61 protein-coding genes (1 of these 61 only partly in view) are annotated in these 54975 nt (G+C 63.9%); 36 read left to right on the forward strand and 25 right to left on the reverse strand.

Annotated elements, in window-relative coordinates; translation table 11 throughout:
• Positions 1-296: 296 nt before the first annotated feature.
• On the reverse strand, positions 297-746 hold the full coding sequence (locus tag ACQY6T_RS08790) for a DUF1465 family protein (protein WP_428630402.1): 450 nt from the start codon (positions 744-746) through the stop codon (positions 297-299).
• A 101-nt stretch (positions 747-847) separates the two neighbouring features.
• A complete protein-coding gene (locus tag ACQY6T_RS08795; protein ID WP_428630403.1) occupies positions 848-1045 on the reverse strand; it encodes a YdcH family protein in 198 nt (65 codons plus the stop codon).
• A gap of 125 nt (positions 1046-1170) precedes the next feature.
• Between ACQY6T_RS08795 and ACQY6T_RS08800 the strand changes: the two genes are divergently transcribed.
• The gene (locus tag ACQY6T_RS08800) at positions 1171-1329 is read left to right on the forward strand and encodes a DUF465 domain-containing protein (RefSeq protein ID WP_428630404.1); all 159 of its coding nucleotides are present in this window, start codon (positions 1171-1173) and stop codon (positions 1327-1329) included.
• A gap of 50 nt (positions 1330-1379) precedes the next feature.
• On the opposite strand, the gene ACQY6T_RS08805 is transcribed toward ACQY6T_RS08800, so the two are convergent.
• The 4 genes from ACQY6T_RS08805 to ACQY6T_RS08820 form a co-directional block, all read right to left on the reverse strand.
• Positions 1380-1769 carry a PilZ domain-containing protein gene (locus ACQY6T_RS08805; RefSeq protein ID WP_428630405.1) on the reverse strand — a complete coding sequence of 130 codons (390 nt, stop codon included), beginning with the start codon at positions 1767-1769 and terminating at the stop codon, positions 1380-1382.
• A 107-nt stretch (positions 1770-1876) separates the two neighbouring features.
• The gene (gene dksA, locus ACQY6T_RS08810; RefSeq protein WP_428630406.1) at positions 1877-2338 is read right to left on the reverse strand and encodes an RNA polymerase-binding protein DksA; all 462 of its coding nucleotides are present in this window, start codon (positions 2336-2338) and stop codon (positions 1877-1879) included.
• A gap of 394 nt (positions 2339-2732) precedes the next feature.
• Positions 2733-2993, reverse strand: a complete 261-nt coding sequence (locus tag ACQY6T_RS08815) for a hypothetical protein (protein WP_428630407.1) — start codon at positions 2991-2993, stop codon at positions 2733-2735.
• A 60-nt stretch (positions 2994-3053) separates the two neighbouring features.
• Positions 3054-3938, reverse strand: a complete 885-nt coding sequence (locus ACQY6T_RS08820) for a hypothetical protein (RefSeq protein WP_428630408.1) — start codon at positions 3936-3938, stop codon at positions 3054-3056.
• A gap of 84 nt (positions 3939-4022) precedes the next feature.
• Here ACQY6T_RS08820 and serS point away from each other — a divergent pair, with 84 nt between their 5' ends.
• The 4 genes from serS (at position 4023) to ACQY6T_RS08840 (ending at position 8472) form a co-directional block, all read left to right on the forward strand.
• Positions 4023-5297, forward strand: a complete 1275-nt coding sequence (gene serS / locus ACQY6T_RS08825; RefSeq protein WP_428630409.1) for a serine--tRNA ligase — start codon at positions 4023-4025, stop codon at positions 5295-5297.
• 118 nt (positions 5298-5415) lie between these two features.
• Positions 5416-6180 carry a 5'/3'-nucleotidase SurE gene (surE, locus tag ACQY6T_RS08830; RefSeq protein ID WP_428630410.1) on the forward strand — a complete coding sequence of 255 codons (765 nt, stop codon included), beginning with the start codon at positions 5416-5418 and terminating at the stop codon, positions 6178-6180.
• Between the two features lie 154 nt (positions 6181-6334).
• On the forward strand, positions 6335-7408 hold the full coding sequence (locus tag ACQY6T_RS08835; RefSeq protein ID WP_428630411.1) for a peptidoglycan DD-metalloendopeptidase family protein: 1074 nt from the start codon (positions 6335-6337) through the stop codon (positions 7406-7408).
• Complete coding sequence (locus tag ACQY6T_RS08840) at positions 7405-8472, forward strand: potassium channel family protein (protein ID WP_428630412.1); 1068 nt, start codon at positions 7405-7407, stop codon at positions 8470-8472. Before ACQY6T_RS08835 ends, ACQY6T_RS08840 begins: the two co-directional genes overlap by 4 nt.
• On the opposite strand, the gene ACQY6T_RS08845 is transcribed toward ACQY6T_RS08840, so the two are convergent.
• The gene (locus ACQY6T_RS08845; RefSeq protein ID WP_428630413.1) at positions 8469-8795 is read right to left on the reverse strand and encodes a DUF423 domain-containing protein; all 327 of its coding nucleotides are present in this window, start codon (positions 8793-8795) and stop codon (positions 8469-8471) included. The genes ACQY6T_RS08840 and ACQY6T_RS08845 overlap by 4 nt on opposite strands.
• 65 nt (positions 8796-8860) lie before the next feature.
• Here ACQY6T_RS08845 and ACQY6T_RS08850 point away from each other — a divergent pair, with 65 nt between their 5' ends.
• The 3 genes from ACQY6T_RS08850 (at position 8861) to ACQY6T_RS08860 (ending at position 12647) form a co-directional block, all read left to right on the forward strand.
• Complete coding sequence (locus ACQY6T_RS08850; protein ID WP_428630414.1) at positions 8861-9568, forward strand: esterase/lipase family protein; 708 nt, start codon at positions 8861-8863, stop codon at positions 9566-9568.
• Positions 9569-9734: 166 nt separating this feature from the next.
• On the forward strand, positions 9735-11105 hold the full coding sequence (gene rimO, locus ACQY6T_RS08855) for a 30S ribosomal protein S12 methylthiotransferase RimO (protein ID WP_428630415.1): 1371 nt from the start codon (positions 9735-9737) through the stop codon (positions 11103-11105).
• Positions 11106-11171: 66 nt separating this feature from the next.
• The gene (locus tag ACQY6T_RS08860; protein WP_428630416.1) at positions 11172-12647 is read left to right on the forward strand and encodes a DUF4403 family protein; all 1476 of its coding nucleotides are present in this window, start codon (positions 11172-11174) and stop codon (positions 12645-12647) included.
• Here ACQY6T_RS08860 and ACQY6T_RS08865 read toward each other — a convergent pair whose 3' ends face one another.
• Together ACQY6T_RS08865 and ACQY6T_RS08870 are read right to left on the reverse strand one after the other, a co-directional pair.
• Positions 12648-13661 carry an anion permease gene (locus ACQY6T_RS08865; protein ID WP_428630417.1) on the reverse strand — a complete coding sequence of 338 codons (1014 nt, stop codon included), beginning with the start codon at positions 13659-13661 and terminating at the stop codon, positions 12648-12650. It abuts the gene before it with no gap.
• Positions 13662-13676: 15 nt separating this feature from the next.
• Positions 13677-14801, reverse strand: a complete 1125-nt coding sequence (locus ACQY6T_RS08870) for a DUF47 family protein (RefSeq protein WP_428630418.1) — start codon at positions 14799-14801, stop codon at positions 13677-13679.
• Positions 14802-14985: 184 nt separating this feature from the next.
• Between ACQY6T_RS08870 and ACQY6T_RS08875 the strand changes: the two genes are divergently transcribed.
• The gene (locus ACQY6T_RS08875; RefSeq protein WP_428630419.1) at positions 14986-16527 is read left to right on the forward strand and encodes a flavin-containing monooxygenase; all 1542 of its coding nucleotides are present in this window, start codon (positions 14986-14988) and stop codon (positions 16525-16527) included.
• A 36-nt stretch (positions 16528-16563) separates the two neighbouring features.
• Here ACQY6T_RS08875 and ACQY6T_RS08880 read toward each other — a convergent pair whose 3' ends face one another.
• A complete protein-coding gene (locus tag ACQY6T_RS08880) occupies positions 16564-17397 on the reverse strand; it encodes a DUF4163 domain-containing protein (RefSeq protein WP_428630420.1) in 834 nt (277 codons plus the stop codon).
• 55 nt (positions 17398-17452) lie between these two features.
• On the opposite strand from ACQY6T_RS08880, the gene ACQY6T_RS08885 reads away from it, so the two are divergent.
• The 3 genes from ACQY6T_RS08885 (at position 17453) to argC (ending at position 20817) form a co-directional block, all read left to right on the forward strand.
• Positions 17453-18856: a leucyl aminopeptidase family protein gene (locus ACQY6T_RS08885; RefSeq protein ID WP_428630421.1), complete on the forward strand. Its 1404-nt coding sequence runs from the start codon at positions 17453-17455 to the stop codon at positions 18854-18856.
• Positions 18857-18941: 85 nt separating this feature from the next.
• Positions 18942-19886 (forward strand): C40 family peptidase, encoded by a 945-nt coding sequence (locus tag ACQY6T_RS08890; protein WP_428630422.1) that lies wholly within the window; start codon positions 18942-18944, stop codon positions 19884-19886.
• 4 nt (positions 19887-19890) lie between these two features.
• The gene (gene argC / locus ACQY6T_RS08895; protein ID WP_428630423.1) at positions 19891-20817 is read left to right on the forward strand and encodes an N-acetyl-gamma-glutamyl-phosphate reductase; all 927 of its coding nucleotides are present in this window, start codon (positions 19891-19893) and stop codon (positions 20815-20817) included.
• Between the two features lie 127 nt (positions 20818-20944).
• Here the strand turns inward: argC and ACQY6T_RS08900 are convergent, their stop codons facing one another.
• On the reverse strand, positions 20945-21160 hold the full coding sequence (locus ACQY6T_RS08900; protein WP_428630424.1) for a hypothetical protein: 216 nt from the start codon (positions 21158-21160) through the stop codon (positions 20945-20947).
• A gap of 183 nt (positions 21161-21343) precedes the next feature.
• On the opposite strand from ACQY6T_RS08900, the gene ACQY6T_RS08905 reads away from it, so the two are divergent.
• Positions 21344-22687 (forward strand): PQQ-dependent sugar dehydrogenase, encoded by a 1344-nt coding sequence (locus ACQY6T_RS08905; protein WP_428630425.1) that lies wholly within the window; start codon positions 21344-21346, stop codon positions 22685-22687.
• A gap of 17 nt (positions 22688-22704) precedes the next feature.
• Here ACQY6T_RS08905 and ACQY6T_RS08910 read toward each other — a convergent pair whose 3' ends face one another.
• Complete coding sequence (locus tag ACQY6T_RS08910; protein ID WP_428630426.1) at positions 22705-22932, reverse strand: hypothetical protein; 228 nt, start codon at positions 22930-22932, stop codon at positions 22705-22707.
• Positions 22933-23128: 196 nt separating this feature from the next.
• Positions 23129-24244, reverse strand: coding sequence for a DNA polymerase III subunit beta (dnaN, locus tag ACQY6T_RS08915; protein ID WP_428630427.1), 1116 nt, complete (start codon positions 24242-24244; stop codon positions 23129-23131).
• A 170-nt stretch (positions 24245-24414) separates the two neighbouring features.
• Here dnaN and ACQY6T_RS08920 point away from each other — a divergent pair, with 170 nt between their 5' ends.
• Positions 24415-24912: a hypothetical protein gene (locus tag ACQY6T_RS08920; protein WP_428630428.1), complete on the forward strand. Its 498-nt coding sequence runs from the start codon at positions 24415-24417 to the stop codon at positions 24910-24912.
• Between the two features lie 3 nt (positions 24913-24915).
• On the opposite strand, the gene ACQY6T_RS08925 is transcribed toward ACQY6T_RS08920, so the two are convergent.
• A complete protein-coding gene (locus tag ACQY6T_RS08925) occupies positions 24916-25800 on the reverse strand; it encodes a LysR family transcriptional regulator (RefSeq protein WP_428630429.1) in 885 nt (294 codons plus the stop codon).
• 151 nt (positions 25801-25951) lie between these two features.
• On the opposite strand from ACQY6T_RS08925, the gene ACQY6T_RS08930 reads away from it, so the two are divergent.
• Positions 25952-26281 (forward strand): UrcA family protein, encoded by a 330-nt coding sequence (locus ACQY6T_RS08930; protein WP_428630430.1) that lies wholly within the window; start codon positions 25952-25954, stop codon positions 26279-26281.
• Between the two features lie 36 nt (positions 26282-26317).
• Here the strand turns inward: ACQY6T_RS08930 and ACQY6T_RS08935 are convergent, their stop codons facing one another.
• From ACQY6T_RS08935 to ACQY6T_RS08950, 4 genes are all read right to left on the reverse strand, one after another.
• Positions 26318-27283: a DUF4189 domain-containing protein gene (locus ACQY6T_RS08935; protein WP_428630431.1), complete on the reverse strand. Its 966-nt coding sequence runs from the start codon at positions 27281-27283 to the stop codon at positions 26318-26320.
• Positions 27284-27325: 42 nt separating this feature from the next.
• On the reverse strand, positions 27326-27829 hold the full coding sequence (locus ACQY6T_RS08940) for a hypothetical protein (protein WP_428630432.1): 504 nt from the start codon (positions 27827-27829) through the stop codon (positions 27326-27328).
• Between the two features lie 94 nt (positions 27830-27923).
• Positions 27924-28646 (reverse strand): hypothetical protein, encoded by a 723-nt coding sequence (locus ACQY6T_RS08945; RefSeq protein ID WP_428630433.1) that lies wholly within the window; start codon positions 28644-28646, stop codon positions 27924-27926.
• Between the two features lie 101 nt (positions 28647-28747).
• Positions 28748-29140 (reverse strand): winged helix-turn-helix transcriptional regulator, encoded by a 393-nt coding sequence (locus ACQY6T_RS08950; protein WP_428630434.1) that lies wholly within the window; start codon positions 29138-29140, stop codon positions 28748-28750.
• A gap of 114 nt (positions 29141-29254) precedes the next feature.
• Between ACQY6T_RS08950 and ACQY6T_RS08955 the strand changes: the two genes are divergently transcribed.
• From ACQY6T_RS08955 to ACQY6T_RS08975, 5 genes are all read left to right on the forward strand, one after another.
• Complete coding sequence (locus tag ACQY6T_RS08955; RefSeq protein ID WP_428630435.1) at positions 29255-29998, forward strand: SDR family oxidoreductase; 744 nt, start codon at positions 29255-29257, stop codon at positions 29996-29998.
• Between the two features lie 136 nt (positions 29999-30134).
• On the forward strand, positions 30135-30491 hold the full coding sequence (locus ACQY6T_RS08960; RefSeq protein ID WP_428630436.1) for a hypothetical protein: 357 nt from the start codon (positions 30135-30137) through the stop codon (positions 30489-30491).
• Positions 30492-30571: 80 nt separating this feature from the next.
• Positions 30572-31816 (forward strand): 23S rRNA (adenine(2503)-C(2))-methyltransferase RlmN, encoded by a 1245-nt coding sequence (gene rlmN, locus ACQY6T_RS08965; protein WP_428630437.1) that lies wholly within the window; start codon positions 30572-30574, stop codon positions 31814-31816.
• A 238-nt stretch (positions 31817-32054) separates the two neighbouring features.
• Complete coding sequence (locus ACQY6T_RS08970) at positions 32055-32513, forward strand: outer membrane protein (RefSeq protein ID WP_428630438.1); 459 nt, start codon at positions 32055-32057, stop codon at positions 32511-32513.
• An 85-nt stretch (positions 32514-32598) separates the two neighbouring features.
• Positions 32599-32922 carry a YnfA family protein gene (locus ACQY6T_RS08975; RefSeq protein ID WP_428630439.1) on the forward strand — a complete coding sequence of 108 codons (324 nt, stop codon included), beginning with the start codon at positions 32599-32601 and terminating at the stop codon, positions 32920-32922.
• On the opposite strand, the gene ACQY6T_RS08980 is transcribed toward ACQY6T_RS08975, so the two are convergent.
• A complete protein-coding gene (locus ACQY6T_RS08980; RefSeq protein WP_428630440.1) occupies positions 32919-33638 on the reverse strand; it encodes an arylesterase in 720 nt (239 codons plus the stop codon). The two genes, ACQY6T_RS08975 and ACQY6T_RS08980, sit on opposite strands and share 4 nt — an antisense overlap.
• Positions 33639-33680: 42 nt before the next feature.
• Here ACQY6T_RS08980 and ACQY6T_RS08985 point away from each other — a divergent pair, with 42 nt between their 5' ends.
• Both ACQY6T_RS08985 and ACQY6T_RS08990 read left to right on the forward strand, forming a co-directional pair.
• Entirely contained in the window at positions 33681-34352 is a 672-nt protein-coding gene (locus ACQY6T_RS08985; protein ID WP_428630441.1) for an ABC transporter ATP-binding protein, read from the forward strand.
• Positions 34353-36854, forward strand: coding sequence for an ABC transporter permease (locus tag ACQY6T_RS08990; protein WP_428630442.1), 2502 nt, complete (start codon positions 34353-34355; stop codon positions 36852-36854).
• On the opposite strand, the gene ACQY6T_RS08995 is transcribed toward ACQY6T_RS08990, so the two are convergent.
• Genes ACQY6T_RS08995 through thrS form a run of 3 tightly spaced genes read right to left on the reverse strand, consistent with a single transcriptional unit; the run spans position 36851 to position 40469 of the window.
• Positions 36851-37642: a sulfite exporter TauE/SafE family protein gene (locus tag ACQY6T_RS08995; protein WP_428630443.1), complete on the reverse strand. Its 792-nt coding sequence runs from the start codon at positions 37640-37642 to the stop codon at positions 36851-36853. The two genes, ACQY6T_RS08990 and ACQY6T_RS08995, sit on opposite strands and share 4 nt — an antisense overlap.
• Positions 37609-38433 (reverse strand): metallophosphoesterase, encoded by an 825-nt coding sequence (locus ACQY6T_RS09000; protein ID WP_428630444.1) that lies wholly within the window; start codon positions 38431-38433, stop codon positions 37609-37611. Before ACQY6T_RS09000 ends, ACQY6T_RS08995 begins: the two co-directional genes overlap by 34 nt.
• A 32-nt stretch (positions 38434-38465) precedes the next feature.
• Entirely contained in the window at positions 38466-40469 is a 2004-nt protein-coding gene (thrS, locus tag ACQY6T_RS09005; RefSeq protein ID WP_428630445.1) for a threonine--tRNA ligase, read from the reverse strand.
• A gap of 149 nt (positions 40470-40618) precedes the next feature.
• Here thrS and ACQY6T_RS09010 point away from each other — a divergent pair, with 149 nt between their 5' ends.
• The 10 genes from ACQY6T_RS09010 (at position 40619) to ACQY6T_RS09055 (ending at position 45752) form a co-directional block, all read left to right on the forward strand.
• On the forward strand, positions 40619-41041 hold the full coding sequence (locus ACQY6T_RS09010; protein ID WP_428630446.1) for a MerC domain-containing protein: 423 nt from the start codon (positions 40619-40621) through the stop codon (positions 41039-41041).
• A complete protein-coding gene (locus tag ACQY6T_RS09015; RefSeq protein ID WP_428630447.1) occupies positions 41038-41415 on the forward strand; it encodes a VOC family protein in 378 nt (125 codons plus the stop codon). The genes ACQY6T_RS09010 and ACQY6T_RS09015 overlap by 4 nt, the downstream gene beginning before the upstream one ends.
• Before the next feature lie 104 nt (positions 41416-41519).
• Positions 41520-42140, forward strand: coding sequence for a hypothetical protein (locus ACQY6T_RS09020; protein WP_428630448.1), 621 nt, complete (start codon positions 41520-41522; stop codon positions 42138-42140).
• Positions 42137-42328, forward strand: coding sequence for a helix-turn-helix transcriptional regulator (locus tag ACQY6T_RS09025; protein ID WP_428630449.1), 192 nt, complete (start codon positions 42137-42139; stop codon positions 42326-42328). Before ACQY6T_RS09020 ends, ACQY6T_RS09025 begins: the two co-directional genes overlap by 4 nt.
• Positions 42329-42393: 65 nt before the next feature.
• The gene (locus ACQY6T_RS09030) at positions 42394-42648 is read left to right on the forward strand and encodes a DUF6356 family protein (RefSeq protein ID WP_428630450.1); all 255 of its coding nucleotides are present in this window, start codon (positions 42394-42396) and stop codon (positions 42646-42648) included.
• Positions 42649-42780: 132 nt separating this feature from the next.
• Positions 42781-43545, forward strand: coding sequence for an alpha/beta fold hydrolase (locus tag ACQY6T_RS09035; protein WP_428630451.1), 765 nt, complete (start codon positions 42781-42783; stop codon positions 43543-43545).
• A gap of 9 nt (positions 43546-43554) precedes the next feature.
• On the forward strand, positions 43555-43992 hold the full coding sequence (locus tag ACQY6T_RS09040; RefSeq protein ID WP_428630452.1) for an acyl-CoA thioesterase: 438 nt from the start codon (positions 43555-43557) through the stop codon (positions 43990-43992).
• Positions 43993-44000: 8 nt separating this feature from the next.
• A complete protein-coding gene (locus ACQY6T_RS09045) occupies positions 44001-44438 on the forward strand; it encodes a VOC family protein (protein WP_428630453.1) in 438 nt (145 codons plus the stop codon).
• A 74-nt stretch (positions 44439-44512) separates the two neighbouring features.
• On the forward strand, positions 44513-45241 hold the full coding sequence (gloB, locus tag ACQY6T_RS09050; protein ID WP_428630454.1) for a hydroxyacylglutathione hydrolase: 729 nt from the start codon (positions 44513-44515) through the stop codon (positions 45239-45241).
• A gap of 64 nt (positions 45242-45305) precedes the next feature.
• Positions 45306-45752, forward strand: a complete 447-nt coding sequence (locus ACQY6T_RS09055; RefSeq protein ID WP_428630455.1) for a hypothetical protein — start codon at positions 45306-45308, stop codon at positions 45750-45752.
• Between the two features lie 163 nt (positions 45753-45915).
• On the opposite strand, the gene ACQY6T_RS09060 is transcribed toward ACQY6T_RS09055, so the two are convergent.
• The 3 genes from ACQY6T_RS09060 to ACQY6T_RS09070 all read right to left on the reverse strand — a co-directional run bounded on the left by ACQY6T_RS09060 (position 45916) and on the right by ACQY6T_RS09070 (position 50597).
• Positions 45916-47721: an AMP-dependent synthetase/ligase gene (locus tag ACQY6T_RS09060; protein ID WP_428630456.1), complete on the reverse strand. Its 1806-nt coding sequence runs from the start codon at positions 47719-47721 to the stop codon at positions 45916-45918.
• A gap of 42 nt (positions 47722-47763) precedes the next feature.
• A complete protein-coding gene (gene ggt / locus ACQY6T_RS09065; protein WP_428630457.1) occupies positions 47764-49455 on the reverse strand; it encodes a gamma-glutamyltransferase in 1692 nt (563 codons plus the stop codon).
• Positions 49456-49529: 74 nt separating this feature from the next.
• Positions 49530-50597 carry a quinone-dependent dihydroorotate dehydrogenase gene (locus tag ACQY6T_RS09070; RefSeq protein ID WP_428630458.1) on the reverse strand — a complete coding sequence of 356 codons (1068 nt, stop codon included), beginning with the start codon at positions 50595-50597 and terminating at the stop codon, positions 49530-49532.
• A gap of 94 nt (positions 50598-50691) precedes the next feature.
• Here ACQY6T_RS09070 and ACQY6T_RS09075 point away from each other — a divergent pair, with 94 nt between their 5' ends.
• The 4 genes from ACQY6T_RS09075 to sufB all read left to right on the forward strand — a co-directional run.
• A complete protein-coding gene (locus tag ACQY6T_RS09075; RefSeq protein ID WP_428630459.1) occupies positions 50692-52512 on the forward strand; it encodes a DUF885 domain-containing protein in 1821 nt (606 codons plus the stop codon).
• A 78-nt stretch (positions 52513-52590) separates the two neighbouring features.
• Positions 52591-53502, forward strand: a complete 912-nt coding sequence (locus ACQY6T_RS09080) for a helix-turn-helix domain-containing protein (protein WP_428630460.1) — start codon at positions 52591-52593, stop codon at positions 53500-53502.
• A gap of 431 nt (positions 53503-53933) precedes the next feature.
• Positions 53934-54458: an RrF2 family transcriptional regulator gene (locus ACQY6T_RS09085; protein WP_428630461.1), complete on the forward strand. Its 525-nt coding sequence runs from the start codon at positions 53934-53936 to the stop codon at positions 54456-54458.
• On the forward strand, positions 54455-54975 hold the start of the coding sequence (gene sufB / locus ACQY6T_RS09090; RefSeq protein ID WP_428630462.1) for a Fe-S cluster assembly protein SufB. Its footprint extends 967 nt past the window's final position; the window shows 521 of its 1488 coding nt (coding positions 1-521); its start codon is at positions 54455-54457; the stop codon falls past the right edge of the window. Before ACQY6T_RS09085 ends, sufB begins: the two co-directional genes overlap by 4 nt.

The raw sequence follows: 54975 nt of genomic DNA on the forward strand, positions 1-54975 counted from the left end.
ATGCCCATGGTGCGTGGGTGGAGTGGCTGGGGTAGATGGCTAGCGACCGGTTGCGGACCTAAGCGATCCTCCCCCAACGGGGGAGGGGGACCACCCAAAGGGTGGTGGAGGGGCACAGGCGGTTACCGCAGCATCGGAACGGTTGAGTCCACTTTTCCGGGAACCTCGCCGTGGAGTACTACCTCTATGCCAAGGTAAACCGATGGTGCCCCTCCACCAGCTTCGCTGGTCCCCCTCCCCGTTCCGGGGAGGATCGGCAACGTCCGCTTCCCACCCCAAACAGACTTGCCGCTATACTAAAGCCGCGCCTCCAGCTGCGCCAGCAAACGCTGCACCGGAGTCACCGCGACCGGTGCATTCCATCCCGCTTCGATCCGCGCGATGCGTTCGAACAACCGCTCGCTCGCCGCGATGATCCGCCGCACCGACGCTTCGAACCCCGCGCAGACGTCCCAGTCGGCGGCAACCGGATCACCGATCCGCGCCGCGCTGTCGTGCGGCCCCGCCCCCGGGTCGCCCGCGATCATCGCTCGGCGGTGGAGCAGCCAGGCGATGACGTGCATCAGCCGCGTCGTGGTCTTGAGCGATTCGCACGCCAGGCTGATCTGCATCAGCCCGTCGCGGCGGATGTCGCCCAGATCGCGCTGCGCGGCGAAAGCGGCGTGCGCCTCGTCGGCGAGCACCATCGCCTCGACATACAGATTTTCGACTTGGGCGCGCTGCACCGGCGCGGCGATTGTCATCATGTCTGAATGTGGGGCCACCATGGACCGATGGATGCCATGCCCGCGCCGCAATGCAATGGCGGTAACCATGAAAATAGGGCGCCGCAGCGTCCCGTTTTGATTCAGGCGATAATGTCCGGAACCAGCTGGTCCTCGCACCATGCAATCTCGTCGCGCAGGCGCAGCTTGCGTTTTTTCAGCCGCGCAAGCTGCAGCTGGTCGGGGATCGCCGCGGTGCCGAGCGCAATGACCGCAGCATCGAGGTCGCGATGCTCAATGCGTAACAGCTCCAGGCGCTGAATGATTTCGTCGGGGCTCACGACCGCTTCCCTGCCACGTTCACCACTGGTCCGCAACGGGGACCGGCTGGCCGAATCGCGACGACATTCGCTCCGATTCGTGTTTTACTCGGTCCTGCCAATCGAGTCGAAAAGGAGAATGGCCCATGAGCAACTCGCATCTTTCCGCCCTGAAGTCGCGCCACGCGCACCTAGACGAGAAAATTGCGAATGAAGAGCGGCGTCCGGCGCCCGACATGGCGGCGCTGGCGCAACTGAAAAAGCAGAAGCTGAAACTGAAGGAAGAGATGCTCGCGGTCGCCTGACGATCGCCAGCCGTTACCGCCTCGCTGGTGCCACCCCTATGCAGGTCGCATCAGCGTCGGCGGTACAGCGGCCCCCGTTCGAGGCCTGAGCGCCGCAGATGCGGCGGCAAATCGGACTGCGACACCACCTGGCGACGCACCGCCTGCGGATCGACGAGATGGTCGAACGCGATACCGAACTTGCCCTCGCCCGCCCAAACAACGCGGCCCGGCACTGGTCCGACATTTTTCAGCTCGATCTCAACTGTTGCGCCCTGCGCAACACGGACCTTGCCCTCGGCGAGCATACCACCCGGCGACAGGTTGCGCACGCGCACGACCACCGGATCGGCGCGACCCGGCAAGATCAGGCTGGCCTGCATGAACAGGCTGTCCCGATCGGCGCCGCGCGACAGCGCTGCCACTTCTTCATCTACCGTTACCGGCCCACGCGAATCCATTGCGACCCATTCCCCGCGTTGATTGTCAGGGTCGCGAAATTAGAGTCGAGGCGTTGCCGAAACGTAAACTGGGGGTATGGGATTGGGCGATATTGTCCCGCTGCGGATCAATCTTCGCGCGAAATCCGTTCGTTGCGCTCGTGGCGCTCCTGCGACTCCAGCGTCATCGTCGCAATCGGACGCGCTTGCAGGCGCGCGAGCGAGATCGGTTCGCCCGTTACCGCGCAATAGCCATATTCGCCTTCTTCGATGCGGCGAATCGCCGAATCAATCTTGGCGATCAGCTTACGCTGCCGGTCGCGGGTACGCAGCTCGATCGCCCAGTCGGTCTCGCTCGATGCGCGGTCCGCCAGATCGGGCTCGCGCAGCGGGCCGTCCTGCAGATGCGCCAACGTCGATTCGGATTCGGACAGGATCGATTTTTTCCAGGCGAGCAGCAGGCCGCGAAAATAATCCTGCTGCCGCTCGTTCATGAACGGCTCGTCGTCGCGAGGAACATAGTCCGAATCGAGATTGGATTTGGCATCGCGAAGCGCGTCTGCACCAACGTCGGCAATCTTGGTCGGCATGAGGGGCTCTCGCGTCCTTTCCTGTCACCTGCGGGCCGCAGAGCGGTGCAGGGAGTGGCGGGCCTATAACCAGCCGCTGGTTGCGATACAAGCGCCGAAACAGCGCATAGCGACGGGCCGTGAAGCGCGGCTGAACGGAGATGGGGTGCGCGCCGATTCCCGACGGTCGATCGGAACCGCCAAGGTGGACCGCGTGGCGGCAATTTAGGGCCGAAGATTAACCAATTGCATAGAATCATTGCGGATTTCGTACTATTTTGGGACAGTAATCGTCAATAGGGTTGATTCTGACGTTCTTTTCCCGCTGTCGGACAGGCAAACGCGGTTAACGCAATTGCCGCGTTCGCAAAGCTTTGACCTTTTGGGTTATAGCGAAGGTGAAATTGGGTGTCGGTCAAAGGCGCTTTGCACCTGCAACGGGAAAGAAAGAGAAACCTATGTCTGTCCGAATGGCCCTCGCCAAGCTTTGCGCCTGCACCTGCGGTGGTGCGCTTATCGGTACCGGCGCGATGCAAATTGCGGACGTGCCGCCGGCGCGCGCGCAGACAGCCAAGTCGTGCTCGCCCTGCGTTGGCAAAAAGGTCGTTCGCAAGCGCCATGCCGCGCGCAAGCCGGTGAAGCGCATTCGCCGCGTCGTGACGACGAAGCGCATCATTCGCACCGCAACCCCGCAGACGCAGGTTGTAACGCAAACGATCCCGCTGCCCCCGATCCCCTATGCTCCCTTCCCGCAGCGCGGCGGCTTTGAAGGCGGCGGCAGTGGCGGCGGCGTCACTGTGATCGGCGGCGGCTTTGGCGGCGGTTTGGGCGGCGGCTTTTTTGGCGGCTTCTTCGGTGGCGGCAGCAGCAGCGGCGGCGGCGGCAGCGTGGTGGTCACCTCGACGACCACCGGCGGCCTCAGCACAACGTCCAGCACATCATCCGGCGTCTCCACCTCGACCGGTAGTGTTTCGACTTCGACGGGTAACGTCGACGTTTCGACCTCGACGGGCAGCGTTTCGACGTCGACCGGCAGCGTGTCGACCTCAACCGGGAGCGTCAGCACATCGACCGGTGCCGTCAGCACCACGTCGTCGAGCAGCAGCTCGTCGTCGAGCTCGTCTTCGTCCTCATCCTCGTCCAGCTCGTCCTCTTCAGGCGGCAGTTCGAAGGGCGGCTCGTCGCACGGCAGTTCGGGCTGGGGCAATTCGTCCAAAGGCGGATCATCGCACGGCACTTCGTCGCGCGGCGGCAGTTCGGGCGGTTCGAGCAGTTCGTCGTCCAGCTCATCTTCTTCGTCGAGCAGCAGCACCTCGAGCGGCGCGACCTCTTCGGGTGCGACCGGCGGGACCAGCAGCTTTGGTTCGACCGGCAGCACCAGTTCATCCTCGTCCAGCAGTTCGTCTTCCAGCTCGTCGTCGTCCAGCTCGGGCGGCAGCAGCAGCCACGGCAATCCGGGCAATCCGACCCCGGTTCCAGCGCCGCCGATGATGCTGTTGTTCGGCGCCGCCGCCGCTGCGCTCGTCGCGCGCCGCCGTGCGGCAAACAGCAACGACAAAGACGCCGACGCGGCGTAAACGATCCACTGGAGGTCGGGGGGGCTAAACCCGGACCACCACACTGAAGGGTCGCCTTTCGGGGCGGCCCTTTTTTCATGGCCGCGATCGGGCTTGCGCCATGCGAGTGGCAACGCCATAGCGCGGCCATGCACGATATCCGCCTGATCCGGGATGACCCGCAAGCCTTCGACGCCGGCCTCGCGCGCCGCGGTCTCGAACCCCTGTCCGGCGCCATCCTGACCGCCGATGCGTCAGTGCGCGCGCTGCAAACCGAGATTCAGGCTTCGCTCGCCCGCCGCAACGAAGCGTCGAAGCTGATCGGACAGGCGATGGCGCAGGGTGACAAGGACAAGGCCGAAGCGCTCAAGGCCGAAGTCGCCGCGCTCAAGACGTCGCTGCCCGACAAGGAAAATGCCGAGCGCGAACAACTCGCTGCATTGCACGACACGCTCGCCGCGCTCCCCAACCTGCCGGCTGCCGATGTCCCGAAAGGCGAAGACGAGGACGACAATGTCGAAATTGCGCGCTGGGGCACCCCGCGGACATTCGACTTCGCCGCCCAGGAACACGCAGATTTCGCCCCCGCACTCGGCCTCGATTTCGAAACCGCCGCCAAGATGTCCGGCGCCCGCTTCGCCTTCCTGAAAGGTCAGATGGCGCGCCTCGAACGCGCGCTCGGCCAGTTCATGATCGATCGGCAGACGATCGACGCGGGCTACACCGAATGCGCGACGCCGTTGATGGTGCGCGACGAAGCCGCATTCGGCACCACCCAGCTGCCCAAATTTCGCGAAGACCTGTTCCAGACCACCGATGGCCGCTGGCTGATCTCGACCTCCGAGATGAGCCTGACCAACGCGGTGCGCGAAGAAATATTGCCCGAGGCCGATCTGCCGATCCGCATGACCGCGCTGACCCCCTGCTTCCGCTCCGAAGCCGGCTCTGCCGGACGCGACACCCGCGGTTACATCCGACAGCACCAATTCTGGAAGGTCGAGATGGTCTCGATCGTGCGTCCCGAAGACAGCGACGCCGAGCTCGAGCGCAAAACTCGCGCCGCCGAAACGATTCTGGAAGCGCTCGGATTGCCTTATCGGAAGATGTTGCTGTGCGCGGGCGATATGGGCTTTGCGGCGCGCAAGACCTATGATCTTGAGGTGTGGCTGCCCGGCCAGAACGCCTATCGCGAGATTTCGAGCTGCTCGAACTGCGGCGATTTTCAAGCGCGGCGCATGAACACCCGCTTCCGCCGCGACGGCGGCAAGAGCAATGAGTTTGTGCATACCCTCAACGGCTCGGGGCTCGCGGTCGGACGGACGCTCGTCGCGGTGCTGGAGAATTATCAGCAGGAGGATGGGAGTGTTATCGTTCCCGATGCGCTGCTGCCGTATATGGGTGGGATCACGAAGCTGACGCCTTGATTCGTCATGGCGAGCGCAGCGAAGCAATCTCCAGCCTTCGACCTCGCGTAACATCACAGGCTGGAGATTGCTTCGTCGCTGCGCTCTTCGCAATGACGCGCTAGGTGGACAAAAAAACTTGCGCATCCTCCTCACCAACGACGACGGCTACCATGCCCCCGGCCTTGCCGTGCTCGAAGCGATCGCTCGCGAACTGAGCGACGACATCTGGGTCTGCGCACCCGCCGAAGAACAGTCGGGCGCCGGCCACTCGCTCACCCTGTCGCGCCCCGTCCGCGTTCACCAGCACGACGAACGCCGCTGGTCGTGCAGCGGTACTCCGACCGACTCGGTTATGATGGCGATCGGCAAGCTGATGCCAGACAAGCCCGACCTGATCCTGTCCGGCGTCAACCGCGGCGCCAATCTGGGCGACGATGTGACCTACTCGGGTACCGTTTCGGCGGCGATCGAAGGGGCGCTCGCGGGAATCCGCTCGATCGCGCTCAGCCAGGTTTACGCGACCGAAGGCATGGGCGACAGCGTGCCGTTCGAGGTCGCCGCGACCTGGGGCGCAAAAGTGCTGCGCCCGCTGCTCGCGATGGAGATGGCGCCGCGCACGCTGATCAACATCAACTTCCCCGCCATTCCCGCCGACGAGGTTCAGGGCGTCCGCGTCACGCGGCAAGGCTTCCACGATTACGCGCGCGGCTCGATCGTCGAAGGCACCGACCCGCGCGGTTATCGCTATTACTGGTTCGGGCTCCACGGGATCGAGCATTCGCCGGGACATGACAGCGACCTTGAGGCGATCGACGACAAATATATCTCGGTCACCCCGCTCCAGCTCGACCTGACGCATGATGCGTCGCTGGCGATGCTGCGGAGCGCGTATAGCCGCTGATTCAACTATCTCGTCATTCCCGCGAAAGCGGGAACCCAGCGAGCCAACGTCGGACTGGGTTCCCGCTTTCGCGAGAATGACGAGATTTAGAGATTCTGATCCACTTTGATACAGAAGCCTGGATTTCGCCGCGAAGCTTTGGCAAAGACGGCGGGTGGGGGGAATCAAGTGTCACGTCGGACTCGTGCTGTGCGCGATGTCGCTTGCCGGCTGCATTCCGGCTGCGCCCGCTCCGCCCTCGCGGACCGCCCCGGCGGCTGCCGCACCCGACCAATCTTTCGACTTTGAGCGCGGCTCGATCGGCGACGTCGTCGGCGCCGACCCACGCCCGACCTGGACGCTGAAACCCGTCGTCGCCAAGGCCGTGCGCGTGACGGCGAGCGCCTACACCGTCCGCCGCGGCGATACGCTGCGCGCGATCGGCGACATGAGCGGCGCCGGATCCGAAACGCTCGCGATCGAAAACGACCTGACCCCGCCCTATATGCTGACACCCGGCCAGCAACTGCGCATCCCCGCCGGCCTGTATCACCGCGTCGCGGCGGGCGAGACGGGGATCGGCATCGCGGCGGCCTATGCCGCCGACTGGGGCGAGATCATCACGGTCAACGCGCTCGCCGAACCCTATATATTGCGCATCGGCCAGCGCCTCCGCCTGCCCTCCGATGCGCGCATCCTGCCGCCCGGTCCGATCGACGTCGGCGCCCGCGCCGCGGCCTTCCGTCTCGACATCGACGATATCGCCACCGGCAGCCAGCCCGCGCTCGCCGCGAGCGGGCGGCCCACCGCGGGTGCCGCCGCACCGCGCAAGCCAGTGACCACTGCGATCGCCGATCCCGCTTACTTCACCGGCCGCTTCGAATGGCCGCTCGCTGGCCCGATCCTCGCGCGCTTCGGCCGGATCGCGCCGGGCAAGGTCAGCGACGGCATCAATATCGCCGCTGCCGAAGGCACCCCGATCCGCGCGACCGCCAACGGCATCGTCGCTTATGCCGGCGACCAGATCGGCGTCTATGGCGGGCTGATCCTGATCAACCATGGCAGCGGCTGGGTCAGCGCCTACGGCCACGCCGGGCGCATCGACGTGAAGCGCGGCCAGAGTGTGCGGATGGGCGACGTCATCGGCCGCGCCGGCGCGACCGGACAGGTCCAGACGTCGCAACTCCATTTCCAGTTGCGCAAAAATCGCATACCCGTTGATCCGATGAAGCAATTGCCGCCCCGATGAGCAAGCCTCCCGGCTCGAAACTGAAGCTGCAACACCGGTTCCAGCCGCTACGCCGCATGAGCAAATGGCCGATATGGGCCGATGTCATTGCGCGGCTTGGCGTCGCCTTTTTCCTGATCGCAATCGTCATCCTCGTCCACTGGATCGACCGCGCGGGGCTGAAGGATAGCTACGACGGCCACATCAGTTTCCTCGACGTCGTCTATTTCACGATGATCTCGGTGACCACGACCGGCTTTGGCGACATCGCGCCGGTGTCCGATCGCTCGCGGCTGATCGAATCGATCATCGTCACCCCGATCCGCATCGCGGTGCTCTTCATTTTCGTCGGCACCGCCTATCAATTCGCCCTCAAACGCACATGGGATAAATGGCGTATGGCCCGCATCCAGGCAAAGCTCACCAACCATATCGTCGTCCTCGGCTTCGGCATCAGCGGCAGCGAAGCGGTCAAGGAACTGATCGCGCGCGGCACCGACCCCGCATGCATCGTCGTCATCGACCAGTCGGCGTCACGGATCGCCGAGGCCGAAGCGATGGGCTGCAACATATTGCAAGCCGACGCATCGAATGACGACACGTTGATCGACGTCCACATCGCGCGCGCACAATCGGTGCTGGTATCGGCCGGGCGCGACGATTCGTCGATCCTCATGGTCCTGACCGTCCGCCACCTGTCGCCCCAGGTTCCGATCAGCGTCGTCATCCGCGCGCAGGATAACGAGCTGCTCGCGCGGCAAGCGGGCGCGACCAATGTCATCAACCCGGTCAGCTTCACCGGCCTGCTCCTCGCCGGGTCGGCGCAGGGCGCCCATGTCGCCGACTATATGGCCGACCTCGCCAGCATCGGCGGCCGCGTCCAGCTGCGCGAACGCGCGGTGGCGGCCGAAGAAATCGGGCGCAGCATCGACCAGCTTGCGAGCGGCGGGCGCGGGCTGCGCATCTATCGCGCCGGCAAGCCCTATGGCTTCTGGGAAGCCGAAGCCCAGCACCTCGAACAGGGCGATCAGCTGGTCGAGGTCATCCGCTGCGAAGAATGCGAAGCGAGCGTTCCCGGCGGTTAGCCGTGCCAGTAAAGCCAGCCGGCCCACAGCCACCCGATGATCAGCAGGCTGCCACCGATCGGCGTCACCGCACCCAGCCAGCGCGGCCCGCCGAGCGCCATTGCATACAGCGTGACCGCGAACAGCGCCCCGCCGACCAGCAGCATGATCGCCGGCCCGCGCGCAAAGCCCATGATCGCGATCGCGGCAACCGCGTGGATCAGCTGGTACAGTCCGCCGGTGCGCAGCCATTCGGCCTCCTGCTGTCCCGCCGCGCCATGCGCGCCGAACGCGCCCGCCGCGACCGCAATCGCCGCCGAAATTGCCGCAAACGCCCCGATCATCCGTCATTATCCTTGCAAAGCCACGCCGACACGCCGAGCTATAATCCGCCAAGAGGGAGAAGGCGATGGCCCGCGACATACCGCTTCCCAAAGACCTGAAGCCGCCCAGCCGGCGCGCGCAACTGGGCGAGCTCGCGCTGCCGCTCGACCTGCTGCGCTACGGCCTGTCGGGTTACCACCTGATCGGCGCCCCGCGCGGCGACGGCCGCCCGGTCGTCTTGTTCCCCGGTTACGGCGCCTCCGAACTCTCGATGCGCCCGCTGGAAGCCTATCTCCGCCACCTCGGCTATCATGTCCGCGACTGGGGTATGGGCCGCAATCAGGGCCGCGTCGTCGCCGACGTCGAACGCTTTGCGGCGCAGGCGGCAGAATGGGCGAAAGTCGACGACGCCCCGCTCACCCTGATCGGCTGGAGCCTCGGCGGCGTCATCGCCCGCGAGACCGCGCGCGCCTACCCGAACCTCGTCCGCGAGATCATCACCATGGGCACGCCGATCATAGGCGGCCCAAAATATACCGCCCTCGCGCAGCGCTTCGCCGGCCGCGACTTCGATGCGATCGAGCGCGAAATCCACGCGCGCAACCTGAAAGGCCTGAGCCAGCCGCTCACCGTCATCTACTCAGACCGCGACGGCATCGTCGGCCCCGATATCGCGGTCGATATCTACAACGACCAGGCGCGCAACATCAAAGTCGACAGCACGCATCTGGGTCTGGGGATCAACCCGAAAGTCTGGCGGATTGTGGCGGATACGCTAGCGGGGAAGATCTGACGGCGAGCATTTCCCCTTCGTCACCCCGGACTTGATCCGGGGCCCATGACTTCGACGCTGCGATGGATCCCGGATCAAGTCCGGGATGACGAAGAAGACCGTGGGTGGCACCAAGCACACCTGATGGTGACAAACCCCAAAAAATCCCCTATGCGCGCCCGCAATCATGACAGTCACAACCCTCCCCTCCCAGCCGAAGGTCGGCATGGTTTCGCTCGGCTGCCCCAAGGCGCTCGTCGACAGCGAACGGATTCTGACCAAGCTGCGCGCCGACGGCTATGGCCTGTCGCCCGATTATGCCGGCGCCGACGTCGTGCTCGTCAACACCTGCGGCTTCCTCGATTCGGCGAAGGAAGAAAGCCTCGAGGCGATCGGCGAAGCGATGGCCGAAAATGGCCGCGTCATCGTCACCGGTTGCATGGGCAACGAAGCCGACGTCATCCGCGCGCGTTTCCCCAACGTCCTCGCCGTCACCGGCGCGCATCAATATGAGCAGGTCGTCGACGCCGTCCACGAAGCCGCGCCGCCCACCCAGGGCCCGTTCATCGACCTCGTCCCCGAAGGCGGACTGAAACTCACTCCGCGCCATTACAGCTATCTGAAAATCAGCGAAGGCTGCAACCACAGCTGCTCCTTCTGCATCATCCCCGATCTGCGCGGCAAACTCGTCAGCCGCCGCATCGACGCGGTGCTGCGCGAGGCTGAAAAGCTCGTCGCCGCGGGGACGAAGGAACTGCTGGTGATCAGTCAGGACACCTCGGCCTATGGCGTCGACACCCGCCACGACCCGCGCCAGTGGAAGGGCCGCGAAGTCCGCGCGCATATGACCGACCTCGCGCGCGAGCTCGGCGGGCTGCGGACCAGCGAAGGCCGCGCCCCGTGGGTGCGCCTCCACTATGTCTATCCCTACCCCCACGTCGACGCGGTCATCCCGCTGATGGCCGATGGGCTGCTCACCCCCTATCTCGACATTCCGTTCCAGCATGCAAGCCCGAGCGTGCTCAAGCGCATGAAGCGCCCCGCGAACGAGGCGAAAGTGCTCGAACGCCTCAAGAACTGGCGCGCGATCACCCCCGACATCGCGATCCGCTCCAGCTTCGTCGTCGGCTTCCCCGGCGAGACCGAGGCCGACTTCCAATATCTCCTCGACTGGCTCGACGAAGCGCAGCTCGACCGCGTCGGCGCCTTCCGCTTCGAACCCGTCGCGGGCGCGCAGGCGAATGCGCTCGACGATCACGTACCCGAAGAGGTGAAGGAAGAACGCTACCAGCGTATCATGGAAAAGACTGCCACGATCAGCGCCGCCAAACTCGAAGCCAAGATCGGCCGCACCCTGCCGGTGATAATCGACGAAGTCGGCGAAGCCGATGATGACGGCAGCATCGGCGCGACCGGGCGGTCACAAGCCGATGCGCCCGAGATCGACGGCCACGTCTATCTGCGCGACGTGGCGGCGACATTGAAGGCGGGCGATATCGTCGATGTCGCGATCGAAGATGCCGACGAGCATGATCTGTTCGGGGTCGTGACCGGCTAAACCGATAATGTTGGAACGGCTTTACCCGTTCGATGTTAATACAGGACATCGAACAGGGGCCGTATCATGCGTATAAATCGGACATTTGCCACGCTGTTCTTGCTGAGCGCCCTGTCCGGCTGCGATCGCAAGACCGACGTCGAGGCACCGCCACGCGCGACCGACAAGGCGCCTTCGCCGACGCAGACATCGCTTATCGCGGTGCCGATCAACGCCGATACTACGGCGCTTAGACAGGCGCTCGAACGCGCGGTGCCGAAGACGCTGTGGACGATCAACCGCCGCGAGCGTGCGTGCGTGAAGCCGCAACGGGTCAAGGTGTTCGGCAAGGAGGTGAAGGTCACACCGCCCATCGCCTGCACCATCGTCGGGCGGGTCACGCGCGGGCCGCTGCGGCTGCGCGGCGTGGGCGACGAGATTATCGTCGATGTGCCGCTGAGTGCCACGATTGCGGCGCGCGACGTCGGCGGGGTGTTGAAGGGCGAGACCGCGACCGGCGCCGCGATGGCGCATGCGCGGGTCAAGATCGACATCACGCCAGACTGGCGCACCCGCGGCACCGCGCGGATCAGCTATGGCTGGACCAAGGCACCGGGGATCGACTTTCTCGGCAAGCGCATCACCTTCACCGACGAGGCCGATGCCAAGCTGAAACCCGTCGTTCGCGACGTCGAGCGCGAGGTGAACCGCGAGATCGCCCGTATCGACATCCGCAAACAGGCGTCCGAGGTGTGGCGGCAGAGCTTCACCGCGCTCGAGCTCAACCGCGACAAGCCGCCGGTGTGGATGCGCGTCACGCCGCAGCGCATCCTCTATGGCGGGTACCGGATGGAAGGGCAGCAGATGCGGCTGAACCTGGGTCTGGAGGCGATTACCGAGACGTTTGTTTCGGGCCGCCCGACCGACCCGACGCCGACACCGTTGCCGAAGATGGTCCGCGCCGTGCCCAAGCCGCTTCTCGACGTGCGGGTGCCGGTCCTTGCCGACTATGCCCAGCTTCAGCCCGTGGTCGATCGTGCGCTGCTGAAACGGTCGGCGCGACCGTTCGACTTGCCCAAGGTCGGAGCGATGACGGTCAAATTCGGAAAATCGACGATCTACGGCGCGCCCGACAGGCGGATCGCCCTAGGTGTCGATGTCGCCATGCGCCTTGCGGACCGCAGCGGCGAGCCGACCCAGGGCCGCATCTGGATGACCGCGGTTCCCAACAACAAGCCGGGCTCGGCCGAGGTGCATTTCACCAATTTGTCCATCAATGGCGACACCGACGGGGTCGGCGGCGACCTGCTCATCACGCTCGGCCAGAGCCCGGGGTTTGCCCCGCTGATTGCCGATGCATTGACGCAGAATTTTGCGCGCGACCTGGGCGAGCTGCAGGGCAAGATCAAACGCGCGGTCGACCAGCGGCGCGAGGGCGCATTCGTCATCCGCACCCGGGTCGATGGCTTTGAGATTGGCCAGATCAAGGCCTATGGCAACGGCCTGTACCTGCCGGTGCGCATGGTCGGCGGTGCCAGCGTCGATTATCGCCCCACGAAATGATCAGAACAGCCGCGTAATCCCGTAAAACGCCGCCGCGACGATCGCGCTCGCCGGGATGGTGATGAACCACGCCGCGACGACATTGCTCGCCACGCCCCAGCGCACTGCGCTCGCCCGGCGCGCGACGCCGGCGCCGATGATACTGCCAGTGATTGTGTGCGTCGTCGACACCGGGATGCCGAGCAGGCTGGCGGTGAACACCATGATCGACCCGCCGGTGGACGCGGCAAAGCCCTGATGGTGCGACAGCTTGGTGATCCGCCCGCCCATCGTCTCGATGATCTTCCACCCGCCCGACAAGGTGCCCAGCGCGATGGCGACATAGCAGCTGAACGCCACCCAGTGCGGGACGTGAAACTCGCCCTTCAGATAGCCCGTCGAATAGAGCAGCACCGCGATGATCCCCATCGTCTTTTGCGCGTCGTTCAGCCCGTGGCTGATCGAATAAGCCGCCGAAGACAGCAGATGGAGACGGCGAAACGTCTTTTCAGCAAAATTCGCGGTCGCGCGGCGCAGCGCCCAGCTGCTCAGCAGCATCACCAGCATCGCGAGCAACATGCCGAGCAGCGGCGACAGGAAGATCGCGATGACGGTCTTGTTCAGCCCGGTCCACTCGATCCCCTCGAACCCCGCGTGCGCTACGCCCGCCCCGACGATCCCGCCGACCAACGCATGGCTGGATGACGACGGAATGCCCTTCAGCCAGGTGACGACATTCCAGAACATCGCCCCGACCAGCGCCCCGAACACGACCGCCGGGGTGACCAGATCCTTATCGATGATCCCCTTGCCGATCGTTTCGGCGACCTTGTGCAATTCGGGAAAAATCACCGACAGGAAATAGGCGGCGAAGTTGAAAAAGGCGGCGAACAGCACCGCCTGCACCGGCCGCAGCAGCCGCGTCGCGACGACAGTCGCGATGCTGTTCGCAGCGTCGTGCAGCCCGTTCAGAAAATCGAACGCCAGCGCCAGGATGACCAGGCCGACGAGGAGCGGAAAAGCGAGTTCGTGCATGGTTTGCGCCCCCGCTTATGCGTGGTCGATGACCAGGCCGTCGATCTCGTTCGCGACATCCTCGAAACTGTCGGTCACGCGCTCGAGGTGGCGGAAGAGTTCGCGTGCGATCAGGAATTGCGTGGGATTCGCATGACCGTGCTCGCGGAACAGGCGCTTGAGCCCGGCAGCATGGATTTCATCGGCATGGCCCTCCATTCGTACCAGCCGTTCCGTCAATTCGTGCAGGCGCGCGCCGTTGGCGCCGATGTTGCGCAGCAACGGCAGCGCTTCGGCGGTCAGCCGCGCCGCATCGACGATGATGCCGCCGATGTCGCGCATCTCGGGTTCAAAGGTCGTGACGTCGTACAGGTCGACTGCGCCCGCGGTTTTCTGCATCTCGTCGATCGCATCGTCCATCGATGCGATCAGGTCGGTGATCGCGCTGCGGTCGAACGGGGTCAGAAAGGTGCGGCGGACGGTCTGCAACACTTCGCGGGTGATCGCGTCGGCGTCATGTTCGCGCTCGATGATCTCCTGAACATGGTCGGCCATCCCCTCGCCGCCCTGCAACATCCGCGACAGGGCGTTGGCGCCGGCGACCAGCGTCGCGGCGTGGTTTTCGAACAGCTCGAAAAAATTCCCCTGTCGCGGCAGCAAACGCTGAAACCATGCGAACATCCAGCTTACCCCTGTCTTCTCGGCAACATTTTGAACGACACCCCGCGGCGCGGCGACGGCCCGAAAGCCGCTGTCGCCGAACGAACGGATCAGCGCTTGCAGGTCGGGTTCCTCGACCGCCGCAGCGGCGGCGTCGAACGAAAACCAGCGCCGGTCGCGCTCGTCCATTTCTTTCCAGTCGGCCAGTTCGCGCGTCACGGCCAGCGGGAACACCTCGACATTATACATGATCGATGCGCCATTGGCGCGGCGCTTGCGATATTCATAACTGCCGATCGAGGTCGGACATACTGCACCGATCACCCCCGCCTCTTCTTCTGCTTCGACGGCGGCGGCGGCGTGGCGCTCCATACCCGTCAGCGGGTTGCCTTTCGGAATCACCCAGCGTTTTGTCTCGCGCGACGTGATCAGCATGATTTCGGTCGGACCATCCTGGGTGGGGCCGCCAAATCGATAAGGAAGGACCGCAATCTGACGCATAGACTCAATCCTTTCCTGCAAATTTGGCCAACGCGGGCCGAGGTGACAAAAGCGTTACGCCCCTATGACAATATTGTGACAGCGACAAGGACACTCATCCCGACGCTGCTTTCCGTAAACGTCAATTCGATTGCAAAATGCAACGTGGTGCGTAAACTGCGCCCAAACATAGTCGGGAGACAGGATGATGGCAGGCACGGCGACGATGGAACGCTCCGCGGACATAAACGCTGCCTCGGTCGATCAGGACGTGCTGATCGTCGGTGCCGGGATCTCGGGGATCGGCATGGCCGTCCACCTTCAGCAGTATAGCCCCCACCGCAGCTTTGCGCTTGTCGAGCGCCGTTCCAATCTGGGCGGTACTTGGGATCTTTTCCGCTACCCGGGCATCCGGTCGGACAGCGACATGCACACGCTGGGGTTCGTGTTCGAGCCGTGGAAGCATGAAAAGACGATCGCCGATGGCCCTGCGATCCTCGACTATCTCAATCGCATCGTCGATGAACGCCATATCCGCGAGCGCATCCGTTTCAACCGCAAGGTCGTCGGCGCCGACTGGGACAGCACGACCGCGCGCTGGACGGTGACGATGGAGGATGATGCTGGCGGCACGACGACGACGACCGCACGCTGGCTTTATCTGGGCGCCGGCTATTATGATTATGACGCGCCGTTTGACGCCAACTTTACCGGCCGCGAGGACTTCCAGGGCCAGATCTTGCATCCGCAATTCTGGCCGGAGACTCTCGATTATACGGGCAAGAACATCGTCGTCATCGGGTCGGGCGCCACCGCGGTGACGATCGTGCCCGCGATGGCCGACAAGGCCGCGCACGTCACGATGCTGCAACGCACGCCGACCTGGTTCGCGATCCGCCCGCGCAAGGACGGCGTTGCCAATTTCCTGCGCAAGATCCTCCCTGAGGAACTGGCGTATAAGATCACGCGCTACAAGAATGTGAAGATGCAAGACATCGTCTTCCGCAAAGCGCGCGACAAGCCCGAAAAGGTCAAGGACTTCCTGACCAAGCAGATCAAGAAAAGCCTTGGCGACAAATATGACGCGGCGACCTTCACCCCGCCCTATAATCCGTGGGAACAGCGGCTTTGCCTCATTCCCGATGGCGATTTTTTCGAGGCGATGAATGCCGACAAGGCATCGGTCGTCACCGACCATATCGAACGCTTTGACGCATCGGGCATCCAGCTGAAGTCCGGAAAGCATCTTGACGCCGACATCATTATCACCGCGACCGGCCTGAGCCTTGCCGTCGCCGGCAAGATTCCGGTTCGGGTCGACGGCGCGCTCGTCGACTGGAGCGAGCATTTTTACTACAAGGCCTGCATGTTCTCGAACGTCCCGAATTTTTCGGCGGTGTTCGGGTATCTCAACGCCAGCTGGACGCTGCGCGCCGACATCGTCGCCGAATATGTCTGCCGTGTTCTCAATCATATGCAGGCCACCGCCACGACGGTCGCGACCCCGGCGCTGGCCGACCCGGCGACGCTGACCGAAGAGAATATCTTTGATTTCTCGTCGGGCTATATCCAGCGGTCGCTGCACATCATGCCGAAAAATGCCGACAAGCTGCCGTGGCGGCTCAATCAGAATTATATCCAGGACCGCATCGATATGAAGACCGGCGCGATCGACGACGGCGTGCTGGCGTTCGGCAATGCGCGCGCAGTGGCGGCAGCACCTGCCGAACTGGAAGCAGCCGAATAGAGCGTTTCACGGCGCGCCAACGATGGGCCGGTCGCCTTAGTTGATCGGCAGGAAGTCCCGCGCATATTCGGGCTTTGCCGCTCCGACGACCGCCCCCGTCACTGGCACGTTGATCTTGTAGCTGCCCTCGGCAAACGAACCGATTTCGTAGGGCGCGATCGCGATGGTCATGCGGTCAAGATGGCGGCCGTCCGACGAGCCGAGCCACACGGTCTGCGCCGATGCGGGCGGGCATTTGCCGAAAGGGCTGTCCGGCGCTTCCTCTGCAACGATGCCCTTCGCCGCCTTGGCGCGCTTGATCCCCTCACAGAAGGCCTCACGGATCGCCGCGTCGAACGCCTCACCGCTGGTGAACAGGTCGAGCGGCTGTAGCTGCTTCGCCCGATTGCGGTCCCACAACAGCGTGGCAAAGTTCGTCATGCCATGGGCGCCGCCGGTATAGGTCTGAATTTCCGCTGACAGGCTCAGGAAGCGCGGTGTGTTCGAAACCCGCTGCCACGATTGTGAAAGGCTATGCGCACGATAGGGATAACTCGCCTTCTCTGCCGCAGCCTTGTCGCGCTGGGCTGCGGCAATCAGCGCATCACGCTTGGTTGCGCGATCATTGTCTAGCCACGCTGCCAGCGCGGGGATAGCCGCCGCCTCGCGCGGATAGGCATAGGTGAATTCAACGAGTTCGCTGCTTTCCTTGACGTTCGAAGCCGGGGCGCTTTTGGCTTTCGCGTCTGCGGCGCTTTGAGGTGGGGCGCCGGGGACCGTAGCAGCAGCAGCCTTCTCGGTGGGCGTCGGCGGGTCTTCGGCGCAGCCAGTAAGCAGCGCGGCGCTGGTCAGGAGCAGTAAGATGGTGCGAGGCTGTATGGCGGTCATCATGCCAGCATAACGCAGGGAATCGACAAAATATCCATCGCGGCCTAGCACCGGGTACATGACCGACTATTCCGACCTGATCCAGCCCGACAAGGGGCAGGACGCCCGCCCGATCCACCTCGTCGACAAGAAGAGTTATGACGAATGGCTGAAGGGCCGCAGCGCCCGTGAGCGCGCGCACCTCGCCGCGGTGGGGTTCAAACCCGACGCCTATGTCCACGCTATTCTGCCCGGAGACGACCCCGATAAATGGGCCGTCGTGACCACGGTGGCCAAGGTCGATAGCATGTCGGCATGGTGCCTTGCCAAGCTGGGGCAAATCCTGCCCGCCGGACGCTATCGCCTCGAAGGCCAGCACCCGGGCAGGGCGCTGTTCGGTTGGATGAGCGCGCAATATCGGTTCGACACCTACCGATCCAAGGTAGAGCCCAAGGGGCCGCGCGTCCTGCTGACGAGCGACGTCGGGGCGATAGCGCCGCTGGTGGCGGAGATGGGCGCGGTCGCACTGGTCCGCGACATGGTCAACACCCCCGCCGCCGACATGGGTCCGGCGGCGATCGAAAAGGCGGCTGAGCGGATCGCCAAGGCGCATGGCGGCAAACTGACCGTCACCAAAGGCGAGGCTCTGGAGCAGGGTTATCCGATGATCCATGCGGTCGGACGCGCCGCCGCCAAGCACCACGCGCCGCGCCTGATCGAAATCGAATGGGGCAAGGACGACCATCCGCGCGTCGCGCTGGTCGGCAAGGGGATCAGCTTCGACAGCGGCGGGCTCGACATCAAGCCCGCGTCAGGCATGCGGTTGATGAAAAAGGACATGGGCGGCGCCGCGCATGTGCTGGCGCTCGCCGAACTGGTAATGGCGAGCGGGCTGCCGGTGCGGTTGCACTGTTTGGTCGCCGCGGCTGAAAATGCAATCTCGGCCGATGCCTTTCGCCCCGGCGACGTCCTGAAAAGCCGCCTCGGGTTGACGGTCGAGATAGGCAACACCGACGCCGAGGGGCGATTAGTGCTGGCCGATGCGCTGGCGAAAGCGGGGGAAGCCAAGCCCGAGCTGATCATCGACTTCGCCACGCTGACCGGCGCCGCGCGCGTCGCGCTTGGCCCCGACCTGCCGCCACTGTTCGCCAATGACGATGCGCTCGCTGAGGCCATGCTGAGCGCCGGGATCGACCGCGACGATCCGCTATGGCGGATGCCGCTGTGGGACGGCTATGCCGACCTGCTCGAAACCGACATAGCCGACCTGGGCAATGCGGGCAGCTCGGCCTTTGCCGGGACGATCACCGCAGCGCTGTTCCTCAAACGCTTCGTGCCCGATGGCGTCCAATGGGCGCATCTCGACACCTTCGCCTGGCGCCCGTCGGCGAAGCCCGGCCGTCCCAAGGGCGGCGCTGCGCTGGGCTTGCGCGCGGCCTGGGCAATGCTGCAGGCGCGGTACGACCGGCGCGGCAAGGCTTGAACATTCTTGATAAAGCGCCCTCTGCTGGTCTAATGGCGCGCGATTGTCCGCGCCTTGCGGACGTCGGATGGCAACGGGGCGGCACGTGACAGCAGACGGTGGCGAAAATTCAGCGGCAAACCGCGTCCGCATGGGGCGCCCCGGCGCCGCTGGCGCGGGCCGCGATCGCTTTGGCCTGACCGGCACGTCGCAGGCCTATGACCCGCGCATCGTCGCGATCCGCCCCGACCTGGCCGACATCGCCGTCGCCGGCCAGCATTTCGCCCCGCATTATGCCGCGCCGATGATGCGCAGCGGCGTGTTGCCTGCCGCGGTGCTGCGCGGATCGCCGTCGCTCGATGCCGAACAGACGAGCGAATTGCTATTCGGCGAAGGCTTTGCGCTGCTCGACCTGACCGGAGGCTGGGCGTGGGGCTATTGCCTTGCCGACCATTACGTCGGCTATCTGTCCGCCGATGCACTGGCCTCGCCGATTGCACCCACCCACCGCGTCGAGATGATCGAAGCGATCTTGCACAATGCGCCCGACGCGGCGAGCGGCGGTCCCGCGGTCCTGCCGCGCGGCGCGCTGGTGATGGGTGAAGTCGAGGGCGAGTGGCTGGTGACGTCGCACGGCTATCTGCCGTTGGCAGCGCTGGTTGAGGTTGGCAGCGAAGATGCCGATCCCGCCGGACGTGCCGAAGAACTGATCGGCACCCCATATCTGTGGGGCGGCCGCACGTCGAAGGGCATCGACTGCTCGGGATTGGTCCAGCTGAGCTGGGCGGCGGCGGGGGTCCATTTGCCGCGCGACAGCGATTTGCAGCTGGCAGCACTCGGGGCGGACAAGGACGTCGATCCCTCGGCGCTCGCCCGCGGCGATCTGGTCTTTTTTCCCGGTCATGTCGGCATCATGGCCGACGAGCGCAATATCATTCACGCGAGCCGACGATGGATGGCGGTGAAGACCGAGCCGCTGGCCGACGTCATCGCACGTTCGGCCACCAAGGATCATGACCCGCCCGTGAGCGGATATAAACGACTGCGATAATATCATGACAAAGACGGTTTTCATCGACGGCGCGGCGGGAACGACGGGCCTGGAAATTGCCGAGCGGCTGTCCGGACGGCGCGAGTTTGCGCTGATCGCCATCGACGAAGCACACCGCAAAGACGCCGCCGCGCGGCGCGAAGCGTTGAACGACGCCGATTTCGTCATCCTGTGCCTGCCCGACGATGCGGCGCGCGAGGCGGTAGCGATGATCGCCAATGACCATACCAGCGTCATCGACGCATCGACCGCCCACCGCGTCGCGCCGGGCTGGGTCTATGGCTTTCCCGAAGTCAGCGGCCATGATGCGGTCGCCAGCGCCGCACGGGTCAGCAATCCTGGCTGCTATTCGACCGGCTTCATCGCGCTCGTCGCGCCGCTGGTGCAAGCCGGGCTGCTGCCCGCCGACTGGCCCTATAGCTGCAATGCGGTCAGCGGCTATTCGGGCGGGGGCAAGGCACTGATCGAACGGTTTGAGCAAGACCGCGATATTGCATGGCGCGGCTATGCGCTGGGACTCGGCCACAAGCATGTGCCGGAAATGCAGGTGCGCTGCGGCCTGTCGATCGCGCCGATGTTTTCCCCCTCGGTCATACCCGCCCATCGCGGCATGGTGGTCGATGTCCAGCTGCCGCTGGCCGCGATGCCAAAGGCGGATTCGCCCGATGCGATGCGCGCGGCGCTGGCGGATTTTTATGCCGCCAGCCCTATCGTGGTTATGGGCGAGAATCCCAAGGACGGCGAGATGTTGGTCCGCGCATCGGACGCGGGCGACGACCGGATCGAGCTGTTCGTGTTTGCCAATGCCGACGCCAGTCAGGCGCGGCTCGTCGCGCGGCTGGACAATCTGGGCAAGGGTGCCAGCGGCGCGTGCGTTCAGAACCTCAACATCATGGCGGGTTTGCCTGAGACGGCCGGGCTGCGGCTTTAGCATTTCGTCGTCATTGCGAGGAGCCGAAGACGACGAAGCAATCTCCAGCTATCGGCCTAGCGCCAGTCCGATAGCTGGAGATTGCTTCGCTTCGCTCACAGGGACGGAAGAATTTGGTCGTTGAGCCTTAATGCACCGTGTCGAGAATATCCTCGACCGCGAGGTAAGTGATGAGCCGCTCGATCTGGCGCCAGCGCGCAAAATGGACGTGATTGCCCAGCACGCGAAATTGCTCGGCGCGCGCAGCGGCAGCGAATCCCGCCTCTTCGCCATGCACGCTGATCAGCGCATGGGCATCGTCGACCGCGGCGCGATCGGATAGAAATGGTGCAGGCAGATGCATGGAGTCCCCGTCCGTTGCCTTGGAGCCTTTCTCCTAAGGCGCGCGCCTCACCGCCCCGTTCCCAATAGTGATGAACATCCGGGTAAGGTTAACCGCAACATTTCACCGGTTAACCCATTCTGCGATCTCACCGTGCGTGTTTCGCCTCTTTGCCGCCGCGCTTCGTCCGTGTAGGAACGTGCGATGCGCAAGATCCTGAAATATGTCGCCCTCGCCCTGTTGCTGCTGGTCCTGATCGGCGGCGTGACGCTGTACATCATGTCGCGGCCTGACGTGGCGCGCTTCTCGACCGCCGAACTCAGCGGCCGGGTGCCGGTGATGGCGTCGCAGAAAACCGAAACATTCCCGACCATCAACGTACCCGAGGCGACAAGCTGGCCCGCGGGTCAGGCGCCGCGCGCCGCCCAGGGACTGGCCGTCGCGCGCTTTGCAGAGGGGCTCGACCATCCGCGCAATATGCTCGTGCTGCCAAATGGCGATGTGCTGGTGGCGGAGGCGCAAAGCCCGCCGCGCGACACCTCGGGTGTCGAGGGCAAGATCATGGGCAACCTGATGAGCAAGGGCGGAACGGGACGCAAGCCGTCCGCCAACCGCATTACCCTGCTCCGCGACGCCGATGGCGACGGCAAGGCCGAGGTCAAGACCGCCTACATCACGGGGCTCAACTCGCCCTATGGCATGGCGTTAGTCGGGACGACGCTCTACATTGCCAACACCGACGCACTACTCGCCTTCCCCTATGTCGCGGGGGAGACTGCGATGAGCGGAAAACCCGCCAAAATCGTTGACCTGCCGGCCAAGGGCACCAACCGTCACTGGACAAAAAGCCTGGTCGCCGCGCCCAACGGCTGGCTCTACATCGGCGTCGGCGCCGACAGCAATATCGGCGAGAAAGGCATGAACCGCGAAGTCCGCCGTGCCAGCGTGCTAGAGGTGCGCCCCGCACAGAAATATATCCGCACCTTTGCCGCGGGCATTCGCAACCCCGTCGGACTCGGCTTTTATCCGGGCAGCGACCGGTTGTGGACGGTGGTCAACGAGCGCGACATGCTCGGCAGCGACCTTGTCCCCGATTATCTGACCAACGTCACCGAAGGCGATTTCTATGGCTGGCCGTGGTATTATTGGGGCGGCTACATTGACCCGCGCGTCGAACCGGAAGGCGAGGATCGCCGCCAATATGTCAAGCGCCCGGCCTATGGGCTGGGCGCGCACGTCGCCCCGCTCGGGATGACCTTCACCCAAAATCTGGATCTGGGCGAGCGCTGGGCAAATGGTGCGCTGGTCGCGCTGCACGGGTCATGGAACCGCGAGCCGGTGGCGGGCTACAGTGTCGTGTTCGTGAAGTTCGGCGCCAATGGCAAGCCCGTCGATGCCCTGCCCGTCACGCTGCTCGACCAGTTCTTGGGCAAGGACGGCAAGACCACCCGCGGTCGGCCGGCAGATGTGAAGGTGGCGAAGGACGGCAGCGCGCTGGTCGCCGACGATACCGGGGGTGTGATATGGCGGGTCGCGAAGGCGGGTTAAACTCCGCCGTGAAGTAACTAAGTGCCGTTGTGCCTTATGGCAGCGGCATTTTCGGCGGCGGTCAGGAGCTTGCCTGCCTGCTCCAGCTCACCACTTATTATTGTTGCCTCGGCGCCGCAACGCTGGGCTTCGGTCGCCAATATCGGCGTGAGCGCCCGATAGACGGTCGGCGTCAAGACGTCAGCGACGTGTAAGTCCGCGTGACGACCCTTCAGCTTTCCAAGAAAATAGGTGAGAACGGTCATTATCCCGACGGCCTCTGGAGATTCCGGAGCACCATTCGATATCGAGTTGCCCAATGCAATGCTGCTCACGGCAAGGCAGTTGACGTCCGCCTGATCCTGTGCGGAGAAGCCAAATGGTTCCGCCGCTATGGTCGGCAAGGCGAGCGCAACGGCTGCTGCAATAGCGAGCGAGACGCTTGCCGGCCGCCGCAATGCCCTACACCCGCATCGGCATCAGCACGTACAGCGCCGGGCTCTTTTCATTTTCGCGGATCAGCGTCGGGGCGTTAGCGTCGGCCAGATGCAATTCGACGCTGTCGCCATCGACCTGGCCCAAGATATCGCTGAGGTAGCGGGCGTTGAACCCGATTTCCATCGCCTCGCTGTCATAAACCGCCGCGACCTCTTCGGCAGCCGTGCCGTTTTCGGGGCTGGTGACGCTCAGCGTGATGCGGTCCTTGTCGAGGCCGACCTTGACTGCGCGGGTCTTTTCGCTGGCGATCGTGGACACGCGGTCGACGCCTTGGAACAGGCTCTTCGGATCGACTTTGAGCAGCTTGTCATTCGCAGTCGGGATGACGCGGCTGTAGTCGGGGAAAGTGCCGTCGATCAGCTTCGAGGTCAGGATCGCGTTGCCGAGCTGAAACCGGATCTTGCTCGCCGACAGGCTGATTTCGACATTGCCTTCGGCCTCGTCGAGCAGCTTGCGGATTTCGGTGACGCATTTACGCGGCACGATGATGTCGGGCATCGAAGAGGCGCCTTCAGGACGCGCCACGGTGTAGCGTGCCAAGCGATGACCGTCAGTCGCTGCGGCCTTCAACACCGGGCCCGACGCATCCTCGGCGACGTGGAAGAAGATGCCGTTGAGATAATAGCGCGTTTCCTCGGTCGAGATCGCGAAGCGCGTCTTGTCGATAATCTGGATCAGCGCGGCGACGGGCAGTTCGAAATTGGTCGGCAGGTCGCCTTCGGCGATCACCGGAAAATCGTCGCGCGGCAGCGTCGGCAGGTTGAAGTTCGAGCGGCCGGCCTTGACCTGCATCTTGCCATCGGCCGCGGCGAGGCTGACCTCGGCACCCTCGGGCAACTTGCGCGCGATTTCGAAGAGGGTGTGCGCCGACACGGTCGTCGTGCCGGCGGTTTCGACCTTCGCCGCGATCGTTTCGACGACCTGCAGATCGAGATCCGTGGCCATCAGTTTCAGTTGGCCCGACGCGTCGGCTTCGATCAGGACGTTCGAGAGGATCGGGATCGTGTTGCGCCGCTCGACCACCGACTGAACGTGGCCGAGGCTCTTCAACAACACTGCGCGTTCGATCGTCGCTTTCATTCTAATCCGCCATCCCTGTGTTCCGCGGGAGAAGTCCCTGAAAGGGCCGATATCGGAGGCGATTCGCGTCCCGATTCCCAACCCCTGAAAATGCCAACCTTCCTTAACGCACGCATCGGCGGGTGCAAGCCATGCTTGCAAAGCATCCCCAATCGCGCGAACGAGGGTCGATGCTGCGCCGGGCCTCCCTTTTCCTGATGTTGGCGGCGCTGCCCGTCGCGGCGCTTGCCGCCGCTCCGACGGCGCTCGGCATTTTCGACGGCTGGGGTGCGTTCCGCGATCCCGCAACGCCGCGCTGCTACGCCCTCGCCGCTCCCTCCGCGACAATCGGAACTCCGCAGGTCAAGGCTTATGCCAGCGTCGGCACCTGGCCGAAGTCGCGAATCCGCGGTCAATTTTACGTCCGCCTGTCGAAAGCCCGCGCACCGGGGCGCGACTTGCGGCTGACGATCGGCAGCCGCCGCTTCATCTTGACCGGAAACGGGGCGCACGGCTGGGCCAGCGACGCGCGGATGGACGCAGCGATCGTTGCTGCGATGCGATCGGCACCGAGCATGAGCGTCACCAGCAGTACGCCAAGCGGTGGCGCGATCGCCGATACCTATCGCCTGCGCGGCGCCGCGACGGCGATGGACGCCGCGGCCTTGGGGTGCGCGCGACTGCGATAAGGCTCAGCCTCCGCGCACGAGCTTCGTCAGTTGGGCGGCCAGGAAATCGAGGACGAGCCGCACGCGCGGCACACGCCGCAGTCTTTCGTTGGTCAACAGCCACAGCCCCGTGGTGTCTTCCGTCTTGGGCGGGACGCAGCGGATCAAATCGGGTTCGCGATCGGCGATGAAGGCGGGCAAGACGCTGAGCCCCATGCCCGAGCGCACCCCCGCAAGCAGGCCGGACGCGCTGTCATATTGCATCACCACCGACTCCTCGAGCCCATATTGCTGGAGCCAGGCCTGATAGGGCTTCCACACCCCGCCGCCGCCGCCGATAAAAGGATGCGCGGCCAATTGTTCGCGGCTGTGCGGGATGCCGTGGCGGTCGGCATAATCGCGACTGCAATAGACTGTCCATGGATTGTCGGTGATGCGCCGCCCGACCAGACCGGCGCCGGTCGGCTGCTTGCTGCTCCGGATCGCGATATCGGCGGCGCCCGCCGCCAGGTCGCGCTGCTCGTCCGACGTGTCGAGCTGGATCTGGATCCCGGGATGCGCAGCGCGCAGATCGCGCAGGATCGGCGGCAGGATCGTGACGGCAAAAATTTCCATCGCCGTCAGGCTGACTGTGCCGCCGGCATCGCGCGACGACGCACCGGCCGCGGAGCTAAAGCGATCGGCAGCATCGCGCACCGCCGCCGCGCTTTCCAGCATCGCCTCTCCGACTGGGGTCAGCGCATATCCTGCCTGTCGCCGCTCGAACAGGTTGAGCCCGGTCGCCGCCTCTAGCGCCGCGATGCGCCGGGCGACGGTCGTCTGGCTGACGCGCAGCGCCTGCGCGGCGGACAAGGTGCTGCCCGTTTCCGCCACCGCCAGAAAGGCTTTGAGGTCGTTCCAATCATACATGACGCTTTGTGGGTCATAACCGTCCGTGCGGCATTCTGCAATTTTGCAGAATGGTCGGGCAACATCGTTGCTCCTTTCGCTGCGAGTGATCGCTTATCTGCGGTTCACCGGCTTCCTCCCCTCCTCAACCGCCGGTCGATGGAGACACAAGATGAAAAAGCTTCTGATCCTCGCCGCGCTGGCAGCAACATCCGTTGGCCAGCCCGTTCTCGCGCAATCGGCGCCTACGACCCCGACCGTCGCTGTCCAGCATCGCGACCTCGACCTTCGCACCGAGGCCGGCACCCGGACACTCGACCGCCGGATCTGGCGCGCCGCCGTTACCGTATGCGGCACCGCGTCGGATTTCGATCTCAAAGGCAAAAATGACGTCCGCCAATGCCGCACCGATACGCGGTCGATCGCCTCGGCACAGGCCAGGCTGGTGATTGCCGACATAACGCGCAATCAGGCGATTCGCATATCATTGATCCGCAAATGATAGATCTGGCGCCGGGGTGCGCACCCGACCTCAGCGTCAGGACTGCGGCGAATCCACCGGGCCAAGGCGCGAGGTGAAGGGATCGAAGAAGCGGATATTGGTACACGCTGCCCCGGCACTCGCACAGTCGGCCTTGATCCGGTCTTCGGCATAACGTCGCGATGGGCTGGCGACCCACATGGTCCCGACACCCGGTTGAAAATAGGCAACGACCACCGCGCCTTTTTTGGTTCCGCCGTCGCCCATTGCGGCTTGTGAAATCTGGCAATCGATGCCGGTGTCGCGCTTGCACCGTTCGAGCAGGCGCTTCTCCGAACTCATATAATCGCCTTGCCCGCTCGCCAGCCAGACCTTGCCAAGCCATTTATCCGCAGGGCGGCTCTTGGGCCAGGCTACGACTGCCCATGCCATGCGCGCCACAGACGCCCCGGGATAATGATCGTCGGCAACCGTATATGGCTTCGCAGTGAAGCTATATTTGATCGCGCATTCCGGATTCTTTTTCCGGCAGCTTTCGATCGCTTTCGCGGCGGCTTCGTCCGTCTTGACGCCCCAACCCACTGCGAGGTCGCCATCCGATCCCTGCGCCACCGCGACCGTGCTGTTCCACGCGGACAGGGCGACCGTGCAGCCTTCGCCCATCACGTCGCGGCACGCCGACATCGCACTCGCGGTCGCGTCTTGCTCGGTCCGGCGGTTCCAGGTCGCCCAAACGTCGGCTGCATCGGAATGCCAGACAACGACGACGTATCCATAATCGGGCGCCCGCGGCGCCGAGGGACCCGAAGGCCGGTCATCGCCGCCATCATCCATTCCGCCGTCTTCGCCCTGCATTTGCTGGCGGTACTGCTGTTCGGCCTGCCGCGCCGCATCTGCGTCGCGTTGCTGGTGAAAGCAATCTTGCGAGCTGGTACCATAACCACATTGTGCGAGGGCAGGTGTCGAGACGGCGCCACATGCGCCAAGGGCCAGCAGAAAAAGGGAACGAATGAATTTATGCATGACGATTTCCAGTTTCTAACAGCGGCTCGGCGTCGGCCGTTATTATTTGACCAGCCCTTGCCCCGGCACCCAGCGCAGGTCGCAAGTCCCGGTCTGTCCCAGCAAAACGCGCTCCCAAACACTCTTGTCGGCATCGCTACCCTTGATCCGCGGATTGGCGAGCGGCCTCCGATCGAGATAGAGGCCGCTGATGAACGCGGTCAGTTGCTTGCCCTCGATCAGGCGCGAGGCTTTGGAATAAAGGACGTAAATTTGCGGCGGCTGAGCGCGGCGCACGATCGTGTGGCTCTTCGTTGACGCGACTTGGACATCGCCTGTGCCCGGCGCCGACAACCCATTATAATCCGCGAAAATCCATTGCCCAGCCGGACCGGAGATCAGCAACTCGACGCCGCTCGATCCAGCACCGTTGACCACCGCCTTTTCGCCTGGCTCAAGAATAATGGTCGAATGACGAGTGCAAATTTTCTGCCCCGCAGCCGCCGAAGCCATCTGGGGAGCGGCGGCGCCAAGGAGTATGGCGGCGAGGGCAATATAGCGATACATGGTCGTAACCTCTTCAACGTCAATCGAATATTCTAGGGCGCACGGCTCGGGCCGCCACCCGCGATGATGTACCGGTTCAAGGCGGCGAGCGTGGTCAGCGCTGTGCCGCGAGCGGCGTTTGCTTCAGCTCGCTGAATGAGAAGATCCACGCGCAAGTCGCCTCAAGCGTTTCGCGGGGCGGCAATTCGGTGGTGCGCGACAGATTTATCAGCACCAAGGTGCGGCCATCGTCGTTCACCAAGCCACCCGGCATGAAAATCGGCCCTGCCGTGCCACTTTCCATGCCGCCGGGAACGTAGCGCCAGCCCGCCGCGATCGCGCGGTCGAGCATCGCCGCCTCGCTGATGCAGCGACCTTTGTTCGCCGCTTCCATCTGCGGATTCAGGCCCATGCCATGGAATTTCACGTTGAAATCATCCTTGCGGCCCCAAGCGCCTTCGCGGCGGCGTTCATACGCCTCGATCACCATTTCCCAGCCGTCCTGCCCGGCCAAGGCCACCTGATAACCAGCGTTGACCACAAAAAAGCCGTTGGGTTCATATCCTTCGCGTTGAATGAAGCGCGGCACACCAAGCGTCTTTTTCAGCCATTCGATATTAACGGCGCCGCTGGGCGCCTCCAGCAAATCTGCCAGACGGCGATTGACCTCGACAAAGCCATAGTCGCAGATCGCATCGCTTTTGTCCGCCCATGCCGGGAAACGGTGGATCGGCCGCTCGCCCGCCAGGCAGCTTGCGGCAGATTCAGGATCTTCGGCTGCGACGGGGGTCGACAACGCCATGATCGCCAAACCGGCCAAGAGGATCGGGATACGCATTTGAAGCTCTCCAATACAGGATCCCGGGCTAGCATCGGGGATACCGTGCTGCGTGTGATCTCGATCATAGAGCGTCGCGCTGTGGCGCCTGAACGCGCCGTTTACTTCCGGTCGTCGAACGCCGTCCGCGCTGCCTCCACTGCCGCCAAATGCGCCTCGGCCCACAGCCAGACACCGCAGAAGGCCTCGCCCAGGCTGCGCCCCAGATCGGTCAGCCGATATTCGACCTTCGGCGGGACAACCGCGTGGACGGTGCGGTGTACTAGTCCATCACGCTCCATCTGGCGCAGCGTTTGCGTCAGCATCTTCTGGCTGATCCCGGGCGTAAGCTGCGCCAGACGGGTGAAGCGGCACTCGCCATGATCCTCCAACACTTCCAGCACGAGCATCGTCCATTTGTCCGCCACGCGGCCGATCAGGTCGTTGACCAGCGCTTCGACACGCGGGTCCGCGATATCATGCGCTTCGGACAATATTTTTTCGGGGGAGGACATCGCAGAAAATCCAATTCTCTCTCGTTGGTAAGTATGGCACTTTCGGGTGCCTTCTTTCTTTTTGAAAGTGTAGCCATATCTAAACCTTCTCACCACCCCAACGGAGGAAAGATCATGAAAATCGCGGGCAACACCATTCTTGTCAGCGGCGGCGGTTCGGGCATCGGCCTGGCGCTTGCACAGCGTTGGCACGACGCGGGCAACAACGTCATCGTCACCGGGCGCAGCGCCGCAAAGCTGGAAGCCGCCATCACGGGCCGGCCGAATATGTCGGCGATGACGCTCGACGTAACCGATCCATCGGCAATGGCCGCCTTTGCCGCTGCGGTGGTCGCCCAGCATCCCGCGCTCAACATACTGGTCAATAATGCCGGGATCATGGGTACCGAAGATGCGAGCGCCAAGCGCGATCTGACCGAAGCCGAAGCAACCGTGATCACCAACATTCTGGGCCCTATCCGCTTGACCGATGCGCTGATCGACCATCTGACGGCGCAGGACGATGCGGCGATCATCAACGTGACGTCGGGACTGGCATTCGTGCCGCTGCCCAAGGCGCCGACCTATTCGGCGACGAAGGCCGCGATGCACAGCTATTCGATGGCGCTGCGCATCCAGCTTGCCGGAAAGGTCGAGGTGATCGAGCTGGCGCCGCCTGCGGTGCGCACCGACCTGACCCCCGGCCAGTCGACGCGCGAAGGCTATATGCCGCTCGATGAGTTCGCCGACGAGGTGATGGCGCTGTTCGCCCAGGAGCCGACGCCCGAGGAAATCCTGGTCCAGAATGTGCTGCCGCTGCGCCGTGCCGAGGCGAACGGAAATGTTCCCGCGGTGCTAGGAATGCTGGCGTCGTTGTAAGGTTTCGCCGCTCCCAATCTGCGCAATGGGCGGCAATCGGAGCTTGCCGTCCGGCCGCCCATTGCGCATGATGATTATCAGCGGTTAGCGGCAAAGGCTCGAAGAGGCCAGCCGAACCGGGGATTGGGAGAATGATATGTCGCGGATTACTGCCGGCCTAAGATGTGATGCCGCTGCGCGCGAGCGGCACCACGCGCTGGATTTCATCGGGCTGCGCGCCCATGCAACGACGGTCGGCTTGATTCAGCTGTGCGAGGAACTGCTCAACGCAGGCATCTTGAGCGCCGAGGGGCTTGATCGGATCAAGACCGCCATCCTGACCGAACTGGCCGTCAGCAGCAGTTCGCGCATTTCGAACCATGCCACCTTCGATGATATGATGCGACAGCGGATCGACTCGATCTTTCCGCAGGCCGCCGGCATTCCGCCCAAGGAACAGGTCGGGTCCGCGGAGGATTTCGAGGACGCGATCGGAAGCAGTCGGGACCACTGACCAACGACATCCGCGCCGCGGCTTAGGGACGGCGCCGGCGATTGCGCTTTTCCCCCTTCCCCCCTATATCGCCGGCCATCATGCAGATTCCCGGCCATATCGACCCCGTCACGACGGGCACCGTTCCGCTGCGCGGCGGCAACCGTATCGACTTGGTCGGGCTGACCCGCGATACGATCGGCGGCGTGTTGGTCGAGGCTGGACTCGATGCCAAAGGCGCCAAGCTGCGCGCCAAGCAGATCTGGCACTGGATCTATCACCGCGGGGTCACCGATTTCGAAGCGATGACCGATATCGCAAAGTCCATGCGCCCATGGCTGACCGACCGTTTCATCATCGGTCGCCCGACGGTGCGACAGGCGCAGGTGTCGAGCGACGGCACGCGCAAATGGCTGCTCGCCGCCGCCGATGGCCAGGAATATGAGATGGTTTTCATCCCCGACGCCGATCGGGGAACATTATGCGTATCGAGCCAGGTCGGCTGCACGCTCAATTGCCGTTTCTGCCACACCGGTACGATGCGTCTGGTCCGCAACCTCGCGGCGGGCGAGATCGTCGGGCAGGTGATGCTGGCGCGCGACGAACTGGGCGAATGGCCCAAGGGCACGATGGCGGGCTTTGGCCCCGACCCCGAGGACGACGATGACGAGGAAGGCGGCCATTATACCGCCGACGGCCGCATCCTGACCAACATCGTGTTGATGGGCATGGGCGAACCGCTGTATAATTTCGACGAGGTCAAGGGCGCGCTCAAAATCGTCATGGACGGCGACGGGCTCGCGCTGTCGCGGCGCCGCATCACCCTGTCGACCAGCGGCGTGGTGCCGATGATGGCCCGCGCCGGCGAGGAGATCGGTGTCAACCTCGCGGTGTCGCTCCACGCGGTGTCCAAGGAAATCCGCGACGAAATCGTGCCGCTCAACCGCAAATATGGCATCGAGGAATTGCTGCAGGCGTGCGCCGATTATCCGGGCGCCGGCAATTCGCGGCGGATTACGTTCGAATATGTGATGCTGAAAGACAAGAACGACAGCGACGAGGATGCCCGCGAGCTCGTCCGGTTGATCAAGCAATATGGCCTGCACGCGAAGGTGAATCTGATCCCCTTCAACCCCTGGCCTGGCGCGATGTACGAATGCTCGTCGCCCGAACGGGTGCGCGCGTTCAGCAACCTCATTTTCAAGAGCGGCATTTCCGCGCCCGTCCGCACCCCGCGCGGACGCGACATCATGGCGGCATGTGGTCAGCTGAAGAGCGCAGCGACCAAGCCAACCCGCGCTGAACTCGATCGCATTGCGGACGAGAAGCAGGCCGCTCTGGGCTAAATTGCACCCCGTCTGGCGTTTCACGATCGCAATCGCTCTGCCGCATATCGGCGGTTCAGCGTCATATTCGACGCTTTGAGCTCACATATATATTCTGTACCGTGTGGTAAAAATAACACAGGTAAGAAAATTGTCATATTGCGACACTTCCGTTCATTGAAGCGACAGCTGCGAACGCCATTTAGGGCGTGGACCACGACCCAAAGGGCGCGGCCATAAAACGCAGAAGGAAGAAATAATGAAAAAATTCGCAGTTGCAGCCGCTCTCCTGACGGCCATCGTTGCAACCCCCGCCATGGCGGCTCCCGGCGGCGAAGGCCATGTGGAAGTTCGCGGCGGCCTGATCACCGGTAACGGCATTGACGAAGGCACCCTCGGCCTTGCCGCTGGTTATGACTTCGACCTGGGCAGCACCACGTTCGTCGGCGCCGAAGTCGCCGGCGACAAGGTTCTGGTCGACGGCGCAGACGTTCAGTTCTCGGCCGGTGGGCGCGTCGGCGCCAAGGTCGGCGCGAACGGCAAGGCCTATGTCACCGGTGGTTACACCTTCAGCGACATCGACGATCCCTATGCGGGCGTTGGTTACCAGCACAAGCTGGGCCAGAACCTTTATGCCAAGGCCGAATATCGCCACCAGTTCATCAACAACTTCGGCGACTTCGACACCTTCGTCGCAGGCGTCGGCTTCGCTTTCTGATCCTTTAGGAACAGCGATGAAACAAGAAGGGGCGGCCGATTGGTCGCCCCTTTTCATTTGCCCGTAATCGGGCCACGGTGAGTGGATGACAGGCTTGGCTTATATTGGCGCGGCGCTGGCCGAGATCGCGGGCTGCTTCGCTTTCTGGGCATGGCTGCGGCTGGACAAGTCGGTCTGGTGGATCGCACCCGGCATCGCATCGCTGGCGCTGTTCGCATATCTTCTGACGCTGGTCGATTCCGAGCATGCGGGACGCACTTATGCTGCTTATGGCGGGGTTTATATCATCGCGGCGTTGCTTTGGCTGTGGGCCGTCGAGGGTGCGAAGCCCGACCGCTGGGACCTGATCGGCGCCGCCGTGTGTCTCGGCGGCGCAGCGATCATATTGTTCGGACCGCGGACCGGCTAGTCGGCATTGGGTAACGCCTGTTCGACCAGCGGAGCCAACCCTTCGGCAACCACAGCGACGCCCTTGGCATTGGGATGCATATTGTCACCGAGCATCAGCGCCTTGTCGGTGACGACATTGTCGAGGATGAAGGGGTAGAAACTCGCTTCATATTTGCTCGCGAGTTCGGGATAGATCGGGTTGAATTTTTTCGCATAATCGCTGCCGAGATTAGGCGCGGCCATCATGCCGGTGAGCAGTACGGGGATCTCGCGCTTTTTTAGTTCGGCAAGCATCGCGTCGAGATTGGCGCGCGTCTGGTCGGGACCGATGCCACGCAGCATGTCGTTGCCGCCCAGCCCGAGCACGACGAGCGCAGGCTTCACCTTCGCATTGTCGAGAACATAGGTAAGCCGCTGACGCCCGGCGGCGGTTGTGTCGCCCGACACACCGGCGTTCTGGACGCGCGCGACGACGCCGTCGCCCGCCAGCGCGGCTTGCAATTGCGGCGACAGCCCTTCCTTCGGACCGAGCTGATATCCCGCATAAAGGCTGTCGCCGAACGCGATCACCAGCGGAGCGTCAGCGGGAATTGCAGGCGCGGCTTTCGCCGCAACCTTGTCATTGGTCGAAGCCGACGGGGTTTCCGCCGATCCGCACGCGGCGAGCGGTTGGCAAAGCGCGATGGCGCAACCATATAAAGCGTAAGAGCGCCATCCGGCCGTTCGTTTTTCCAAAGGGTTCTCTCCTTGCCCGACGCCCAACGACAATCGCCAAGCATGGCGATCGCCGCCCATAATGTGACGCTGACGCTCGGAAGCGACAAGGCCCCCGTCGAAATATTGCGCGGCGTCGATCTGGAGGTGCCCGCAGGCGCCTCGGTCGCGCTGCTCGGCCCGTCGGGATCGGGGAAAAGCTCGTTGATGGCGGTGCTGGCAGGGCTCGAACGCGCCAATGGCGGCAGCATCCGCGTTGCGGGACTCGATTTCACGACCATGGATGAGGATGATCTGGCGCGTGCGCGGCGCGGCCGCATCGGCATCGTGTTGCAGGCGTTCCACCTGTTGCCGACAATGACCGCGCTGGAAAATGTCGCGGTGCCGCTCGAACTCGCGGGGATCGCCGATCCGTTCGGGCGCGCCGCCGCCGAGTTGGAGGCCGTTGGGCTGGGACATCGGCTGACCCATTATCCGGCGCAGTTGTCGGGCGGCGAGCAACAGCGTGTCGCGATTGCGCGCGCGATGGCGAGCTCGCCCGCGATCATCTTTGCCGACGAACCGACGGGCAATCTCGACACCGCGACGGGACAGGCGATTATCGAACTGATCTTCGCCCGGCGCGCCGCGCTGGGCGCTACGCTGCTCATCATTACCCACGACCCCGAACTCGCGCAGCATTGCGACCGGGTTGTGGTGATGCACGATGGAAAAATCGAAGAGCGGGAGGCCTAGGTGCTCCCGCTCGCCACCATCTGGCGGATTGCGCGCCGCGATCTCGCGACACGGATCCGCGGACTGCGCCTGCTTGCGGTTTGCCTGTTCCTCGGCGTCGCAACGCTGGCGGCGATCGGCAGTCTGACGAGCGGCATCACCTCCGAACTCGAAGCGCGCGGGCAGACGATCCTGGGCGGTGATGTGGAATTCGGCCTGCCGCAGCGTGAGGCGACGGCGGAGGAGATGGCGGCATTCGGACGTCTCGGCGCGCCATCGGCAACGGTCCGGATGCGCGCGATGGCGAATGCGCCGGGCGGCGATGCCTTGCTGTCCGAACTGAAAGCGATCGACGGCGCCTATCCGCTTTATGGTGCGCTGCGGCTCGAAAGCGGTATCCGCAAGGGGCCACCACCGTCGGGAAGCATCTGGATCGGCAAAGATCTCGGCTCGAGGCTCGACCTGAAAGTCGGCGGCGACGTGAAGTTCGGCGACAAGATGTTCAAGATCGACGGCATCATCGCCGAGGAACCCGACCGGCTGGGCGAAGGCTTCACGCTCGGCCCCGTTGCGATCATCGGGCTGGCCGATCTGCCCGCGACCCAGCTGATCCAGCCGGGCAGCCTCTACGAGAGCAAATATCGCCTCCGTTTGCCGGGTAGCGCCAATCCCGAGGCAGTCGGCAAGGCGCTGACCGCACAATTCCCCGAGGCGGGATGGGAGATCACCGACCGCAGCAACGGCGCGCCGGGAACGCGGCGGTTTATCGAGCGTATGGGGCAGTTTCTGTCGCTGGTCGGGCTGGCGGCACTGGTGATCGCCGGGATCGGCGTCGGCAATGGCGTTGCGAGCTATCTTGCGGGCAAGCGCCCGGGGCTGGCGACATTGAAGGTGCTGGGCGCCGACAGCGCCACAGTGCTGCGCATCTATGGTCTGCAGATTTTGGCGGTCGCGGCGGTGTCGATTCTCGCAGGGCTGATCGTCGGCGCGGTCGCACCCGTCGCGATCGGGGCGATTGCGGGTGACGTGCTGCCGGTGCGGCCAGGGTTCGCGCTTTATCCGCTGCCGTTGATCGTCAGCGCGGCCTATGGGTTGCTGATCGCGATCGCCTTTGCGCTGCCGCCGCTCGCGGCGACAAAGCATATTCCGGCGGCGGGGCTGTATCGCGCCACGGTCGATCGCGCGGCGCGGATCGACCGGCCGGCGCTGCTGGCCGTTGCCGCCGCATTTTTCGTAATCGTCGGCCTAGCGGTCGGCACCGCGCGCGAACCGCTGTTTGCGCTCAGCTTTATCGGCGCAGCGATCGGCCTGCTGCTCATCCTGGTCGGCCTGGGCTGGCTGGTGCGTCGGACCGCTAGCCGCCTTCCCCGCCCTCGCCGCCCCTTGTTCCGCCTCGCGCTCGCGAACCTGCACCGTCCCGGTGCGGCGACGGGCGCGCTGGTGGTCGCGCTCGGGCTGGGGTTGACCTTGTTCGTTACTCTCGCGGCGATTCAGACCAGCATCACCGCCGAGATCGCGCGCACGGTGCCGCGACGCGCGCCGAGCTTTTTCGTGCTCGACGTACCGCGCGATGGCGCTGCGCAGTTCCGATCGCTGGTCACCAAAGCGGCGCCCGATGCGCAAATCAACATGATCCCGGCGCTACGCGGCAGCGTCACCGAATTTCGCGGCCAGCGCGTCGATGAACTCGCCGAATTGCCCGAAGGCGCGTGGGTCTTGCGCGGCGACCGCGGGCTGACTTACAGCCCCAGCCTGCCGAACGGCAGCGAGCTGGTGTCGGGCCAATGGTGGGCCGCCGATTACAAGGGACCGCCGCTGGTCAGCGTCGAGGAAGAGGTCGCGGCGTCGCTGGGTCTGAAGATCGGCGACACGCTGAGCGTCAATGTGCTGGGGGTCGAGGTACAGGCGAAGGTTGCGTCGACGCGCACGGTGCAGTGGGACAATTTCGGGCTCAACTATGTGCTCGTCTTTTCACCCGGCACTTTCGACGCGGCGCCGCATAATATGGTCGCGACCGTAGCGGTCGATCCCAAGGCCGAAGTCGAACTGGCGCGCAGCATTCCGCGCGCTTTCCCCTCGGCGTCGCTGATCGCGGTGCGCGATGTCGTGTCGCAAGTGACAACGTTACTGACCCAGATGAGCCAGGCGATCGCTGCGGCGGCGAGCATCGCGATCCTCGCCGGGATCGCTGTATTGATCGGTGCAATCGCGGCGAGCCGCGAGCGGCGTGTTTACGACAGCGTGATCCTGAAACTGCTGGGTGCGACGCGAGGGCAGATATTGGGCGCGCAGGCGATGGAATATGCCGTGCTGGCGTCGATCCTTGCGACTCTGGCGCTGGGGCTCGGGCTGCTCGCGGCGCGCTATGTCGTGGTCAGCCTGTTCGATTTTACCTTTGCGCCCGACCCGTTCATCGTCGGCGCGACGTTGATCGGCGGGGCGGGATTGTCGTTCCTGATCGGCATCGCGGGAAGTTGGCCGTTGTTGTCAGCAAAACCGGCGCAGGCGCTGCGCAGCCTTTAGGTCAGGATACGGATCACCGCTGACACGGCGGCGAGGCCGAGCACAACGGCAACCATCGCCTGCCACACATGGGGCGCGACGGTGCCGAAGTGGCGCCCGCCGACATGATTGCCGACCCACATCGGCGCAAAGAGGAGCAGCGCGAGGATGAGCAGCCGCCAGGTGGCGATGCCGACCCACAGCGCCGCAAGCGTCCCCGCGATCGCGGTCGCGAAAAAGATCAGCATCATCGACGCCCGTGCAACCTTCGGCGGTAGCGAGCGGCGCAGGTAAAAGGGGACGACCGGCGGCCCCGGCATCGCGGCAAAGCCTGTCAATATGCCCGACGCGATCCCCGTGCCGCCGATCGCGAGCCGTCCGGGGCGATGCCCCTCGGGCTGTTTGGGCAGCAGGATCGCGACAAAGGCGCCGACGGCGATCAGCGTGATCAGCAGGCGCGCGACGTCAGGCGTTGTCGCATGCAGTGCGGCCATGCCGATGGGGGTCGTCGCCATCGCGATCAGTCCGATCGGCACAGCGCTCGACCGGTCGGCATCGGCGAGGATCACCTTGAGCCCCACCGGCCCGATCAGCAGTTGCAGCAGGATGCCGAGTACCACCGCCTCGCCGGGGGTGACGATCAGACCGAGCAGCGGCACAAGAATGATCGCCATGCCAAAGCCCGTCAGACCGCGGACATAGGCGGCGGCAAAAGTCATGGCGGCAGCCCCGGCGAAAGTCAGCGGCGCAACCCCAACCAGGCTTTGCAGGTCCGTCACCTGGTTTTCGGGCCGAGCGTGATCAGCCACGCATCGGGCGGCGTATTATAGCGCAGCGGCAGCAAGCTGGTCCCCAACCCCGCTCCGACAAAGACCCTTTGGCCGTCGTCGGTCATGTCGCCGCACGCAAAGCGGTCGCCGTAGCGCGAGACATAGGTCAGCGCGCCAATGAACGGGAAACGGATCTGGCCGCAATGCGTGTGGCCGGCGAAGATAGCCGCCATCGGTCGCTTCACGGCTGGCACGATGTCGGGGCTGTGGGTCAGGATCAGCGGCACGCCCGGACCAAGCCGGTCCATCGCCGCCAGCGTCGCCGGAACATCGTCATGCCCCGAATAATCGTCATCGACGCCGCCGACCACTAGCGGGCCAAGCTTTACCGCCTCGTTCTGGAGCACGCGAAGTCCGCGTTTTTCCAGTTCACCGCGTAGCGCGTCGGGTTTGAACCAATGGTCGTGATTGCCGGGTGCGACCACCACGCCCAGCGGCGCCTTCAGTTTGCCGAGCGGCGCGACAACCTCGGCGGCGGTATAGATATGCGTCGCGGTGCGTTTTTCGCTGACCAGGTCGCCGGCGATCAGAACGAGATCGGGTTTCAGCCGGTTGAGCTCGCTGACGATCCGCGCCAGTCGCTCGGGCGGCATATCGGGACCGGCAACGTGGATGTCGGACAGCAACAGCAGCTTGAGCGGCAGCTGACCCGAAGGCCAATCGGCGACCTCTACGATCGCGGTTCGGATGATCGGATCGCGCGTCGAATTCCAATAGCCCTTGGCGAGCACCGCCACGCCGAGCAGCACCAGCAACAGGAGCCAGCGCAACCACCGGCGCGGGCGACGCTTCTCGGTCGCGATCAACTGCGCAGGTCGGGCGGGGTCGCCTCACCCTTCAGCATCGCGATCGCTTCGGAGAGCGGCATGATGCGCTGGCCGTCTTGCCCCAGCGTGCGGATCGCCACGGTGCCTTCTTCGGCCTCGCGATTGCCGACCACCAGCAGGTAGGGGACTTTGGCGAGGCTGTGCTCGCGGACCTTGTAGTTGATCTTCTCGTTGCGGACGTCACTTTCGGCGCGGATGCCCGCCGCCGTCAGCTGCGCCACCGCGTCCTTGGCATAAGCGTCGGCGTCCGAAACGATCGTCGCGACCACCGCCTGCACCGGCGCGAGCCAAGTCGGGAAGCGGCCGGCGAAATGCTCGATCAAAATGCCGATAAAGCGTTCATAGGTGCCGAGGATCGCGCGGTGGAGCATCACCGGGCGGTGGCGTTCGCCGTCCTCGCCGATATAGCTCGCATCGAGGCGTTCGGGCATCACGCGGTCGGACTGGATCGTCCCGCACTGCCACGTCCGGCCTATCGCGTCGGTCAGGTGGAATTCGAGCTTGGGCGCATAGAAAGCGCCCTCGCCCGGCAATTCTTCCCAGCCATAATCGTCGGTCGCCATACCCGCGCGCTCGACGGCTTCGCGAAGCTCCGCCTCGGCCTTGTCCCACATGTCTTCGGTGCCAAAGCGCATGTCGGGGCGCAGCGCGAGCTTCACCGCATATTTTTCGAAACCGAGCTGCTTGTAGACGCGGTCGAGCAGCGCACAGAAATCGCGGACTTCATCGACGATCTGGTCCTCGCGGCAGAAGATATGGCCGTCGTCCTGCGTGAACTGGCGCACGCGCATAATGCCGTGGAGCGCGCCATGCGGTTCATTGCGATGACAACAGCCCATTTCGGCCATGCGCAGCGGCAGGTCGCGATAGCTCTTCATGCCTTGGCGGAAGATCAGGACGTGCGCCGGGCAGTTCATCGGCTTGAGCGCCATCCACTCGGCGTCGTCGGACACCAGCGGACCTTCGCTCTCGATGTTCGGCACCTCGTCGGGGATGACGAACATATTCTCGCGATATTTGCCCCAGTGGCCCGACTGTTCCCACTGTTTGGCGTCCATCACCTGCGGGGTCTTGACCTCCTGATAACCCGAACCGTCGATGGCGCGGCGCATATAGGCCTCGAGCTCGCGATAGATGCGGTAGCCCTTGGGGTGCCAGAAGACGCTCCCGTGCGCCTCTTCCTGCAAGTGGAAAAGGTCCATCTCGCGGCCGATCTTACGATGGTCGCGCTTCGCAGCCTCCTCCAGCCGGACGAGATGCTCATTAAGCTGCTTCTTGTTGAGCCAGCCGGTGCCATAGATGCGGCTGAGCTGCGCGTTCTTCTGGTCGCCGCGCCAATAGGCTCCCGACACGCGCGTCAGCTTGAACGCCGCCGGATCGAGCTTGCCCGTCGAGGCCAAGTGCGGCCCGCGGCACATGTCCATCCAGCCGTCACCGCTGCGGTAAACGGTCAGCTCTTCGCCCTGCGGCAGTTCGGCGGCCCATTCGGCCTTGAAGCTCTCGCCCTCGGCCGCCCATTTGGCGATGAGCTTGTCGCGGTCCCACACTTCGCGGGTCAGCGGCAGGTCGGCGGCGATGATCTTGCGCATCTCTTTCTCGATCAATGGCAGTTCGTCGTCGCGGAACGGACCACGCTCGGCGGCTGGTGCGAAGTCATAATAGAAGCCATCGCCGGTCGACGGGCCGAAGGTGATCTGGGTGCCCGGAAACAGGTTCTGGACCGCCTCTGCCAGCAGATGCGCATAGTCGTGGCGGACGAGTTCAAGCGCATCGGCCTCGTCGCGGCTGGTCACCAGCGCGAGGTTGGTGTCTTCCTCCAGCGGGCGCATGATATCGCGCAGTTCGCCGTCGATTTTCGCGGCGAGTGCGGCCTTGGCGAGCCCGGGTCCGATGTCGGCGGCAATCTGCGCCGGGGTGGTGCCGCGCGCGACTTCTCGGGCAGAGCCATCGGGAAGCGTGACACGGATCATCTGGGACATCTAAAAATCGGCCTTTCTGGCGGGTTAGAACAGCGCCCCTTTGCCAGCGCGCAAGATGGGCGGCAAGTGCCGGATTCACAATATGGGTTGCAATGATACAATATATCACTATCTGGCCTCACACGCCCTCCCGCCGTGAAAGCAATCCCATGTGCCTCCCCGCCGCGCGTCCGCGCCTTGCCGACCTGATGGGGATCGGCCTGTCGCTGACCTGCCTCGTCCATTGTCTGGCCCTGCCACTGCTCATCCTGAGCGCGCCGGCGCTCAGCCGCGGGATCGCGCTGTCCGAAGGGGTGCATGCGGCGATCCTGTTGCTGGCGTTGCCTGCCGCGCTGATGGCGATGAAGGACGGTTGGCGCCGCCACAGGCGGTTAGCGCCGGGCCTGCTAGCAAGCACCGGGCTGGGTCTGCTGGCGCTGGGCTTGGCGGCGCACGAGGAGTGGCTCGCGGTCGCGAACCCGGAGGCGGCCGACCGATGGCTGACGTCGGCGGGGGCGCTGACGCTTGCATTGGCACACCTGCTCAACTGGCGCTGGCGTCACCGGCGTACCATGCATAAGCTGCGGCTGTGACCGAAGCGCCACCCCACTGCATCGCCGCGATCCTGCCGTGTACCAACCTCGACGCCAGTACCGCCTTTTATGAAAAGCTGGGTCGGTCGGTCGTCGCCGACCATGGCAGCTATCGGTTGCTGGAGGATGGCAAGGGGTGGCAGCTTCATCTGACCAATGAAGCGCCCGAAGGGTGGCTGGTGCCCGGCCAGAATCCGTTCGGCCTCTATCTCTACAGCGAACGGGTCGATGAGCTGGCCGAGCCCGTGCGCGACGCGATCCTCGAGCGTGAAAAGGCGCCGACGCACAAGCCGTGGGGCATGTACGAATTCGCGCTGTCCGACCCCGACGAAACATTGGTTCGCATCGGCTGGCCGAGCCGGTTGATGGAGTAGGGCAGTCGCTTTCTGCTAGCAAGCTTGTCATTATGTCAATATTACTTGACTCCATGTCGATTGTTATGTAAAGCTTACTTGTCTATCAGATAAGGAGGTTTGACATGTCCCAGAAGGCTGCGAAAATCGAAGCCGGCTTATCCGGTCACCACCCGGCCTTATGGGCCATCGCTTTCACGGCGGCGATGTGCGCCATCGCCTATTGCGAGCATCGCGGCTTTTTGGGCGGCTGGCGTTCGTTACCATTTGTTGCGGCGGCAGCGCTGCTTCTGGTTCCGATGACGAAGGCGGCAAGCAATCGGCAAGCTGCAGCCGGAGCGCTGTCGCCGGCGACACGGCAATACAATCGCCGCATGCTGATCTGGTCCATCGGTTATGTGCTGTGCCTGGGTACGGCAATGACGATACGCAACTATCTCGACCCGCAAGGCGCCCTGCTGTGGGGGATTGCCGTCCTGCCGTCGGTGCCGATGATCTTCTTCGTGTGGACGCTGGCCCGTTATGTCGTCGAGGAAGAGGATGAATATCTGCGATATCGCCAGACCAGCGCCGCCCTGATCGGCCTCGCACTCGTCCTTCTGGCCGGAACGTTGTGGGGCTTTCTGGAAACGTTCGGCGTCGTCCCGCATGTGCCCGCCTGGTGGGTGGTGCCGGTCTGGGCGATCGGCCTGGGACTGGGCCAGATGATCATGACGTCGGCCGAACAGCGCGCGGGCCGGACATGAAGAACCGCCTGAAAGTCCTGCGCGCCGAGCGCGACTGGAGCCAGCAGGATCTCGCCGATCGACTCGAGGTGTCGCGCCAGTCGGTCAACGCAATCGAGACCGGAAAATACGACCCGTCGCTTCCCCTCGCCTTTCGCATCGCTGACCTGTTCCGCATGCGGATCGAAGAGATTTTCCAGCGCGACTGACCGGCAACCTTGCTCCCCCGCCCCCGCCCCGCTAGGGCGGCGGCAGCCGGAAAGGAGCCGTCCTCATGTTAAAGCGCCTGTTCGTCGACCATCCCAAGAGCGTCGATGAAAATTACATCGAGCATTTCGGCGTCGCGTCGAAGTTCGGGGTGACGATGATCTGGGGCGGGCTGTGCGCGCTGGTCCATGCCATCGTCCCTGGTTGGTGCATCACCACCGGCAGCGACACGATCCGCCGGCTCAACAAGATCATGGTCGAACAGCGCGCCGCCAAAGGGCAGACCGCGATCCCGGTGAACACGATCGATTGGGTCATCTGACCGCCGTGCGCGCGACCGGCACGGCCAAATCCCCGTTCGCATTGAGCGAAGTCGAGACGCCCCTCGGCCTTGCGCCACAATGATGGGTGTCCCGACTTCGCTCGACACGAACGGAAATAGAGGGCGAACCGCGTGAGCGATACCGCCGCCCCCTACCATCTCGACCGATCCGGCCGGCCGCGACTGGCCTATCGCCATGTCGCGGGCGCGGGTCCGACGATCGTCTTTTTGCCCGGCTATATGTCCGACATGGCGGGCGGCAAGGCGACTGCGTTGTTCGACTGGGCGGCCGCCGAGGGGCAAGCCTGCCTGCTGCTCGACTACGCTGGTTGCGGGCTTTCGGACGGGCAGTTCGCCGATCAGACCCTACTCGATTGGCGCGGCGACGTGCTCGACCTGATCGATGCCAAGGCCGAGGGGCCGGTGGTCATCGTCGGATCGTCGATGGGCGGCTGGCTCATGCTGCTCACCGCGCTGGCGCTGGTTCGACGCGACGGTCCGGGCAGGATCGCAGGGCTGGTCGGCATCGCGGCGGCACCCGATTTCACCGACTGGGGTTTCAGTGACGCCGAAAAGGCGATCATTCTGGCCGAAGGCGAATTGCGCGAGGAGACACCGTACAGTGACCAGCCCTATGTGACGACGTGCGGCTTTTTCCAGTCGGGCGAGGCGAACCGGTTGCTCGGCGGACCTATCCCGATCTCTTGCCCTGTGCGATTGCTCCACGGCGAAGAGGATGGCGATGTGCCGCCAGATATCAGCCTTCGCCTGTCCGCCGCGCTCGCCAGCGCGGATGTGCAGGTGACGCTGGTCAAGGGCGGCGATCACCGGCTGTCGCGTGATAGCGACATTGCGCTGCTCGTCGACACCGTCGCGCGGCTCGCGACGTCAAACTAAAGGATTACCATGGCCCGCAGCGACTTCCGTTTTCACGTCATCAAGCGTGTCCGTTATGCCGAAATTGATGCGCAGGCGGTGGTGTTCAACAGCCGTTATCTGGAATATTTTGATATCGGGATCACTGAATATTGGCGCGCTGCGGGCGTTTATGATCGCTGGCCGGGCCACACCAGCCCCGAATTCCACGTCGCGCGCGCCGAAGTCGATTACAAGGTGCCGATCCTGCTCGACGAGGAGGTCGATATCTGCGTGCGCTGCTCGCGCGTTGGGCGCAGCTCGATGACCTTCCTGTTCGAACTGCATGGCGCGGGCAAAGACGACCTGCGCGCGACGGGGGTGGAAGTCAGCGTCCATGTTGCCGAATCGCAGGGCGCGCCCACCCCGGTACCTGATGAATTCGTAAACTTGTTCGAAGCGTTTGAAGGACGCAGCCTTCGCGACTAGACAGGGGCATGACAAAATATCTCCACACCATGATCCGCGTCACCGACCCCGACGCGACCGTCGCTTTCTTCAACCTGATCGGGCTGGAAGAAACCCGCCGTTTCGACAGCGAACAAGGCCGCTTCACGCTGATCTTCCTCGCCTGTCCCGGACAGGCCGGGGTTGCCGAGGTCGAGCTGACCTATAACTGGCCGCCCGCCGACGGCAGCGCCGCCGAAAGCTATGGCGGCGGCCGCAATTTCGGCCACCTCGCTTACCGGGTCGATAATATTTACGAGACATGCCAGCGGCTGATGGACGGCGGGGTGACGATCAACCGCCCGCCGCGCGATGGGCATATGGCGTTCGTGCGCTCGCCCGACGGCATTTCGGTCGAGCTGCTGCAGGATGGCAATTTGCCGCCGCAGGAACCCTGGGCGTCGATGCCCAACACCGGCGAATGGTAATCGTGGCGCAACCAAGGCTGAAGTCCCGGTGTTCCGTCTAGATTAGCAAGAGGCCGGAGTGAAAGGAGATCAACGTGGCTGCACTTGAAATCGTCCGTATCCCCGTCCTCAGCGACAATTATGTCTGGCTGGTGCACGATCCCGACAGCGGTGCAACGATGGTCGTCGACCCCGCGGTTGCAGATCCGGTGCTGGCCGCCGCCGCAGGGCGTGGCTGGACAATCACCGATATCTGGAACACCCATTGGCACCCCGACCACACGGGCGGCAATGCGGCGATCAAGGACGCGACGGGCTGTACGATTACCGGTCCGGCGGCCGAATATGCCCGCATACCGACGCTCGATGTCCAGGTGCAGGGCGGCGATGCCGTGTGTCTGGGCGATCATGTCGCCAGCGTGTGGGATGTTCCCGCCCACACCGCGGGCCATATCGCCTATCATTTCGCCGACGACGCCGCGATCTTTGTTGGCGACACGATGTTCGCGATGGGTTGCGGCCGCCTGTTCGAGGGGACCGCCGAGCAGATGTTCACCAATATGCAGAAACTCGGGACGCTCGACGATGCCACGCGGGTGTATTGCGCGCACGAATATACGCTGTCGAACGCGCGTTTTGCGGTGACGGTCGATCCGGGCAACGCTGCACTTGCGGCGCGGCTTACTGCGGTCGAGGCAGCACGCGCTGCCGGCCAAGCGACGGTGCCGACCAGCATCGGCGAAGAACGCGCGACCAACCCCTTTTTGCGCGCGCCCAGCGCGGCCGAGCTGGGCCGTATCCGCGCGCTGAAGGACGCCGCCTGATGCCGCCGCGTCAGCGCCTATGGATTTGCATCGGCCATAAGAACCGATCTCAAGGAGCAATGTCATGGCCAAGCTGAACTTGATGGGGGCCGCACTGTTGACCGCTGTCGCGCCGCTGGCCGCCAGCTGCGCCCCTGCTGGCACCGCCGAGCCCGGCGCCGCGGCGCTGACCCCCAAACAAGCCGAGCGGCTCGACAAGCAGCTAGCGGGCAAGATTCCCGGCGCACCGGTCCGCTGCCTTCCCAGCTATCGCGGCAATGACACGATCCGTGTGTCGGACAGCATCCTGCTGTACCGGTCGGGCAGCAATCTGGTGTACCGCAACGACCTGAAAAACACCTGCCCCGGCCTTGCCCGCGACAGCGACATCATGGTCGTGCGCCAGTTCGGATCGTCGACCTGCAGTGGCGATTTCTTTCATCTGGTCGATCGGTCGAGCGGCATTCGCGGGCCGACCTGTGTTTTTGGTGAATTCGTCCCCTATCGCAAACCGGCGGGGGACGCTGGCTGAACCAACGGTTCAGTCGCAGGCGGGGACCGGTTTGCGCCGAGCTCTTCGGGTCGCACCCCCGCCTGCTCCAACACTCGCCTCCCTCGCGAATGCGGGGGCTGGTGGCAGTCCAGCACAGACGGGATGTTAGCCAACAGCGGCTCCGCCTCCTCGGGGGCGACGATCAGCCCTTGTACAGCGCCGCGATCTTGTCGGCATAGACCTCGCGCAGCACATGGCGGCGGATCTTCATCGACGGCGTCATCTGCTCATTCTCGATCGAGAAGGCTTCATCGGCGAAGTCGAACTTGCGGACTTTTTCGATCACCGACAACTGACCGTTGACGCGATCGACCGCAGCGCGGATCGCGGCGCGGAATTTTTCATGCTCGCGCAGTCGGCACAAGTCTTTCGGCAGACCTTCTGCGTCGGCCCATTCCGCCAGCCATTCGGGATCGGGGACCAGCAACCCGACAAGGTGCGGTCGCTTGTCGCCATAGACCATCGCCTGAAGGATTTCGGGTTGGAGCGTCAGCATCCCCTCGACGCGCTGCGGTGAGACATTGTCGCCCTTGTCGTTGACGATCAGATCTTTCTTGCGATCGGTGATGACGATGCGGCCCTGCGCGTCGATATGGCCGATGTCGCCGGTGTGCAGCCATCCGTCCACGAGCACCCGCTCGGTCTCCGCCGGGTTGCGCCAATAGCCCTTCATCACCAGCTCGCCGCGCACCAAGATCTCGCCGTCGTCGGCGATCCTGACCTCGGTGTTCATCAGCGGCGGGCCGACGGTGTCCATCTTGATCCCGGCGCTCGGCCGGTTGCAGCTGATCACCGGCCCCGCCTCGGTCTGGCCATAGCCTTGCAGCAAGGTCAGCCCGATCGAGTGGAAAAAGACACCGATTTCAGGATTGAGTGGTGCGCCGCCTGAGACCAACGCCTTCATGCGCCCACCAAATCGCTTTTGAATCTTGGGGCGGAACAATTTGTCGAGGATGATGTCGACCGGCCGATCGAGCACGCCCATGCGGCGCTCATAATCCTTTTCGCCGACGCGCAGCGCCTGGTTCAGCATCCAGTTGGCGAGCTTGCCCTGCTTTTCGACCGACTTGATCATCCGCGCCCGGATCACTTCGAACAGCCGCGGCACGACGACCATGATCGTCGGGCGGGTCTCTTCGATGTTCGAAACCAGCTTTTCCAAGCCTTCGCTGTAATAGATTTGCGCCCCGACCATGATCGGCAGGAACTGGCCGCCCGAATGTTCATAGGCGTGGCTGAGCGGCAGGAAGGAGAGGAACACCTCTTCGTCGCCGATGCCGAAGTCGTTGACGAGCACTTCCGCCGCGCCCGCCGCATTGTGCAGGATCGCGCCATGATGCTGCATCACGCCGCGCGGCGCGCCGCCGGTGCCGCTGGTGTAGATCAGACACGCGGTGTCGTCGCGCGTCATCGTCGCGGCGCGCGCCTTGGTTTCGTCGAGATACGCCTCACCGCCGGTGACAAGCGGCGCCCAGTCACGCACCGCGATGTCACCTTGTTGACCAACGCGCAGGCTTTCCATGGTGATCACGATATGCGCATCGGAGCGCGTTACCGCCGGCATCAGTGTGCGCGCGAGCTTGGCGGTCGATACGATCACCGCCTTCGCGCCGCTATTGTCGAGGATATGCTGGTGGTCGCGTTCGGTGTTAGTGGTGTAGGTCGGCACGGTGATGCACCCGGCGGCCATGATCGCCAGATCGGCGATGCACCATTCGGGACGGTTTTCGCTGATCAGCACCACCCGGTCACCGTCTTTGAGCCCCAGTTCGCGCAGATTATGCGCCAGCGCCGCCACCTGATTTGCGACCTGGCGCCAACTGAGCGGGTGCCAAATGCGATCGGCCTTGCGCCACAGGAACGGATCCTCGCCGCCCAGCGCGGCGCGATCGAAGAACATCGCGACCAGACTGGGAAAATGGTCGAGATGGGGGTTGTCCAGCTTCATGCCTCTCACTCTCCCGGAATTTCTATCCGTTATCTTTGTATCTTAGCCCTGCGGCGGCGCGCCATCCACCGCCGATGTACCGGGACCGCGCGGATCAGCGGCGCCGCGCCAGCCATTGCCGACGCGCTCGATCGCATTGAGCTTTGAGCCAAGGTCGGTGGGCGTGAAATTATAACCGAAGGGTTTCATCTTTGCGGCGATCGCCTGCCCGGCGTCGGTGTCTTCGATCAGCACGCCCTTGTCGCCGAAATAGAGGTTGGGCAATTCCATCGCCGTCTTGGCATCAAGCCCCCAGTCGAGCACGCCGACCAGCACTTTTGTCACATGCATGATGATGCGTTTGCCGCCTGCCGAACCGACCGCGAGCACGACCTTGCCGTCGGGACCGTAAACGATCGTCGGCGACATCGACGAAAGCGGACGCTTGCCCGCCTGGAGGCGGTTCGCGGTCGGCACCCCGTCCTTGGTCGGCGCGAGATCGAAATCGGTCAGCTCGTTGTTGAGGAAATAGCCGTTGGCGATCAGATGGCTGCCGAAAATGCTTTCGATCGTCGAGGTCATCGACACGACGTTACCCGCCTGATCGACCACGGCGAAATGGGTCGTCCCCTGCTCGGGAATCGGCGGTGCGGCGGCGCGCCGCTTGGCGCCGGGCGGGGTACCGGGCTCATATATCCCGGCAGCGCCGAACGGCGAGATCAGCTGGCGGCGCTCGGCCAGATATTTTTTGTCGAGCAGACCCGTCACCGGGACATCGACGAAATCGCCGTCACCCAGATAGGCGCCGCGGTCGGCATAGGACAGCTGCATGGCCTCGGCGAGCAGGTGCCAGCTCATCGGATTGTCCTGGCCCATCGTCTTCATGTCCCAGCCCTCGATCATTCCGAGGATGCCGAAGACGGTGGTCGCGCCCGACGAAGGTGGCCCCATGCCGCACACTTTGTAGATGCGATAGCTGGTGCAGACCGCGGGGCGCTCCTTCGCCTTATAAGCGGCGATGTCGCGGGCGGTCATTTGCGCGTTGTTGCGCGGCGCCTTGGCCACCGCATCGCTGATCGCCTTTGCGTTGGCGCCGCTGTAGAATGCGTTGGGACCGCGCGCAGCGATATCGCGCAGCAGCGCGGCATAGGCCGGGTTCTTGATCCGCGTCCCGACGGGCGCGGGCTTGCCATCGACATAATAGATCGCGCGCGCCGCCGGAAAATCCTTCCACAAGGGCTCGAACCGCGTCAGCCAATTGTTAAGTACCGGACTGACCTCAAACCCCTCCTCGGCCAGCTTGATTGCAGGCTGGAACAGCGCCGCCCATTCCAGCTTGCCCCATTTTTTGTGCGCCATTTCCATCAGCCGCATATTGCCGGGGACACCCACCGACAGCCCGCCGGGAATGGCATCCGAATACTCGCGCGGCTGACCATCGGCGCCAAGAAAGCGATCGGGCTTTGCGGATGCAGGCGCCATTTCGCGGCCATCGATCGTTGAAATGCTGCCGTCCTTGGCGTCGTGGTAGAGCATGAGGCCGCCGCCGCCGATGCCGCTGGACTGTGGCTCAACCAGCGTCAGAACCGCGACCATCGCGACAGCGGCGTCAGCGGCGGTGCCGCCCTGATGCAAAATCTGACGCCCTGCTTCGGTCGCGCGCGAATCGGCAGACGAGGTGACGCCCTGTGCGAGCGCGAGGGATGGAAGGGTCAGGGCGAGAAGCGCAGCAAGCGGCATGAGTCTTTTCAACATGGGCGCGACATTGGCCCGGGCCTTTGGTCAACGCAAGTCTTGTCCCCCTCCCGCAGGCGGGAGGGCATACTCGTTTATTCGGTACCCACCGCGTCGGCAACGCGGGTGAACCCGTCGCGGATCGCCAGCTTTTCCAATCCGTGCGCGATCCGGGCCGCGAGCCCGGGGCCAGCATAGACCATCGCCGAATAAATCTGGATCAGGCTGGCACCCGCCCGGATGCGGTCCCAAGCCTGCGCCGCCGTCGCGATCCCGCCGGCGGCGACCAGCGGCACCTGTCCGCCACTGGCGGCGCGGAAATCGCGGACGCGCTGCAACGCCAGATCGGCGAGCGGTGCGCCCGATAAGCCACCCGCCTCCGCCGCATGGCGCGACGCCAACGGCGGGCGCGTAATCGTCGTGTTCGACACGATCACCGCCGCCAAGCCCTTGTCGATCGCAACGGCAACGATGTCGTCAATGTCGGCGGGTTCAAGGTCGGGCGCGACCTTTAGAAACACCGGCTTGATCGCCCCTGCGGGCTGCGCCGCCGCGACACCATCGAGCAGCGCCTCAAGCGACCCCTTGTCCTGCAAGGCCCGCAGGCCGGGGGTGTTCGGCGAACTGATGTTGACCGTCAGATAATCGGCGAGCGGCGCCATCGCGGCGGTGCCTTTCGCATAATCGGCGATGCGGTCGGCGCTGTCCTTGTTGGCGCCAATGTTGATGCCGAGCGGCACCGGCAGGCCATGGCGGCGCAGGCATATGATCCGCTCGGCCGCCGCCGCTTGCCCGCCGTTGTTGAACCCCAAGCGGTTGATCACTGCGCCATCCTCGACCAGCCGGAATAGCCGCGGTCGCGGATTGCCGTCCTGCGGCAGCGGGGTCAGCGTTCCGACCTCGACAAAGCCGAAACCGAAATGCGGCATGGCGTGGGCGACACGCGCGTCCTTGTCGAAACCGGGCGCCAGTCCGACCGGATTGGGGAAATGCAGACCGGCCAGTTCGGTCGCCAGGACCGGGCTGGTCAGCGCGGACCTCGCGCGCGGCAGCGGCTGCAAAGCGCTGAGCGTCAGATTGTGCGCCGCCTCGCCATCGGTGGCGTGGACGATCGGGCGGACCAGCGCATAAGCGACATCGGCGGCGGAAGCGAACAGCGACATGGCCCGCCATTGCGCGTCCTGCGCGGCTATGGCAAGCCCCGCCTCAACCTATTGGGCATCACCAAAAACCCATCGGAAAAACCGGGAGAAAATCGTGTCGCAGCTTCGCATCATTGCTCGTCTGTCCACCGGCGTGGCCCTGCTCGCCTTGGCAGGCTGCGCGCCGGCCGCCGTGCAGCAAGCACCCGCGACGGCGGCATCGGCGCCGACCCCCGACGTCGCACCGGCTGGGGCGAACATGGCGCAATTCTTCGACAATTATGACGCCGCGCAGCTGTCGCTTAGCCCACAGGGCAAAGCGTATCGCGGGATTCGCGATGGCGATTACGGCCGCTGGAACGACGTCAGCGACGATGCCGCGGTCGCGAGCCACAAATTGCAGCAGGCGACCGCCGAGGCGATGCGCGGTAGCTTCGATCCCGCCGCCATGTCGACCGACGAGGCACTGTCGTTCGAGCTGTTCAACGCGCAGGCGGCGCGCGCCGAACGATTGTTCCCGTTCCGCGACCGCGGCTATGTCTTTGACCAGATGAACGGTCCGCAGAGCCAGCTCCCAGCGTTCCTGATCAACATCCACCGCGTTGCAGATGTCGGCGAGGCCGAAGCTTATATCGAACGCATCCGCGGCCTTGGCCCCGTTCTCGACGCGCTGACCGCGCAGTCCGCAGCCCGCGCCGCGAACGGCGTCCAGCCGCCCAAGTGGGTCTATGCCTATCTGATCTCGGACATCGGCAATCTGCAAGGGCAGAACAACGCCGTCGTCGAGGATCTTGCCGCGAAGGTCGCCAAGCTCGACATCGACGCCGCCGAGAAGACGCGGCTGACCACCGCGGCGAAGGCGGCGTGGGCCGACAGCGCCGGTCCGGCCTATGGCCGCCTGCTCACCGAAATGAAGCGCCAGCAGACGAGCGCACCGACGCAGGACGGGGTGTGGCGCCTGCCCGACGGCAAGGCCTATTACGAAGCGCTGCTCGCCAATTACACGACGACCGACATGACCGCGACGCAGATCCACGACCTGGGCCTGTCCGAGGTCGCGCGCATCCATGGCGAGATGAAGACGATCATGACCAAGGTCGGTTTCAAAGGCACGTTGCAGCAGTTTTTCGAGCATCTGCGGACCAGTCCGCAATATTATCACACGACACGCGAGGCCTATCTGGCCGAGGTCGATGCGCGGACCAAGGCGATGGAAGCGCGGCTTCCCGCCTTTTTCAACACGTTGCCCAAGGCGGCGTTGCAGGTGAAAGCGGTCGAGGCGTTCCGCGAAAAATCGGCGGGCAAGGCCTTTTACCAATCACCCTCGCCCGACGGATCGCGCCCCGGCACCTATTATGTGAACCTGTACGACCTGCGCGACATGCCCAAGACCGAGCTTGAGGCGCTGGCCTATCATGAGGGTGTCCCCGGGCATCATTTGCAGCGCGCGGTGCAGACCGAACTGACCGGCCTGCCGCCGTTTCGCCGTTTTGGCGGCTTCACCGCCTATACCGAAGGCTGGGGCCTCTATTCGGAGGAGTTGGCCAAGGACATGGGGTTCTATACCGATCCCTACAGCGATTTCGGGCGGCTGGGCATGGAGCTGTGGCGTGCGTGCCGGCTGGTCGTCGATACCGGCATCCACGACAAACGGTGGAGCCGCGAGCAGGCGATCAAATATCTCAAGGACAATACGCCCAACCCCGATGGCGACATCGAAAAGGCGATCGAACGCTATATCGTCTATCCGGGACAGGCGACGGCGTATCTGATCGGCAAGCTCAAGATCATGGAATTGCGTGGCCGCGCACAGGCGGCAATGGGCGACAAATTCGATTTCCGAGCCTTTCATGATGTCGTGCTTGAATCGGGTCCGGTGCCGCTCGACATCCTCGAACGCCGCGTCGATGCATGGATCGCAGCCCAGAAAAGCTAATAAAAAAACAAAGTTCGCGCTTGACGCGCAGGGATGAAACGCAAATGATTTGTTTCAGATAATAAGGCAGCCGGGGGAATGGCTGTCGGGGTCTGGGTCGTCATGTCAGAAACATCATCCTCGCTATCGGGCGTGGACGGCGTTGCGCCGTTCGAACTACATTATTTTCCGCCCGATCCCGATCTGGCGGACATGGTGTCGAGCTTTTATTTTGCGCGGCTCAACTTGCCCAAATTCGACGAATATGAGCGCGCCGACCGGCCGCAATTCCGGTTCGTCACCAATGCCGACGGTGAATATGTGTTTGCCGACGGTCATCGGTCCACCGTCTGCCGCGCCAATATCATCGGGCCGACCAGCGGACGCGTGCGCGCGATCAGCAACGGTCCGGCGCAATTGTTCGGTTTTGGTTTGCTGCCCGCCGGCTGGGCAACGCTGATGGGTGATGACGCCGAAAAGCTGACCGATCGCGCCATCGACGCCGCCGACTTGTTCGGACCGTGGATCGACGAGGTTGCGGCGGCGCTGGAACAGGCCGCGGACGTCGAGGCACGGCTGGTCATCGGCAATAATTTTGCGCGTGAGGTGCTGAAACGGAATGAACCCGCGCCGCTGTGGTTCATCCGCACCGTCGACTCCTGGCTGACCGCTTCGCCGTCACCGCAGGTCCCCGACCTGGTCGATGCGACCGGCATGTCGATCCGCTCGGTCGAGCGGATGACCAAGCATTATTACGGCCTGTCGCCGCGGATGCTGGCACGCAAATATCGCGCGGTACGCGCCACGTCGGCGCTGGCACGCGGCGAAGGGCTCGATTCGGCGCAGCTCGGCGACGCCTTTTACGACCAGTCTCACTTGATCCGTGAGATCAAGCGCTTCGCCGGCGCAACCCCGGGGCAGCTGAGCAAACCAACGAGTTATACCGAAGCGACCACGAAAGGCCGCAAGCAACTCGCCGGCAAAGTCAGCCCGCTCGTGTCGGAAACATAGGCCCTCACGTTCCACCATCGTCATCGCGAGCGAAGTGAAGCAATCCCGGGCAATATGCGCGGACCCTGGATTGCTGCATCGCCTTCGGCTCCTCTCAATGACGAATCAGTTTCGCGGGTTAGCCCGCCCCGCCCCGCCCCGTTAACCATCAAAATATGAGCCAAGCCGTTTTTGGCGTTTCCGTCCAATCGCGAATCATCGCGCGGGCATAATCCCGACTTGCGACCCAGAAGAGCTCACCTCTTTCAGAGGACTGAGACCTTCATCTTGGCACTCATTTGGCTTCGGCCGGATGGGTGCCTTTTTTCTTTGGCGGGCGAAAGCGCCCGTTGGTTGCTTCGCGCACGACCCTCGCCTATATAAGTGGAACGATTTACTCCACTTAAGAATCGTTCGCAATTTGCGCGCGATAGAGAGCTCGAAAAGCCAGCATGCGTCTGTCCAACCTTGCCGATTACGCCGTGGTGCTGATGAGCGCCGCCGCTCGCCAATGTGGGTCGGTGCCGATTCATGCCGGGATGCTCGCCGAACAGACGGGGATTCCTGGGCCGACCGCGCAAAAGCTGGTGAGCGGCCTCGCGCGTGCCGGGCTGCTGGTGGCCTCGCGTGGCAGCGGCGGCGGGGTGCGGCTGGCGCGACCCGCGGCGGCGATCAGCATCGCCGATATCATCGAAGCCGTCGAAGGGCCGATCGCGCTGACCAGCTGCGTCGCCGAAGGGCGGCATGATTGCTCGCTCGAAGGCAGCTGCAAGGTCCAGCCGCATTGGGGCGTCGTGAACGGGGCGGTGCGGGGTGCGTTGGCGGAGATTAGTTTAGCGACCTTATCCGTCGCACCAACCAAACCGTACCCGTTCGTGTCGAGCGAAGTCGAGACACCCCTCGACCGCACACGACCAATGGGCCTCTCGAATCCTGAGCGTGTCGAAGGGCTCGAGGCGAACGGAATTCTGATATGACCGACAACACAGACCTCCCCGTGAAAGACCAGGCCGCGCACGATGCCGCGGCGAAGGTCGCCGATTATGAGCATGGCTGGTCCTCGACCATCGAGACCGACTTTGCGCCCAAGGGGCTGACCGAGGATACGGTCCGCTTCATTTCGGCGAAAAAGAACGAGCCCGAATGGATGCTCGACTGGCGGCTGAAGGCGTTTCGTCATTGGCAGACGATGGAGACGCCCGACTGGGCGAAGCTCAACGTGCCGCCGATCGATTATCAGGACGCCTATTATTACGCAGCGCCGAAGCCGAAGCCCAAGCTCGGCAGCCTCGACGAGGTCGATCCCGAGATCCTCGAAGTCTATAAAAAGCTCGGCATCCCGATCGAGGAGCAGAAAGTGCTCGCGGGGGTCGAGGGCGCGCGCAAGGTCGCGGTCGACGCGGTGTTCGACAGCGTCAGTGTCGCAACGACCTTCCGCGAGGAATTGAAGCGCGCCGGGGTAATCTTCCTGTCGATTTCGGAGGCGATCCGCGA

Source organism: Sphingopyxis sp. (assembly GCF_965279725.1).
Lineage (GTDB): Bacteria > Pseudomonadota > Alphaproteobacteria > Sphingomonadales > Sphingomonadaceae > Sphingopyxis.

Bases quoted from the DNA above. Each gene is read 5' to 3' on its own strand.
- ACQY6T_RS08950 (WP_428630434.1), bottom strand. From the start codon at position 29,140: ATGTCCTCCCCCGAAAAAATATTGTCCGAAGCGCATGATATCGCGGAC.
- ACQY6T_RS08880 (WP_428630420.1), bottom strand. From the start codon at position 17,397: ATGATGACCGCCATACAGCCTCGCACCATCTTACTGCTCCTGACCAGC.
- ACQY6T_RS08925 (WP_428630429.1), bottom strand. From the start codon at position 25,800: ATGTATGATTGGAACGACCTCAAAGCCTTTCTGGCGGTGGCGGAAACG.
- dksA (WP_428630406.1), bottom strand. From the start codon at position 2,338: ATGCCGACCAAGATTGCCGACGTTGGTGCAGACGCGCTTCGCGATGCC.
- ACQY6T_RS08875 (WP_428630419.1), top strand. From the start codon at position 14,986: ATGATGGCAGGCACGGCGACGATGGAACGCTCCGCGGACATAAACGCT.
- ACQY6T_RS08800 (WP_428630404.1), top strand. From the start codon at position 1,171: ATGAGCAACTCGCATCTTTCCGCCCTGAAGTCGCGCCACGCGCACCTA.
- ACQY6T_RS08790 (WP_428630402.1), bottom strand. From the start codon at position 746: ATGATGACAATCGCCGCGCCGGTGCAGCGCGCCCAAGTCGAAAATCTG.
- ACQY6T_RS08815 (WP_428630407.1), bottom strand. From the start codon at position 2,993: ATGATGCGCTTCGTCGTCACGACGCGGCGAATGCGCTTCACCGGCTTG.
- ACQY6T_RS08985 (WP_428630441.1), top strand. From the start codon at position 33,681: ATGGCGATCGCCGCCCATAATGTGACGCTGACGCTCGGAAGCGACAAG.
- ACQY6T_RS08905 (WP_428630425.1), top strand. From the start codon at position 21,344: ATGCGCAAGATCCTGAAATATGTCGCCCTCGCCCTGTTGCTGCTGGTC.
- ACQY6T_RS09070 (WP_428630458.1), bottom strand. From the start codon at position 50,597: ATGTCGCTGTTCGCTTCCGCCGCCGATGTCGCTTATGCGCTGGTCCGC.
- ACQY6T_RS08870 (WP_428630418.1), bottom strand. From the start codon at position 14,801: ATGCGTCAGATTGCGGTCCTTCCTTATCGATTTGGCGGCCCCACCCAG.
- ACQY6T_RS08840 (WP_428630412.1), top strand. From the start codon at position 7,405: ATGAGCAAGCCTCCCGGCTCGAAACTGAAGCTGCAACACCGGTTCCAG.
- ACQY6T_RS09040 (WP_428630452.1), top strand. From the start codon at position 43,555: ATGGCCCGCAGCGACTTCCGTTTTCACGTCATCAAGCGTGTCCGTTAT.
- ACQY6T_RS08920 (WP_428630428.1), top strand. From the start codon at position 24,415: ATGCTGCGCCGGGCCTCCCTTTTCCTGATGTTGGCGGCGCTGCCCGTC.
- ACQY6T_RS08970 (WP_428630438.1), top strand. From the start codon at position 32,055: ATGAAAAAATTCGCAGTTGCAGCCGCTCTCCTGACGGCCATCGTTGCA.
- ACQY6T_RS09025 (WP_428630449.1), top strand. From the start codon at position 42,137: ATGAAGAACCGCCTGAAAGTCCTGCGCGCCGAGCGCGACTGGAGCCAG.
- ACQY6T_RS09020 (WP_428630448.1), top strand. From the start codon at position 41,520: ATGTCCCAGAAGGCTGCGAAAATCGAAGCCGGCTTATCCGGTCACCAC.
- ACQY6T_RS09010 (WP_428630446.1), top strand. From the start codon at position 40,619: ATGTGCCTCCCCGCCGCGCGTCCGCGCCTTGCCGACCTGATGGGGATC.
- ACQY6T_RS08945 (WP_428630433.1), bottom strand. From the start codon at position 28,646: ATGCGTATCCCGATCCTCTTGGCCGGTTTGGCGATCATGGCGTTGTCG.
- ACQY6T_RS08860 (WP_428630416.1), top strand. From the start codon at position 11,172: ATGCGTATAAATCGGACATTTGCCACGCTGTTCTTGCTGAGCGCCCTG.
- ggt (WP_428630457.1), bottom strand. From the start codon at position 49,455: ATGTTGAAAAGACTCATGCCGCTTGCTGCGCTTCTCGCCCTGACCCTT.
- ACQY6T_RS08805 (WP_428630405.1), bottom strand. From the start codon at position 1,769: ATGGATTCGCGTGGGCCGGTAACGGTAGATGAAGAAGTGGCAGCGCTG.
- ACQY6T_RS09045 (WP_428630453.1), top strand. From the start codon at position 44,001: ATGACAAAATATCTCCACACCATGATCCGCGTCACCGACCCCGACGCG.
- ACQY6T_RS09055 (WP_428630455.1), top strand. From the start codon at position 45,306: ATGGCCAAGCTGAACTTGATGGGGGCCGCACTGTTGACCGCTGTCGCG.
- ACQY6T_RS08955 (WP_428630435.1), top strand. From the start codon at position 29,255: ATGAAAATCGCGGGCAACACCATTCTTGTCAGCGGCGGCGGTTCGGGC.
- ACQY6T_RS08940 (WP_428630432.1), bottom strand. From the start codon at position 27,829: ATGTATCGCTATATTGCCCTCGCCGCCATACTCCTTGGCGCCGCCGCT.
- ACQY6T_RS08975 (WP_428630439.1), top strand. From the start codon at position 32,599: ATGACAGGCTTGGCTTATATTGGCGCGGCGCTGGCCGAGATCGCGGGC.
- thrS (WP_428630445.1), bottom strand. From the start codon at position 40,469: ATGTCCCAGATGATCCGTGTCACGCTTCCCGATGGCTCTGCCCGAGAA.
- argC (WP_428630423.1), top strand. From the start codon at position 19,891: ATGACAAAGACGGTTTTCATCGACGGCGCGGCGGGAACGACGGGCCTG.
- ACQY6T_RS08910 (WP_428630426.1), bottom strand. From the start codon at position 22,932: ATGACCGTTCTCACCTATTTTCTTGGAAAGCTGAAGGGTCGTCACGCG.
- ACQY6T_RS08865 (WP_428630417.1), bottom strand. From the start codon at position 13,661: ATGCACGAACTCGCTTTTCCGCTCCTCGTCGGCCTGGTCATCCTGGCG.
- ACQY6T_RS08850 (WP_428630414.1), top strand. From the start codon at position 8,861: ATGGCCCGCGACATACCGCTTCCCAAAGACCTGAAGCCGCCCAGCCGG.
- ACQY6T_RS08960 (WP_428630436.1), top strand. From the start codon at position 30,135: ATGTCGCGGATTACTGCCGGCCTAAGATGTGATGCCGCTGCGCGCGAG.
- ACQY6T_RS09060 (WP_428630456.1), bottom strand. From the start codon at position 47,721: ATGAAGCTGGACAACCCCCATCTCGACCATTTTCCCAGTCTGGTCGCG.
- ACQY6T_RS09085 (WP_428630461.1), top strand. From the start codon at position 53,934: ATGCGTCTGTCCAACCTTGCCGATTACGCCGTGGTGCTGATGAGCGCC.
- ACQY6T_RS09030 (WP_428630450.1), top strand. From the start codon at position 42,394: ATGTTAAAGCGCCTGTTCGTCGACCATCCCAAGAGCGTCGATGAAAAT.
- serS (WP_428630409.1), top strand. From the start codon at position 4,023: ATGCACGATATCCGCCTGATCCGGGATGACCCGCAAGCCTTCGACGCC.
- ACQY6T_RS08935 (WP_428630431.1), bottom strand. From the start codon at position 27,283: ATGCATAAATTCATTCGTTCCCTTTTTCTGCTGGCCCTTGGCGCATGT.
- ACQY6T_RS08845 (WP_428630413.1), bottom strand. From the start codon at position 8,795: ATGATCGGGGCGTTTGCGGCAATTTCGGCGGCGATTGCGGTCGCGGCG.
- rlmN (WP_428630437.1), top strand. From the start codon at position 30,572: ATGCAGATTCCCGGCCATATCGACCCCGTCACGACGGGCACCGTTCCG.
- ACQY6T_RS08900 (WP_428630424.1), bottom strand. From the start codon at position 21,160: ATGCATCTGCCTGCACCATTTCTATCCGATCGCGCCGCGGTCGACGAT.
- ACQY6T_RS08930 (WP_428630430.1), top strand. From the start codon at position 25,952: ATGAAAAAGCTTCTGATCCTCGCCGCGCTGGCAGCAACATCCGTTGGC.
- ACQY6T_RS09080 (WP_428630460.1), top strand. From the start codon at position 52,591: ATGGCTGTCGGGGTCTGGGTCGTCATGTCAGAAACATCATCCTCGCTA.
- ACQY6T_RS08885 (WP_428630421.1), top strand. From the start codon at position 17,453: ATGACCGACTATTCCGACCTGATCCAGCCCGACAAGGGGCAGGACGCC.
- rimO (WP_428630415.1), top strand. From the start codon at position 9,735: ATGACAGTCACAACCCTCCCCTCCCAGCCGAAGGTCGGCATGGTTTCG.
- dnaN (WP_428630427.1), bottom strand. From the start codon at position 24,244: ATGAAAGCGACGATCGAACGCGCAGTGTTGTTGAAGAGCCTCGGCCAC.